Raw genomic sequence first — 44,061 nt, forward strand, 5'->3', positions numbered from 1 at the left:
CAACTGCCGTACGTGGCGGCGCCGTTGTCGCCGGAGAACCAGTAGCGGACGGTCACCGACGGCAGGCTGACCGCCGTGGTGCCGGTGTTCACGAGTTGGAGGCCGGGCTTGATCTGGTTGTCGCCGGCCGAGGTGTCGTTGCTGCGGTACTGCACCTTCAGGGTGCCCGGGGTGGAGCCGTCCTCGCCCCCGTCGTCCCCGCCGTCCTCGCCCCCGTCGTCCCCGCCGCCCAGTGCGGCGCGCACGGCGTCGTTGGCGGGCTTCGGGGCCAGGTTGTCGTCGTACAGATTGGCGGCGCCCTCGCCCGGGAAGGTGCTCGGCACCCAGGAGTACTTGTCCGTGTAGTCCCAGACGGTGATGCCGACGCAGCGCCGGACGGAGAGGCAGGCGTCGACCACCTGGGCGTAGTACGAGGACTGGGTGGCGAGCTTGGCCGCGTCGGCCGGAAATGGCATGCGCACGTCAAGCTCGGTGACGGCTACATCGAGGCCGAGATCGGCGAACCGCTGCATGTTCGCCTGCATCTGGTACGGGAAGCCGTACTGGATCGCCAGGTGCGCCTGCATTCCGACCCCGTCGAGCGGCACGCCCTCGTCGAGCAACTCGCTCACCAGGTCGTACATGGCGTCGCTCTTCGCGCCCATGCCCTCGATGTTGTAGTCGTTGACGTAGAGCTTGGCGTCCGGGTCGGCGGCGTGCGCCGCGCGCAGGGCGGTGGCGATGTAGTCGCTGCCCATCGCCGTGTAGAACGGGCTGGTGCGGAAGGTCCCGTCCTCGTTGAACGGCTCGTTCACCACGTCCCAGGCGGCGACCTCGCCGCGGTAGTGGGTGGCCTCCGCGGTGACGTGGTCGGTCATGGCCGCCGCCACCCGCGCGGACGGCAGTGAGCCGACCCAGCCGGGCAGCTGGCTGTGCCAGACCAGGGTGTGGCCGCGTACGGTCTGGCCGTGCTGCTCGGCGAAGTCGGTGATCGCATCGCCCTTGGTGAAGTTGAACTGGCCCTGCACGGGCTCGGTGGTGTCCCACTTCATGGAGTTGCCAGGGGTGATCTGCCCGAACTCGGAGCCCAGGGTCGCGGCGTAGGCGGCGTCGGGCAGCTCGGGATTGTCGGTGGCGGAACCGAAATACCTGCCCTGGGCGGCGGCGAGGTCGTGCAGCGTGCTCTGCGGGGCGGCTGACGCCGGCCCGCCCACCAGGCCGGTGGCAAGGGCGAGGGCGCCGATCAGGAGGGCCGGGAGTCCCCCGGTGCGACGGGGCCTACAGCGCTTCACCAAGCTCATGACGAACGCCTTCCTCTGCCGGGCAGCGTGGAACATCACGGGGAGCGCGGCTGCGCCCCGTAACGCCCCTACCGCCAAACGGCGTTGGGGGAGAAGGGAGGGGGTGGAGTGTGCAAGTCCTGATTGTGGGAGCGCTCCCAAGGTGGCGTGGCGACAGGCACCTGTCAAGAGTTAAATCGCAACTGCCTTACGGGCATGTGAACGCGGCCATACGTCGAACAGGCCTGTCGCGCAGCGTCGTTGAGGCCCGGGTGAGGAACGGCCGCCGCCCGCCGGGACGCGTGCCGGCACCCCTGCAAGCCGGTGCGCGGAGGTGCCTGCGGAAGGGGTGCTCGGGGCCGGTCCGGAGTGTTCGCGATCGCACGCCCGAGGGGCGTTGGCGGGTGCCTGGGCAGTCGGGGTCGAGGTGCACGATCGCACACGCGTGGTGACTCACAGCGAGGTGCGTCCTCCGTAGCCATACCGACGACCCAGGGGGTCCGCTCTACGGGGCCGGAAGCGAAGCGGCAGGACAGCGACGCGATCGGCACGGGAGAAGGCGGCGCCCGCGGGTCGGGTGCACGTACGGAACGTGGTGCCCGTCCGCGTACGGGTTTCGACCCAGAGTGACGGACGAGGCGCGCGTAACCGAGGCACGGGCCAGCCGTTTGCGGCGCCCGCAAGCCCCTGCCGTCGTGCGCGAAGGTGTACGTCCGGAGGTGCCGCGCCCGCCCCCGGCAAGGGCCCGGGAGGTGCCGCGGGGGCCCCGGCCGGCCGGCTGTGAGCGGGCTCGCCGCGGGCGGACGCGGACGGGGAAGGACGGGTGCGGACCCCGCCGGGCGGCCGCCGCATACCGCCGTTCACCCCGGCGTCACGTCATGCGGGCCGGCGACCCCGCGGCCGGAGACATCGTCGCGGAGGCCGTCGCCACCCCGGAAACCACCCTCCCGGGCGCTGTTGGCACACACCCGCACTCCCCTCGCGGTGGAGGCCGGGCGCCACCGCGAGGGGTGTCACAACCGCTTTCCCGGCTCAGGTCTCCCGGGTCGCGGCCATCCCTATCGTGATCAGCCCCAGCAGCACCCAGCCGAACCAGAGCCAGCCGTTGCTCCCCAGCGCCACCGTGTAGGCGGTCACCGCCACCAGGGCACCTGCGGTGAGCATTCCCATAGTCTTCGTTGATCCGGGCATGCGCGCACCCTCCTAGGACACAACCTCATCGGCCGCGCGGCCGTGAATGCCATCGTCACCCGGAAGGTGCGTCCACCGCTACCGTCCGCGCGCCTGCAACGACGCGAGATACGCGTTGTACGCCAGCAGCTCCTGGTCCCCGTCCCGGTCCGCGGCCCGATCCGAGCGCTTCGCCGTCCGCTGTTCCGAGCGGTACCACTGGAACACCAGGGCCACCAGGACCAGGACCGAGGGGATCTCGCTGAACGCCCAGGCGATGCCGCCCGCCGCGCTCTGGTCGGACAGGGCGTCGATGCCGAGCGAGGCCGGGGGGTTCTTGTACACCTCCACCATCGGCTGGGACGCCATCATGAGCGCGATCCCGAAGAACGCGTGGAACGGCATCCCGGCGAACAGCTCCAGCATCCGCATCACGTACCCCGGCCGGTGCGGCCCGGGGTCGACGCCCATGATCGGCCAGAAGAAGAACAATCCGACCGCCAGGAAGTGGACCATCATCGCCAGGTGCCCGGTCGTCGAGCCCATCAGGTAGTCGAAGAGCGGGGTGAAGTACAAGGCGTACAGGCTGGCGATGAACAGCGGGATCGTGAAGGCGGGATGCGTGACGACCTTCATGTACCGGCTGTGCAGCAGCATCAGGAGCAGCTCGCGCGGCCCCTTCGAACCACGCCGCGCGACCGGGAGCGCACGCAGCGCGAGCGTCACCGGCGCACCCAGCAACAGCAGGATCGGCGACAGCATGCTGATCACCATGTGCTGCACCATGTGCACGCTGAACATGACCATGCCGTAGTCGTTGAGCCGGGTGCACATCACCAGGGCGATGGTCAGCACACCGACGACGAAGAGCACCGTGCGGCCCACCGGCCACTCGTCCCCGCGCCTGCGCAGCCGCAGCACCCCGTACCCGTACAGGAGCAGGGCGAGGACGCAGCCGGCCAGGAAGAACGGGTCCGCGGAGAACTGGAGCCCGCGTCCCAGCGTGAACGGCGGCAGGTCCATGTTCATGCCGTGCCCGCTGTGATCCATCTGTTCACTCCCGATGGGAACGCCGGGACGTCCCTGTTTCGTGCTGGTTGTCCCGACCAGAGTAGAACCGCCCCCGGCCGCGGATGCGGCCGGGGGCGGTCTCGGGTCGTCGTGTCGCTCAGAGCACGCACTCCGCCTCGGAGTACCGCTCGGCGGGGACCGTCTTCAGCGTCTCCACGGCGTGCGCGAGCGGCACCATGGTGATGTCCGTGCCGCGCAGCGCCGTCATCATGCCGAACTCGCCGCGGTGCGCCGCCTCCACCGCGTGCCAGCCGAAGCGGGTCGCGAGGACCCTGTCGTACGCGGTCGGGGTGCCGCCGCGCTGCACATGGCCGAGGATCACCGGGCGGGCCTCCTTGCCGAGGCGCTGCTCCAGCTCGATGGAGAGCTGGGTCGCCACGCCCGTGAAGCGCTCGTGCCCGTAGATGTCCTTGACGCCCGACTCGAACTCCATGGAGCCCTGGCGCGGCTTCGCGCCCTCGGCGACCACGACGATCGCGAACTTCTTGCCGGCCGAGAAGCGGCGGCCCACCAGCTCCGTCAGCTCGTCGATGTCGAAGGGCCGCTCGGGGACGACGATGGCGTGCGCACCGGCCGCCATGCCCGAGTGCAGCGCGATCCAGCCGGTGTGCCGGCCCATGACCTCGACGATCATGACGCGCTGGTGCGACTCGGCGGTGGTCTTCAGCCGGTCGAGCGCCTCGGTGGCCACGCCGACGGCGGTGTCGAAGCCGAAGGTGACGTCGGTGGAGGCGATGTCGTTGTCGATGGTCTTCGGCACGCCGACGATCGGCAGCCCCGCCTCGGACAGCAGGTTCGCCGCCTTGAGGGTGCCCTCGCCGCCGATCGGGATGATCGCGTCGAGACCGAGATCCTTGACGTGGCCCCTGGCCTGCTCGATGCCGCCGCGCAGATGCGCGGGCTGGACCCGGGAGGAACCGAGGATCGTACCGCCGCGGGCGAGGATGCCGCCGACCGCGTCCAGGTCGAGCTTGCGGTAGTCGCACTCGAGGAGGCCCCGCCACCCGTCGTGGAAGCCGACGACCTCGTCGCCGTGGTCGACCACAGCGCGGTGGACGACGGAACGGATGACCGCATTGAGGCCGGGGCAGTCGCCGCCGGAGGTGAGCACACCAATTCGCATTGCCCGGGAAACCTTTGCAACGTGGGCCGACGACCGGACCACGTCGTCCGGTTGGATCTCCGCCACCCTACCGGCGCAGGGTGGCGGGACCGAACCGGGCGTCCGCCTGCTGGACTCCGCTCAGCTGAGCGTTTTCCACCTCATCAGGCGGGCTGTGTGGCGGCCGCGATGCGCTCCGCGCGCAGCGCCTCGTACCACCGGTCGTCGGTGGGCGGGAGCGCGTTCACATCGAGGGCCAGCTTCAGCAGGAGGTCCGCGATCAGCGGGTTGCGCGCCATCACGGGCCCGTGCATGTACGTGCCGAACACGGTGTCGTTGTACGCGCCCTCCGTGCCGTCGCCCGTGCCGTTGCCCCGGCCGAACCGCACCCGCGCGAACGGGCGTGCCGTCGGGCCGAGATGCGTGACGCCCTGGTGGTTCTCGAAGCCGGTCAGCGGCGGAAGACCGAGATGGGGGTCGATGTCCGCGAGCACGTCGCCGACGCACCGCGCGCCCTCGCCGCGGGTCGAGATCACGTCCAGGAGACCGAGACCCTGCTCGCGCTCACCGAGGTCGTTGACGAACTCGTGGCCGAGGATCTGGTAGCCGGCGCAGACCGAGAAGATGATCGCGCCGTTGGACGCGGCCCGGCTGAGCCCGCCGTCACGGCGCAGCCGCTCCGCCGCGAGCCGCTGCGGCCGGTCCTCGCCGCCGCCGATCAGGTAGATGTCACCGGAGGTGGGCACCGGCTGGTCGCTGCGTACGTCGACGCGCGCGACGTCGAGGCCGCGCTGACGGGCCCGGCGCTCCACCACCAGGGCGTTGCCCTGGTCGCCGTAGGTGCTCAGCAGGTCCGGGTAGACCCACACCAGCCGCAGGCTGTTGTTGCTCATGCTTCGTCCTCTCCGGAGGGGGCCGGGGCCGGGGTCAGTTGCCGACACGGCGGCGCAGATCCTGGAAGGCGGTGTAGTTGGCGATGACCTCGATGCGTCCCGGCGGTGCCTGCTGCACGGCCTCGTCGAGGTTCTCGCAGACCCGGAAGTCGAGTCCGGCCACTTCGAGACGGACCGCGAGGTCCAGCTTGCGGTCGCCGAGCACGAAGATCGGGTGGCCCGCGAGCTGGGTGTAGTCCACGTCCCACAGCCACGAGGTGTCCGTGCCGTCCGCGCCGCGCGCGTTGACCGACAGGATCACCGGGGTGGGCGGCGGGTCGATCAGGGAGAACGTCTCCAGCCAGCCCGCCGGGTTCTTCGCCAGCAGGAGCCGCAGCTCACGGCCGAGGAAGCTCACCACGTCGTAGCGGCCGGCGACGGCCTGCACCTGGTACATGCGCTCCAGGGCCACCTGGGGCGGCACCCCGAAGACGGCGGCGACGGCCGCCGAACTCGTCGCGTTGGCCTTGTTGGCACGACCGGGGAGCTGGAGGTGGATCGGCCACGCCGAACCGTGCGGGTCGAGCACGTAGTCCCCGTGCAGGACCCAGCTCGGCGGCGGGCGGCGGAAACCGCACTCGCCGCAGAACCAGTCGTCGCCGGGGCGCTGCATGACGCCACCGCAGGACGGGCAGGACCAGGCGTCGTCCTTCCACGCCTGGCCGGCCGCGACCCACACCACGTTGGGGGAGGAGGAGGCCGCCCAGACGATCAGCGGGTCGTCGGCGTTGGCGACGATCACGGCCTTGGAGCCGGACAGCCCCTCGCGCCACTTCTCGGCCAGCATCCGCGTCTCCGCGGCCCGGTCCAGCTGGTCGCGCGAGAGGTTGAGCAGCGCGATCACCTTGGGCGTCGTGTCGCGGGCGACCCCCGCGAGGTACTTCTCGTCGACCTCGATCACGCCGTACTGCGCGTCGGAGCCGCCGGCCAGGGCCGAGGTGATGCCCGCGGGCATGTTGGCGCCGAGCGCGTTCGACACGACCGGGCCCGCGGCCCGCAGCGCCTCGGCGATCAGCCGTGTGGTGGTCGTCTTGCCGTTCGTCGCCGACACGAGGATCACGTCCAGGTGCTGCGCCAGCCGCCCGAGCAGGTCGGGGTCGAGCTTGAGCGCCACCCGGCCGCCGATCACCGATCCGCTGCCCCGCCCGGCCGCCCGCGACACCGCCGCAGCGGCCTTGCCCGCCGTCACGGCCAGCTTGGCCCGCGGCGACAACGGCTCCGTGTTGCCTGCCATCGTCCTAGATCCTCCTTGCATCGGTCCGCCACCCAGCCTATCGATGTCCGGCGCGGGGACGGCACCGCGGCACCGTCCGGCACGTGGAGTTCCCGTGGAACGGAGGACGCGGGGGAGCGCCGTCCCGTGGTCCACGGCTCCACCGGCCCGGAAATCCGGGTGCGCCAGCGGCCGGGAGCGCGTTACCGTCGCCGTATGAACGTCTTCGGCCCGATCAACACCGCGACCGCGCGAGCGACCAGCTCGCCGGTTGCCGCCGACTGACATTCCCTCCCCCCGGCGACCGGAAACGGTCCGTCGGTAGTGCCGCGGTGTTCGTGCCCCGGCCGGGTGACTGAACGGTCCCGTTCTCCGGTGCCTCCCCGCTGTGACGCGAAGGAGTCATCCCCATGGACACAGAACAGCTGGCCCGCACATTCGTCGAGTACTTCGAGGAGCGCGGCCACCGTCGCATCGTCGGCTCCACGCTGCTGCCGCCGCCCGGCGACCCCGTGCTCTTCACCACGTCCGGCATGCACCCGCTCACCCCGTACCTGGAGGGCCGCCCCCACCCGCTGGGCAGCCGGCTGGTCAACGTACAGCGCTGTCTGCGCACCACCGACCTGGACGAGGTCGGGGACGCCACCCACCTGACCGTCTTCGAAATGCTCGGCACCTGGTCGCTGGGCGACTACGACGGCCCGCGCAGCCTCGACTGGGGATACGGGCTGCTCACCGAGGGGCTGGGGATCGACCCCGGCCGGCTGCACGCCACCGTGTACGCCGGTGACGACCGGACCGAGCAGGACACGGCTTCCCTGCGGCTGTGGCAGGACCTCGGCGTCCCCGTCGAGCTCACCGTGGAGGACAACTGGTGGTCCAACGGCCCGGTCGGACCGTGCGGCCCCGACTCGGAGGTCTTCCTGTGGAGCGGTGAGGGCCCGCCCACCTCCACCCCCACGCGGGACGACCGCTGGGTGGAGGTGTGGAACCACGTCACGATGAGCCACCGCCGGCTCGACGACGGCTCCCTCGTGCCGCTTCCCCGGCGCAACGTCGACACCGGGCTCGGTCTTGAGCGGCTGGCCACGCTGCTCCAGGGCGGGCGGTCGGTCTTCGAGTGCGACGTCTTCGACCCCTGGCGCCGCCTCGTACCGGGCCTGTGGCCGCTGGACGAGCCGTCGCTGCGGCTGGTCAGCGATCACCTGCGCTCCGCCGTCGTCGTCCTCGGTGACGGGGTGCGCCCGGCCGCCACCGGGCGGGGTTACGTGCTGCGCCGCCTGCTGCGACGGGCCCTGACCGTGCTGTGGCAGGGCGACCCCTCGCGCACCCTCGGCGACCTGCCGCCCGAACTGGTCCGGCACACCCTGGACCACTTCCGGCAGGACGTGGACCCCGGCGTGGTGCTGCGGGTGCTGGCCGAGGAGGAGAGCCGGTTCGTCCGGCTCCTGGACCGGGGCCGGCAGGTGCTCGCCCGGCCCCGGTTCCGGGGGCCGCTGACCGAGGAGGACTTCCACCACCTCCACGACACCCACGGTCTGCCGCGCGACCTGATCACGAGCCTGCGGGAGGAGTGAGGGGAACGGCGTGGGGGCGTGACGGGCCGGCCGTCACACCCCCACGCCGCCGCGGTCGGGCTACGGCGTGACGACGGTCCCGCCGGAGCCGACCCGGCTGATCGCCGAGGACAGTGTGGTGGGGTCCGACTCCGTGCCTGCCGCGTCGGCGGTGCCGTCCGGCGCCACGTACAGCGCCGCGGCGGCCGGTCGGACGGAGGCGTTGGTCAGAAGTGTGAACGGGTGGTGGGTCTCTGAGCGCCCGGACCGCTTGCCCCCGGCGAGGTGCCGGCGCAGGGGCGGAGCACCATGAGCGAGCCCTCCGGCGTCGCCACCATGGCGAAGGGGAACCGGTCGAGTTCGAGGCAGAGCGCGACGTCATCGGGGTGCGTTCCCCCGCGCACCCCCTCCGTCAGCTCGGCTGCGGCGCGGGAACCGCCGGCGCGGCGGAGGTACGGGGCCGCGTCCGTCGGAGCCCCGGCGGCCCTGCGGGCGATGTACTGCGCGCAGGCCAAGTCCTCGTCGGCGCGCCCGTCCTCACCAGTGACCACGAAGGTGACGCTGTCGCACCCGCGGGCCCGCAGCAGCCGGGCCGTAGCCTCCGCCACCACGAAGCCGGCGCACAGCACCAGCGACGCCTCCTTGACCGCGAGCGCGCCGACCGTCCCCGCTGTGGTCTTCTGCACGACGGTCCGTCCGCCCAGGTCCCGAAAGCGCAGCAGACCGGGCGAGTTGACCGCGTCGAAGGCGGGAGCGGGCGGGCCGTCCTTCAGTGCCACCCAGTCCGGGTGGCGCTCCTTGAGCGCCAGGGCCTCGTCGAGCGAGCCGGCCAGGACGATCTTCTCCGCACCCCGGGCGAAGGCCCAGGCCGCCACGGTGTACGCGCGCATCACGTCGACCACGACCGCCACCGGCGGGGGTGCGGCCAGATCGGCGATGCCGAGGAATCGGGCGTCCATCCGCTCATGATCGCCCACACCCGGCCCCGCGAACCCGGACAGTGGCGCACATCACGCACACGGTCCGGGGTGCGCCCCGGGTTCAGCCGGGTGACCTGAGCGCGGGAGTTGACGAGGTCCGGGGGAGTCGCCCGGCATGTCCGGGGCGGCCGTGCGGAACGTACGATGAACGCCATGCGAAACCGCCCGATCCCCGGCAGTTCCGGAATCGTCCGGACCATGAGCCTGCTCGGCGACCCGGTCCTGCACGCGGCGTGCGAGCCGGTCACGGACTTCGGCCCCGCGCTCGCCCGGCTCGTCGAGGACATGTACGCCACGATGTACGAGGCGCGGGGCGTCGGGCTCGCCGCCAACCAGATCGGTGTGCCGTCGCGGGTGTTCGTCTTCGACTGCCCCGACGACGAGGACGTGCGCCACCTGGGGCACGTGGTCAACCCCACGCTGGTCGAGGCGGACGGCGTCACCGTGCGCGGACCCGAGGGCTGCCTCTCGCTGCCGGGCCTGGAGGCCGGTACACCGCGCTTCGACCGCGCGGTCGTCGAGGGTGTGACGGTGGAGGGCGAGCCGGTGCGGATCGCCGGGACCGGCTTCTTCGCGCGCTGCCTCCAGCACGAGTGCGACCACCTCGAAGGCCGGGTCTACACCGACCGGCTGACCGGGCTGCGCCGGGCGCGGGTGCTGCGCGCGGCCCGCCGGGCGCCCTGGGGGCGCACCGGCTGACCGGCGGCCCGTCAGAAGCCGGGGCCGCCCGGGCGGTCACCGGCGGCGGCCAGCCTGCCCCAGAGGAGATCGGCCAGGCTCCGCACCAACTGCTCGCGGGAGCACGGGCGTTCGCCCAGCCACCAGTCGCCCGCCGCATGCATCATGCCGACGATGCCATGGCCCCAGATGCGGGCCATCGCCTGGCTGTCCGGGCCGAGGTCCACCCGCTCCGCGATGACGGCGGCGAGCTCCTCGCCCAGGCGGCGCAGCAGCGGTGCGGAGTGCCGGCCGACGTCGAAGCCCTGCTCGGGGGAGGGGGTGGAGTCGTCGGACGGGTGCATCAGGAAGCGGTAGACCTGCGGGCGCGCCTCGATGGCCGCGAGGTAGGTGTCGAGCGTCGCCTCGACCCGTTGGCGGCGGTCGGCGGGTGCGTCGAGGGCGGCGCGCAGGGCGCTCAGCAGGGCGTCGGTGTGCCGCTTGGCGAGGGCGCGGTAAAGACCGCCCTTGTCACCGAAGTGCCGGTAGAGGATGGGCTTGGTGATTCCCGCCTCGGCGGCGATGGCGTTCATCGAGGCGCCGGGGCCGTCCCTGAGCACCACGCGGTCGGCGGCCTCGAGCAGCTCGCGGCGGCGGCGCTCGGCCGCGGTCCGCTGGCGCTCGGCCTGTCGTGTGGTCTCCATGTCGTTTCTCCCACCCCTGACCGTGCCTGTCCGTCCTGCCTGCGCAACGTAACACCCTGTCCGGCGCGGTGCGGATGGCGTCTCACGCGGTTGACAGAGGCTACTTGCCGGTAACAGACTGGTGTTACCGGAAGTAACGAGGCGTTTCGAGGCAGCACGTGGAGGGGAACATGGCCGAGTTCACGCTTGAGCTCAACGACGACCAGAAGCAGGTCCGTGACTGGCTTCACGGCTTCGCCGCGGACGTGATCCGTCCGGCCGCTTCGGAGTGGGACGAGCGTGAGGAAACGCCCTGGCCCGTCATCCAGGAGGCGGCGAAGGTCGGGATCTACTCCCTCGACTTCTACGCCCAGCAGTTCTTCGATCCTACGGGGCTCGGCATCCCGATGGCCATGGAGGAACTGTTCTGGGGCGACGCCGGCATCGCCCTGTCGATCGTCGGCACCGGCCTGGCGGCCGTCGGCGTCCTCGCCAACGGAACCGAGGAGCAGATCGGCACCTGGATTCCGCAGATGTACGGGGACGCCGACGACGTGAAGGTCGCGGCCTTCTGCTCCTCCGAGCCCGACGCCGGCTCCGACGTCGCCTCGATGCGCACCCGCGCGGTCTACGACCAGGCCAAGGACGAGTGGGTGCTCAACGGCACCAAGACCTGGGCGACCAACGGCGGCATCGCCAACGTCCACGTGGTGGTCGCGGTCGTCGACGCCGAGCTGGGCTCCAAGGGGCACGCCTCCTTCATCGTGCCGCCGAACACCCCCGGCCTGTCGCAGGGCCAGAAGTTCAAGAAGCACGGCATCCGCGCCTCGCACACCGCCGAGGTCGTCCTGGAGGACGTGCGCGTCCCGGGCCACTGCCTGCTCGGCGGCAAGGACAAGCTCGACCAGCGCCTCGCCCGCGCCCGCGAGCGTGCCGCCTCCGGTGGCGAGCGTGTGAAGAACGCGGCGATGGCCACCTTCGAGGCGTCCCGCCCGGCCGTCGGCGCCATGGCCGTCGGCACCGCCCGTGCCGCGTACGAGGTGGCGCTCGACTACGCCAGGACCCGGACCCAGTTCGGCCGCCCGATCATCGACAACCAGGGCGTCGCCTTCCAGCTCGCCGACATGCGGACCCAGATCGACGCGGCCCGGCTCCTGGTCTGGCGCGCCTCCTGGATGGCCACCACCGGCAAGCCGTTCGAGTCCGCCGAGGGCTCCATGTCCAAGCTGTACGCGAGTGAGACCGCCAAGAAGGTCACCGCCCAGGCGATCCAGATCCTCGGCGGCAACGGCTTCACCCGCGAATACCCGGTGGAGCGCATGCACCGGGACGCCGCGATCTACACGATCTTCGAGGGGACGAGCGAGATCCAGCGCCTGGTCATCGCCCGCACACTGTCCGGCATGCCGATCCGCTGACGGCCTACCGCAGCCCGAAGTACGCCCCGGCTCCCGCCCCCTGACACCACGTCAGGAGTCGGGGGCGGTCGCGTACAGGACTCACCATGGTGTGTGCCTGCCATGTACCTGTAGATTCCCGGTGGAGATCGTGACCGGGCGATGAAGGGGCAGGACATGGCGGGGGCCGCTGGAATACGGGTCGCGGCGGCCGCCGCCGCGGCGTTCGGGCTCGTCGTCACCGCACACGGAACCGCGTCCGCCGAGCCCCGGACGTTCGACGCCGCATTCGGCGGTTACGGGGAATGGAACGCCGATCCCTACGGCGGCGCCCCCGGCGACTCGATCCGCGCCTGCGACATCTCGGCCGACGGCTGGAGCATCGAGGTGAAGCTCGACATCGGCCGGGACGGCACCTGGGACCGCACCGCCACCACCCGCGGCCACACCTCGCCCTACTGCACCCCGTGGAAGACCGGGAACATCAAGGAGGGCACCCCCGTCCGCATCCAGGTGGCGAACGTGGACGGCGGTGTCACCTACCCCAAGGGCTCCCTGCTGCTGAGCCACGCCTGACGGCGGACCCGCCCGCGGCTCAGGCGGGGAGCTGGGCCTCGATGGCGGCCACCAGCTCCGGGGCCTCCGGCTCCGTGCGCGGGCGGATACGGGCGACCGGCTCACCGGCCGGCGAGATCAGGAACTTCTCGAAATTCCACTGGACGTCCCCGGCCTCGCCGTCCGCGTCCGCGAGCCGGGTCAGCTCCACGTACAGAGGGTGCCGGCCGGCACCGTTCACGTCGGTCTTCTCCAGCAGCGGGAAGGTCACCCCGTACGTCGTCGAGCAGAACGTCCGGATCTCCTCCGCGCTCCCCGGCTCCTGGCCGGCGAACTGGTTGCACGGCACGCCGAGCACGGTGAGGCCGCGGTCCCCGTACTCCTTCTGGAGCCGCTCCAGCCCGGCGTACTGCGGGGTCAGACCGCACTTCGATGCGACGTTCACCAGCAGCACCGCCCGGCCGGCATAGGCGCCCAGCGTGGTCGGCTCGCCGGTCAGGGTGCGGAGCGGGATGTCGTACAGCGTCATGAAGGTCTCCTCTTCGGTGTCTTCCCGCCCATTCTTACGCCCGGGGCTCCCGGGGTGCGAAGCCGGCCGCCCCGTAGTAGAAGGTCGTCGGCTTCAGCACCCCCGCCGGGCCGCCGGCGTAGTCCGGGACGGACCGGCACTCCGTCCAGCCGGCCGACCGGTACAGCCGCTCCGCCGGGCCGCCGCTCTCCGTGTCCGGGATCAGCGGCGTGACGCCGTCCTCTCCCGCCGCGCGCGGACGGGCGGACCATCAGCTTGGCCACCTCGGCGCGGTGGCGGGCGTTGGGCAGGGGCGCGCGGGCCAGGCCGATCGTGCCCGCGATGCGTTCCCCGTCGCGGGCGCCTCACACCTGCTGGCGCCCGCGTCCACGGCGGCGGCCCGCTCCCGCCCCCACCTGTCGGCGGCGCCCCGGTCCGGGGGCGCGAGGAACCCCTCCCTCCGCGCGGACCGGCATGCGGCCGCGCGATCATAAGCCCAGGTCGGCGGAGGTGCGAGCGGCACCCCACAGCAACCCGCCGTTCTGCCGGACACTCCCGCCCGTGCCACGCTGGAACCGGGATGCCCGGTGCGGCACACCGATTCCGCCGGGCGACCGTGCCAGCAGAAGGAGGACCGAGATGGCCGGCACCGGAAGCGCAGTACGGACGACACACGGCACCGACGGCTCACACCACCCCTTCAGAACGGGCTGGACCGCGTTCGCCGCGGTCCTGATGATCTTCGGCGGAGCCATGGCGATCTTCCAGGGGATCTCCGCCATCGCCAAGGACGACGTGTTCGTCGCCACCCGCAACTACGTCTTCCAGTTCAATCTGATGGGTTGGGGCTGGATTCACCTCATCCTCGGCATCGTCATCGCGCTCGCCGGCTTCGCCCTGTTCACCGGGGCCCTGTGGGCGCGGGTCGTGGGCGTCGTGCTCGCCGGGCTCGGCGCGCTCGCCAACTTCGTATGGCTGCCGTACTACCCGCTGTGGTCCATCGTGCTCATCGCCGTCGACATCTTCATCATCTGGGCGCTGTGCTCGGGTGCCGACGGCCGCGAACGGGCCTGACGGCGCCTCACGGCCCCGCCGGAGCACGTGCCGCCCGGGGGCGGCCCGGGCCGCCGATCATCTTCGGCGGCCCCTGCGTGCTGCCGGATCGAAGACTGGACCGGCCGGCTGAGAGGATCACCCCGTGGAGTCACCAGAAGCCGCCCCCGGGACCGAGCCGCTGCCCGGCACCGCCGCAGCCGCCGGTCCCCGCACCGTGCGCTGCCGCCTCTGCGGACGGCCGCTCACCGGCACCGCCTCCCGCCGCACCGGCCTCGGCCCCTCCTGCGACGCCAAACTGCACCCCGCACCGCCGGCCATCCGCCACCGGCGGCACGAGGTCGAGCAGGACGTGCTCCCCGGCACCTGAGCCGTTACGCGGGCCGGTCGCCCAGGCGGCGGAACAGTCCCTCCTGCACCACCGACACCAGCAGACGGCCCGCACGGTCGTAGATCCGGCCACGTGCCAGCCCCCGCCCGCCCGTGGCGATCGGCGACTCCTGGTCGTACAGGAACCACTCGTCCGCCCGGAACGGCCGGTGGAACCACATGGCATGGTCCAGGCTCGCCATGTCGAACCCGCGCGGGCCCCACAACGGCTCCACCGGGATGCGGACCGCGTCCAGCAGCGTCATGTCGCTCGCGTACGTCAGCGCACACGTGTGCACCAGCGGGTCGTCGCCCAGCGGGCCCACCGCGCGCATCCAGACCGCGCTGCGCGGGTCGGCGTCCTCGACCTCCTCCCGCGTCCAGCGCAGCCGGTCGACGTAGCGGATGTCGAACGGCTGGCGCCGCGCCATCCGCTCCAGGGCCTCCGGCAGACCGCCCAGGTGCTCGCGCACCTCTTCGGCGACCGTCGGCAGCTCCTCCGGACCGGGCACGACGCGCGCGGGCGGCAGCTGGTGTTCGAAGCCCGCCTCCTCGGGGCGGTGGAACGACGCCGTCAGGTTGAAGATCGTCCGGCCCTGCTGGACCGCCGTCACCCGGCGCGTGGTGAACGACCTGCCGTCCCTGACCCGCTCGACGTCGTACACGATCGGCACGCCCGGACGGCCCGGCCGCAGGAAGTAGGCGTGCAGCGAGTGCACCGGCCGGTCCCCGTCCGTGGTGCGGCCGGCGGCCACCAGCGCCTGCCCCGCCACCTGCCCGCCGAAGACCCGCTGCAAGGACTCCTCGGGGCTGCGGCCGCGGAAGATGTTCACCTCGATCCGCTCCAGGTCGAGCAGGTCGACCAGGCTCTCGGCGGGGTTCGTCATGCCGTTCCTCTCCACTCTCGCGGTGACGTCGCGCGTCCGCTCACAGCTGGCCCACGGAGGTGACCCGCAGGACCGCCCGGCCCTCTTCGTCCGACGCGGCGAGATCGACCTCCGCGCTGATGCCCCAGTCATGGTCGCCGTTCGGGTCGGCGAACGTCTGACGGACCCGCCACAGGCCGTGCTCCGCGTCCTCGTCGATCTTCAGCAGCTTCGGCCCGCGCGCGTCGGGACCGGTGCCCAGCCCCTCGTACTCGTCCCAGTACGCGTCCATCGCCTCGCCCCACGCGTCCTCGTCCCAGCCCGCGTCCGCGTCCAGCTCGCCGAGGTCGCGGACCCGGTCCAGCGCGGCCAGCTCGACCCGGCGGAACATCGCGTTGCGCACCAGGACCCGGAAGGCGCGGGCGTTCGCCGTGACCGGCTTGACCTCGTCGGCCCGCTCCTGCGCCTGCTCGGCCGTCTCCACCTCCGGGTTGGCGAGCTGCTCCCACTCGTCCAGAAGACTGGAGTCGACCTGACGGACCATCTCACCGAGCCAGGCGATCAGATCCTCCAGGTCCTCGGACTTGATGTCGTCCGGAATGGTGTGCTCCAGCGCCTTGTACGCGCTCGCCAGATAGCGCAGCACGATGCCCTCGGTGCGCGCCAGCTCGTAGTTCGAGGTGAACTCCGTGAACGTCATGGCCCGTTCGTACATGTCACGGATCACCGACTTCGGCGACACCGGGTGGTCGCCCACCCACGGGTGGCTGCGCCGGTAGACGTCGTACGCGTGCCACAGCAGCTCGCTCAGCGGCTTCGGGTACGTCACCTCCTGGAGCAGCTCCATCCGCTCCTCGTACTCGATCCCGTCGGCCTTCATCTGCCCGACCGCCTCGCCGCGCGCCTTGTTCTGCTGCGCCGCCAGGATCTGGCGCGGGTCGTCCAGCGTCGACTCCACCACCGACACCATGTCCAGCGCGTACGACGGCGAGTCCGGGTCCAGCAGCTCGAACGCGGCGAGCGCGAAGGTGGACAGCGGCTGGTTCAGCGCGAAGTCCTGCTGGAGGTCGACGGTCAGCCGCACGATACGGCCCTCCGCGTCCGGCTCGGCCAGCTGCTCCACCACGCCGCCGTCCAGCAGCGAACGGTAGATCGCGATGGCCCGGCGGATGTGCCGCAGCTGCGCCCGGCGCGGCTCGTGGTTGTCCTCCAGCAGATGCCGCATGGCGTCGAAGGCGTTGCCCGGGCGGGCGATCACGGACAGCAGCATCGTGTGCGTGACCCGGAACCGGGAGGTCAGCGGCTCCGGATCGGACTGGATCAGCTTGTCGAACGTGGTCTCCGACCAGGCCACGAAGCCCTCGGGAGCCTTCTTGCGGACGACCTTGCGCTTCTTCTTCGGGTCGTCGCCCGCCTTCTTGACGGCCTTCTCGTTCTCGATGACGTGCTCGGGTGCCTGGGCGACGACGAAGCCCGCCGTGTCGAAGCCCGCCCGCCCGGCCCGGCCGGCGATCTGGTGGAACTCGCGGGCCCGCAGCGTCCTTACCCGGGTGCCGTCGTACTTGGTGAGGGCGGTGAACAGCACCGTGCGGATCGGTACGTTGACGCCGACGCCGAGCGTGTCCGTACCGCAGATCACCTTCAGCAGACCCGCCTGCGCCAGTTTCTCCACCAGCCGGCGGTACTTCGGGAGCATGCCGGCGTGGTGCACACCGATGCCGTGCCGCACATAACGCGAGAGGTTCTGGCCGAACTTGGTGGTGAAGCGGAAGTTGCCGATGAGATCGGCGATCTTCTCCTTCTCCTCCTTGGTGCACATGTTGATGCTCATCAGCGACTGCGCCCGCTCCACCGCCGCCGCCTGGGTGAAGTGCACGATGTACACCGGCGACTGCCGGGTCTCCAGGAGCTCGGTGATCGTCTCGGTGATCGGCGTCAGCCGGTACTCGTAGCTCAGCGGCACCGGCCGGGTCGCCGAGCGGATCACGGAGGTCGGGCGGCCGGTGCGCCGCGTCAGGTCCTCCTCGAACATCCGGACGTCACCGAGCGTCGCCGACATCAGGACGAACTGGGCCTGCGGAAGCTCCAGCAGCGGGATCTGCCACGCCCAGCCCCGGTCCGGCTCCGCGTAGAAGTGGAACTCGTCCATGACGACCTGGCCGATGTCCGCGTACTTCCCGTCACGCAGAGCGATGGAGGCCAGCACCTCGGCGGTGCAGCAGATCACCGGGGCGTCGGCGTTGACCGAGGCGTCCCCGGTGAGCATGCCGACGTTCTCCGTACCGAACAGCTTGCACAGGTCGAAGAACTTCTCCGAGACCAGCGCCTTGATCGGGGCGGTGTAGAAGGTGACCTTGTCCTGTGCCAGGGCGGTGAAGTGCGCACCCGCCGCGACCAGGCTCTTCCCGGACCCGGTGGGCGTGGAAAGGATCACGTTGGCCCCGGAGACCACCTCGATCAGCGCCTCCTCCTGAGCGGGGTAGAGGGTGATCCCCTGCGTCTCGGTCCAGGACGAGAAAGCCTCGAAGAGGGCGTCGGGGTCGTCGGTCGGGGGCAGCTGATCGATAAGGGTCACGCCCCCATCTTGCCTGTCTTCGGTCCCGATGAGGGAACCGGACGACGGCAGGAAGATCACGGACGATACGCTGCCCTCTCAACTCGGCCACGTCGCAACGACGGTGGCCGGTTCTCACGTACAGGCACCGCCTGGCGCACTCGGCGACACCCACGGGGGGCTCAGCAGTCATGATGGGACCGGCACACTCACTGTCCGGGGCAGCGGCCTGGCTGGGGGTGGGTGCCGCCGCGGCCGCCGCCGGCCACCCCATGCCGTGGCCCGTCCTCGTCGTCGGCGCGCTGATCAGCGCGGGCGCGGCGCTCGCCCCCGACCTCGACCACAAGTCGGCGACCATCTCGCGCGCCTTCGGACCGGTCTCACGCGGGGTGTGCGAGGTCGTCGACAAGCTCTCGCACGCCGTCTACAAGGCCACCCGGATGCGGGGCGACTCCACGCGCAACGGCGGCCACCGCACCCTGACCCACACCTGGGTGTGGGCGGTCCTGATCGGCGCGGCGGCCTCCGGCGCGGCGATCACCGGCGGCCGCTGGGCGGTGCTGGGCATCCTCTTCGTCCACCTGGTCCTCGCCGTCGAGGGGCTGCTGTGGCGGGCCGCCAGGATGTCCAGCGACGTCCTGGTGTGGCTGCTCGGAGCGACCAGCGCGTGGATTCTCGCCGGCATCCTCGACCAGCCGGGCCACGGCTCGGACTGGCTCTTCACCGACCCCGGCCAGGAATACCTCTGGCTCGGACTGCCCATCGTGCTCGGCGCCCTCATCCACGACATCGGCGACGCGCTGACCGTGTCCGGCTGCCCGATCCTGTGGCCGATCCCCGTCGGCCGCAAGCGCTGGTACCCCATCGGCCCGCCGAAGGCCATGCGCTTCAGGGCCGGCAGCTGGGTGGAGATCAAGGTGCTGATGCCGGTGTTCATGGTGCTCGGCGGAGTGGGCGCGGCAGTCGCGATGAACGTCATCTGACGCCCGCGCCCGGGGGCCGGCCGGACCGGCCGGCCCCCGGAGCCGTCAGCCGTGCCAGGACCGCCACAGCGCCGCGTACGCGCCGTCCGCCGCCACCAGCTCGTCATGGCTGCCGAACTCACTGATCCGGCCCTGCTCGACCACGGCGATCACATCCGCGTCGTGCGCGGTGTGCAGCCGGTGGGCGATCGCCACGACCGTACGGCCGTCCAGCACCCGGGCCAGCGACCGCTCCAGATGCCGGGCCGCGCGCGGATCGAGCAGCGAGGTCGCCTCGTCCAGGACCAGCGTGTGCGGGTCGGCCAGGACCAGCCGGGCCAGCGCGATCTGCTGCGCCTGCGCCGGTGTGATCACCAGACCGCCCGAGCCGACCTCGGAGTCGAGCCCCGCCTCCAGGGCCCTCGCCCAGCCGTCCGCGTCGACCGCCGCGAGCGACGTCCACAGCTCCGCGTCCTCGGCGTCCGTACGGGCCAGCAGCAGGTTGTCGCGCAGCGAACCGACGAACACATGGTGCTCCTGGTTGACCAGCGCCACATGCGAACGGACCCGCTCCGTCGCCATCCGCGACAGCTGCGCGCCCCCGAGCGTGACCTCACCGATCCGCGGGGCGTAGATCCCCGCCAGCAGCCGGCCCAGCGTCGACTTGCCCGCACCCGACGGGCCGACCAGCGCCAGCCGCGTACCCGGCGCGACGTCCAGCGACACCCGGTGCAGCACATCGACGCCGTCCACGTACCCGAAGCGCACCTCGTCGGCGCGCACGTCCCGGCCGTCCGGGACCACCGCGGCATCGCCCGCGTCCGGCTCGATCTCCCGGACACCCACCAGGCGCGCCAGCGACACCTGGGCGACCTGCAACTCGTCGTACCAGCGCAGGATCAGACCGATCGGGTCCACCATCATCTGAGCGAGCAGGGCACCGGTCGTGACCTGGCCGACGGTGAGATAACCCTCGATGACGAACCAGCCGCCCAGCAGCAGGACCGCGCCGACAATCGTCGCGTACGTGGCGTTGATGACGGGAAAGAGCACCGAGCGCAGGAACAGCGTGTACCGCTCCCACGCGGTCCACTCCTTGATGCGCCGGTTCGACAGGGCGACCCGGCGCGCACCCAGCCGGTGCGCCTCCACGGTCCGCCCCGCGTCCACCGTCTCCGCGAGCACCGCCGCGACCGCCGCGTAACCGGCGGCCTCCGAGCGGTACGCCGAGGGTGCCCGGCGGAAGTACCAGCGGCAGCCGATCAGCAGCACCGGCAGCGCCACGAGCACCGCGAGCGCCAGCGGGGGAGCGGTGACGGTGAGGGCGGCGACGAGCAGGCCCGCCCACACCACGCCGATGGTCAGCTGCGGCACCGCCTCGCGCATCGCGTTGGCGAGCCGGTCGATGTCCGTCGTGATCCGTGACAGCAGGTCCCCCGTGCCGGCCCGCTCCAGCACTCCCGGGGGCAGCCGCACCGAGCGCACGAGGAAATCCTCGCGCAGATCGGCGAGCATCTCCTCGCCCAGCATCGCGCTGCGCAGCCGCATCATCCGGGTGGCCACCGTCTGCACGACCAGCGCGACCGCGAACACGACTGCCGCGCGCTCCAGATGCAGGTCGGTGGCGCCGTCGGACAGATCCTCGACGAGCCCGCCCAGCAGGTACGGACCCACGATCGAGGCGGTCACCGCGAGCGTGTTGAGCAGGGTCACCACGATGAACGGGCGCCGGTGGCGCCGGATCAGCCCCCGTACGTAGGAGCGTACGGTCGCGGGGCTGCCGACCGGCAGGGTCGTGGCCGACTCCGGAGCCGCCGGGTCGTGGGCCGGTGGGGCGATGCCGATCATGCCCTCTCCTCGATTTCCTCGCTCGTGCCGATTTCTTCGTTCCGCCCGGGTGCGGCCGTGGCCGCCGCCTCGTCGTCGGTGTCGCGCGCGACGACGTCCCGGTACCGCTCCTCGGTGAGCAGCAGCTCACGGTGCGTACCGGCGGCCACCACCGTGCCCCGGTGGACCAGCGCCACCCGGTCGGCCAGGTCCAGCAGCAGCGGCGACGAGGAGAAGGCGACGGTCGTACGGTCCGCACGCAGCGCCTTGACGCCCGCGGCGACGCGGGCCTCGGTGTGCGAGTCGACGGCGGACGTGGGCTCGTCCAGGACGAGGGCGTCAGGGTCGGTCATCAATGACCGGGCCAGTGCGAGCCGTTGGCGCTGTCCGCCGGAGAGCGACCGGCCGCGTTCGGTGATCCGGGTGTCCAGGGGCTCACCGCCCGGGCCTGGGGACGCCTGCGCCAGCGCGGCCAGGACGTCGTCGCACTGGGCGGCCGACAGGGCGGCCCCGGCCGTCACCCGGCCGGACGACGGCACGTCCAGGAGTTCACGCAGCGTGCCCGAGAGCAGCACCGGGTCCTTGTCCTGGACCAGGACGGCGGCCCGCGCCGCGTCCAGCTCCAGTTCGTCCAGGGGTACGCCGCCCAGCAGGACGGACGGCGGGGCGGGGGCGACGGTGTCCTCGGCCTCCTCTTCCCGCGCCTCGGGCTGGGCATGTCCGCCGAGCCGTTCCGCCAGCCGGCCGGCCTCGTCGGGGTCGCCGCAGACCACGGCGGTGAACAACCCATGGGGCGCGAGCAGCCCGGTGACCGGGTCGTACAGGTCGCCGGACGGGACGGTGGTGGCCGTGGCCGCACGGGTGGTCCGGCTGAGCGACAGCACCCGCACCGCGCGCTGCGCGGAGGGCCGGGAGAAGGAGTACGCCATGGCGATCTCTTCGAAGTGACGCAGCGGGAACATCAGCAGGGTCGCCGCGCTGTACACGGTCACCAGCTGGCCGACCTCGATCTTCCCGTCCCTCGCCAGGGAGGCCCCGTAGACGACCAGGGCGAGCAGCAGTACGCCCGGCAGCAGGACCTGGACCGCGGAGATGAGCGACCACATACGGGCGTTGTGCACCGCGGCCTTGCGGACCTCCTGGGAAGCGCGCCGGTACCGGTCCAGGAACAGTTCCTCGCCGCCGATGCCCCGTAGCACGCGCAGCCCGGCCACGGTGTCCGAGGCCAGTTCGGTGGCCTTGCCCGCCTTTTCGCGCTGGACGTCGGCGCGACGGGTGGCGCGGGGCAGCAACGGCAGTACGGACAGCGCCAGGAAGGGCATGGCGATCGCCACGAGGACGCCCAGGGAGGGGAGGTAGAGGACGAGCCCGACGCTGATGACGACCAGGACCGTCGCGGCGGCCAGGAAGCGGGAGAGCGACTCGACGAACCAGCCGATCTTCTCCACGTCACCGGTGGAGACCGCCACCACCTCGCCGGCGGCGACCCTGCGGGTCAGCGCCGCGCCCAGCTCGGCGGTCTTGCGGGACAGCAACTGCTGGACCCGGGCCGCGGCGGTGATCCAGTTGGTGATGGCGCTGCGGTGGACCATGGTGTCGCTCACCGCGGTCAGTACACCCAGAAGCGCGGTCAGGCCGCCCGCCAGCGCGAGCCGGCCGCCGGACCGGTCGACGACCGCTTGGACGCCCAGTCCGACCGTGAGCGGGTAGCCCGCGATGGAACATTGGTGCAGAAGGCCCCAGGACAGGGATTTGAGCTGCCCGCGGAGCTGATTGCGGCCCAGCCAGTACAGGAAGCGAGGGCCTGAACGGACATCGGGATCGCCGGGATCAGGGTACGGAAGATCGCGAATGTGCATGACGTCCCAAAGGAATCGGAAGAGGCCGGAACCCGCGAGGGGCCCCGGGACGCGTCGGGAGAAACACCGGGCCGCCTGCGGGGGTTCGCAGGCGGGGAACCAAACCGTGCAAGCCTCGCGTATCACCGGGGACGCGGCAAACGCTTTTATCGGCCCCGGTGGCGGGCTGCGCGGGCCCGGCCGCGGACGGGGAAAGATGCGGACGGGCAAAGATGCGGACGGGTAAAGATTCGGCACGCTTTCGCCGGGCCCCCCTCGGGCGCGCGAAGGCGCACGTCACCAAGTGCGAGCATGGGCGGATGCATATAGCCGGTGCGGTACGAGTGGTGGTCTCGGCGGCCGCCTGTGGTGTCCTGCTCACGACCCTGACGTCCTGCGGCGACGGGCAGGACACGAAGAAGGGCGGCGCGCATCAGTCGGCCGCCGCCGAGAAGGGCGAGCAGAAGAAGCGGACCACCGGCCTGAAGCGCATCCCCGATGTGGGCGACCGCCTCCAGTCGCAGATACGGGCCGACTCGCGTCAGGTCGTCGCCGTCTACGGCGCGGGCAAGGACTCCGCGGACTCCACCGTCGTGCTCTACACCAAGTCCGGCTCCACCTGGGACAAGGTCGCCGGCTGGAAGGCGCACAACGGCAAGAGGGGCTGGGCGGCCAACCACCACGAGGACGACAAGCGCAGCCCCGTCGGCGTCTTCACCCTCAGCGACGCGGGCGGTGTGCTGGCCGACCCCGGCGCGCTCCTGCCGTACACGCAGTCGGCATCCATCCAGGCCCCGCACTACTGGGCCAAGTCCCACTGGCACGACTTCGACTACGTCATCGCCATCGACTACAACCGGGTCAAGGGCACCCCGCCCAACGACCCGACGCGCCCGCAGGGCCAGACGAAGGGCGGCAGTATCTGGCTGCACATGGACCACGGCAGCGGGACTTCGGCCTGTGTGAGTGTGTCGAAGCCGGCCATGGAGAAGCTGCTGCGCACCTTGGACCCGAAGCAGCACCCGGTCGTGGTGATGGGCGACCGGGCGAGCCTCCGCGGCTGACGGGCCGCCGGCGTACGCCTCAGCCGGGGCCTCAGCCGGAGCCGGGGTCGGGTTCGGGGTCGGAGCCCGGGCCGGGGACGGAGCCCGTGCGGGAGGCGGGGCCAGGGGCGGGGTCGGAGCCGGGGCGAGAGGCGGGGTCAGGGGCGGGGCCGGAGCCGGGGCCGGGGCCGGAGCTGGAGCCGGGGCCGGGGCCGGGGCGGGTCGCCCATTCCAGCTCCATCAGCGCCGAGTGGTACGAACGGCCCGTCGCCCGGTCCATCCCGATCTCGCACATGCGGTTGGCCGAGAGATACGCGTCGTACTCCCGGGGCCGGACCTCGGCCGCCTCCTTCGCGGTCGCGGACGCCGTCAGCTCCTTGTGCAGCATCCCGCGGTCGCCCGCGAAGCCGCAGCACGCGGCGTCGTCGGGGATCACGGCCTCGTGCGCGCAGGCCTCCGCGACCGCGCGCAGCCGATCCACATCATCCAGGTGCTCCATGGAGCAGGTCGGGTGCAGCACGGCCGAACCGGCCCGCCGCAGCACCGTCAGCTCCGGCAGGAGCTCGTCCGCCGCCCAGACCAGCGAGTCGACCACCGTCAGCTCGCGGTGCAACTTCCGGTTGTCCTCGGTGAGATACGGCACCACCTCGTGGGCGATGCCCAGCGTGCAGGAGGAGGCGTCGACGACCAGGGGCAGCTTTCCGCCGGCCGTCCAGCCCCAGGCGGCCTCCACGATCCGGTTGGCCATCACGGCATTGCCCGCGTCGTACCCCTTGGAGTGCCAGATGGTCGCGCAGCAGGTGCCGTTGACGTCGTCCGGAATCCAGACGGGTTTGCCCGCACGGGCCGAAACCGCGACCACGGCCTGCGGCAGGGACGGGCCGCGATACCCGTCCGGGCTGCCGAAGATGCGGTTGACACAGGCCGGGTAGTAGACCGCGCTCGCTCCCGCTTTGGATGTGCGCGGCAGCTTCCGGGAAGCCGCCCCGGGGATCTCCGGAAGCCACTCGGGGACGAGATCCGGGTGCACCGCGCGGCGGGCGAGACGCGTGACGCCCCGCAGCAGACGGTCGTCGATCCGGCTCGCAGCGGCCACGGCCAGCCGCGCCGCCGTCTCCGCGGCGCGGAAGTGCGTCGCGGCGAGCGCGGCGATCCGCTCCTCGCGCCGGGAATGCCGCTGATGACGGAAGTCCTTCATCATGGCGCCGGTGTCGATCCCGACCGGACAGGCGAGCTTGCAGGTCGAGTCACCGGCACAGGTGTCCACGGCGTCGTAGCCGTAGGCGTCAACGAGACCCGTCTCCACGGGTGAACCGCCGGGCTGGCGCATCATCTCCCGGCGCAGCACGATGCGTTGGCGCGGTGAGGTGGTCAGGTCGTGGCTGGGGCACGTCGGTTCACAGAAGCCGCACTCGATGCAGGGGTCGGCGACCGGCTCGACCCGGGGAATCGTCTTCAGGCCGCGCAGATGCGCCTTCGGATCGCGGTCGAGGACGATCCGCGGTGCCAGGACGCCGTCGGGGTCGATGACCTGCTTCGTGCGCCACATCAGCTCGGTGGCCCTCGGGCCCCACTCCAGCTCCAGGAAGGGGGCGATATTGCGCCCCGTCGCGTGCTCCGCCTTCAGCGATCCGTCGAACCTTTCCACCGTCAGCCGGCAGAAGTCAGCCATGAACGCGGCGTAGCGCTCGACGTCCGTCGGCAGTGCCGCGTCGAAGGCCAGCAGGAAATGGAGGTTGCCGTGCGCGGCGTGGCCCGCGACGGCGGCGTCGAAGCCGTGCTCGGCCTGGAGCGCGAGCAGCGCCTCGCAGCGTCGGCCAGCCGGGAAGGCGGAACGGCGAAGTCCTCCGTGATCAGCGTCGTGCCCGAGGGGCGGGAGCCGCCGACCGCGGTGACGAAGGCCTTGCGGGCCTTCCAGTAGCCGGAGATGGTCCGGGCGTCCCGGGTGAACTCGTTGGTCACGGAGGTGACCGGACGGACCAGCTCCAGCTGCCGCACCACATCGGCCGCCGCCCGCTCGTACCCCTCCTGCCCCTCCTCGTCCGGGGCCCGGAACTCCACCAGCAGCGCGGCGGTCCCCTTCGGCAGCCCGGCCCAGTCGGCGGGCGCCCCCCGCACGCTGACGGAGGCCCGCAGGGTGTTCCCGTCCATCAGCTCGACGGCGATGGCCCCCGCCTCGTTGAACAGCGGCACGGCGGCGGCCGCCGCGGTCAGCGAGGGGAAGAACAGCAGCGCCGTGGAGATCCGGCGGTCCAGCGGCAGCGTGTCGAAGACGACCTCGGAGATGAAGCCGAACGTCCCCTCGGAGCCGACCATGAGCCCGCGCAGAATCTCCACCGGTGTCGAGCCGTCGAGGAACGCGTCGAGCCGGTAGCCGTTGGTGTTCTTGATCTCGTACTTGGTCCGGATGCGGGCCGTGAGCGCGCCATCGGCCTCGATCTCCGCCTTCAGCGCCATCAACCCCTCGCACAGGCGCGGCTCGGCACGGGCCAGGTCCTCGTCGGCCGCCGGGTCGCCGGTGTCCACGACGGTGCCGCTGGGCAGCACGAAGGTGAGCGAGGAGACGGTGCGGTACGAATTACGGCTGGTGCCCGCGGTCATACCGGAGGCGTTGTTGGCGACGACCCCGCCGATCGTGCAGGCGATAGCGCTGGCCGGGTCAGGCCCCAGCAGCCGGCCGTACCGGGCGAGAGCCGCGTTGGCCCGCACGACCGTCGTACCCGGGCGGATACGGGCACGGGCGCCGTCGTCCAGGACCTCGACGCCCGCCCAGTTCCGCCGGACGTCGACGAGGATGTCCTCACCTTGCGCCTGGCCGTTGAGGCTGGTGCCCGCGGCCCGGAAGACGACGTTGCGGCCCTTGCCGTGGGCGTACGAGAGGATCGCGGAGATGTCGTAGATGTCCTCGGGGACGACGACCACCTGGGGCACGAACCGGTACGGACTGGCGTCGGAGGCGTACTTCACCAGGTCGGAGATCTTCCCGAGCACCTTGTGGGCACCGAGCAGGGCGGTCAGCTCGCCGCGCAGCGGTTCGGGCGTGCCCTGCGCCTGGCCGTCGGGAACGCGGTCGTGGGAGGGCCGGCGCGCCGCCGCGGGGCGCAGGGTGTCGGGATTGGGCTCCAGCAGCGGCATGGTGAGGCATCCTCGGCGGCTTGACGGCTTGACGGCTTGACGGCTTGACGGCTTGACGGCTTGACGGCTTGACGGCTTGACGGTCGGCGGTTCGGCGCTGAGCCCCGTGTGCCTCGTGCCCGGTCAGCAGCGGCGCTCCGGCATTCCGTTGACGAGAGCGGTCAGCAGACCGCCGAGCACCTCGCGCTGATCGGCGGTCAATGGGGCCAGGATCTCCTCTGCGGCCGCCCGGCGCGCGTCGCGCAGCGAACGGAGCGTGGCGATGCCCTCGTCCGTGATCTCGATCCGGACCACTCTGCGGCTGTCCGGATCGGGGACACGCCGCACCCGGCCACCGGCCTCCAGGGCGTCCACCAATGTGGTCACGGCCCGGGGGACGACATCGAGGCGCTGCGCGAGATCCGACATCCGGGGCGGCCCGTCGTAGTGCGCCACGGTGCGCAGCAGCCGGAACTGCGCGGGCGTGATGCCGATCGGCTCCAGCTGGCGGCTCTGAATGCGCTGGAGCCTGCGCGTCAGCCGCAGCAGTTGTTCGGCGAGCAGGCCGTCGGGGTCGGGGGATTCCATGGGAGGAACACTATCAGGACTTTGTTCATTGTGAGTAGGGGTAACAATGAGCTATGCTCTCATTCGGCTCGACTGTCAGGGTCGCGATTCCCGCGCCCGGACGGCCCTGCCCCCGCACGCCACGGACGCGTGCGGCCGTCACGGACGGCCGCACCCGCCGCGCTCGCAGCCGCACGCCCGACGAAGGAGCCCATGAAACCCGACGAACCCACGTGGACGCCCCCGCCCAGGGACGCCGCCCAGCCGCCCGCCGAGCTGCGCCGCATCCTCCGCCTCTTCCGGCCGTACCGCGGCCGCCTCGCCGTCGTCGGACTGCTCGTCGGCGCCTCGTCGCTGGTCTCGGTCGCCTCGCCGTTCCTGCTGCGCGAGATCCTGGACACCGCCATCCCGCAGGGGCGGACCGGGCTGCTCTCGCTGCTCGCTCTCGGCATGATCCTGACCGCCGTGATGAACAGCGTCTTCGGCGTGCTGCAGACCCTCATCTCCACCACCGTCGGCCAGCGCGTCATGCACGACCTGCGCACCGCCGTCTACGCCCAGCTGCAACGGATGCCGCTCGCCTTCTTCACCAGGACCCGCACGGGTGAGGTCCAGTCCCGCATCGCCAACGACATCGGAGGCATGCAGGCGACCGTCACATCGACGGCCACCTCGCTCGTCTCCAACCTCACCGCTGTGATCGCCACCGTCGTCGCCATGCTCGCGCTCGACTGGCGGCTCACCGTCGTCTCACTCCTCCTGCTGCCGGTCTTCGTCTGGATCAGCCGCCGGGTGGGCCGGGAGCGCAAGAAGATCACCACGCAGCGCCAGAAGCAGATGGCCGCCATAGCGGCCACCGTCACCGAGTCGCTCTCCGTCAGCGGCATTCTGCTCGGCCGCACGATGGGCCGTTCCGACTCGCTCACCCAGGGCTTCGCCGAGGAGTCCGAACGCCTGGTCGACCTCGAAGTGCGCTCCAGCATGGCCGGGCGCTGGCGGATGTCGACGATAGGCATCGTCATGGCCGCCATGCCGGCTGTCATCTACTGGGCCGCGGGCATCGCCCTGCAGTCCGGCGGGCCCGACGTCTCGATCGGCACGCTCGTCGCCTTCGTCTCGCTCCAGCAGGGCCTGTTCCGCCCCGCCGTGAGCCTGCTCTCCACCGGGGTGCAGATGCAGACGTCGCTCGCGCTCTTCCAGCGGATCTTTGAATACCTCGACCTCACCGTGGACATCAGCGAACCGGAGAATCCGGTGCGCCTGGAGAAGATCCGCGGCGAGGTCCGCTTCGAGAACGTCGACTTCAGCTACGACGAGACGAGCGGCCCGACCCTGAGCGGCGTCGACATCACCGTGCCCGCAGGCGCCGGCCTCGCCGTCGTCGGCCCCACCGGTTCGGGCAAGTCCACGCTCAGCTACCTCGTGCCCCGGCTCTACGACGTGACCGGAGGCCGGGTGACGCTCGACGGGATCGATGTGCGCGAGCTCGACTTCGATACCCTCGCCCGTGCGGTCGGCGTGGTCTCCCAGGAGACGTATCTCTTCCACGCCTCGGTCGCCGAGAACCTGCGCTTCGCGAAGCCCGACGCGACCGACGAGGAGATCGAGGCGGCGGCCCGCGCGGCACAGATCCACGACCACATCGCCTCGCTGCCCGACGGATACGACACCCTCGTCGGTGAACGCGGCTACCGCTTCTCGGGAGGCGAGAAGCAGCGCCTGGCCATCGCACGCACGATCCTGCGCGACCCGCCGGTGCTGATCCTCGACGAGGCGACGAGCGCGCTGGACACCCGTACCGAATTCGCCGTGCAGGAGGCGATCGACTCCCTCTCCGCCGGACGCACCACGATCACCATCGCCCACCGGCTCTCCACCGTGCGCGACGCCGATCAGATCGTCGTCCTCGACGGCGGCCGCACGGCGGAGCGCGGCACCCACGAGGAATTGCTCCAGCAGGACGGGCGGTACGCCGCTCTCGTCCGCAGGGACACGGAGCTCGCCCCGGTGGTGGCAGGCTGACCGCGACCGGGGCCCGGCGGTCGACGGTGCCGTCCTACACGAGGGCCGCCGCTCCTGTGGGACGGGGAACGACGGCGCCGGGTGAAGCCCGCGTTCCAGCGAACATCCGACCCCCTGTTCGTGTCGCGCGGTGCGAGGGCGTGCCGTCAGGACCGAGGTCCCGGGCACCAGCACCGGCGCGGGATAGCGTGCCCGCATGGCGCATGAGACCCCGGAAACCCGGCCTCACCGCAGACCCCGTCCGACCCGGCGCGGCCGTCTGGTGCTGTTCACCGGAGCCGTGCTCGTTCTCGCGGTGGCCGCCGCCGTGCTCGTCCCCCTGCTGACGAGGGGACCCGGCACCGAGCAGCCCCGCAGCCTGGTGATCCCCGAGGGATGGCGGGCCACGCAGGTCTACGCGGCCGTCGACAAGGCCCTCGACCAGCCCGCCGGCACCACCGCGAAGGCCGCGGCGACGGCGGACCTCCCGCTCCCGGCCGAAGCGAAGGGCAACCCGGAGGGCTACCTCTTCCCGGCGACCTACCCCGTCACCTCCGCGACGACCCCGAAGAGCCTGCTGCGCTACATGGTCGACACGGCGGTCGAACGCTTCGGCGCGGAGCACATCACGGCCGGAGCGCGGCGCAACGACGTCACCGTGTACCAGACGGTGACCATCGCCGCCATCGTCCAGGCCGAGGCGGACACCGAGGCGGACATGGGCAAGGTGGCGCGAGTCATCCACAACCGGCTCGACCGCGGAATGCCGCTCCAGATGGACTCCACCCTCAACTACGCGATGAACCGCAGCACGCTGGACACCACCACCGGCGACACCAAGATCGACAGCCCCTACAACAGCTACGAACACAAGGGGCTCCCGCCCACCCCCATCGGCAACCCGGGGGAGCAGGCGATGACAGCGGCGATCAGCCCGACCCCGGGCCCCTGGCTGTACTTCGTGACGGTGGCCCCGGGCGACACCCGCTTCACCGACGACTACGCGGAGCAGCAGCGCAACGTGGCGGAGTTCAACCGCAACCGCAGGGGCGCGGGAGAGGGCTGACGTGGGAGCGGCGCCGACGCCGGTGGCCGGAGCGCGCTCGCAGCGACCGACGGGCAGATTCACGCCCCCGAGCCGACCCCAACAGCGGCCCCCACCCCAGCCGCCACCGCCACCCCCTCGCCTTCCCGCTGTTGTTCCCGCTCCCGTTCCTTTTCCCGCCGCAGCAACTCTCCGATGGCCCGGGCAGCGGCCCGTCCGGCGCGGTTGGCGCCGATGGTGCTGGCGGACGGCCCGTATCCGACGAGGTGGATGCGCTCGTCCCGCACGGCCTGCGTGCCCTCGACCCGGATGCCGCCGCCGCGCTCACGCAGCCGCAGCGGGGCGAGATGGTCGACGGCCGCGCGGAAGCCGGTCGCCCAGAGGATGACGTCGGCCTCGACGCTGCGACCGTCGTTCCAGGCAACGCCGTCCGGCGTGATCCGATCGAACATCGGCAGCCGGTCGAGCACCCCGGACTCGCGGGCGCGCCGGACGGCATCGGTGACGGGCAGCCCGGTCACGCTCACGACGCTCTGCGGTGGCAACCCGCGCCGTACCCGCTCCTCCACCATCGCCACGGCGGCCCGTCCCTGCTCCGCCCCGAACGGCCCGTCCCGGAAGACCGGCGGCCGACGGGTCACCCAGTAGGTCTCGGCCGCCACCTCGGCGATCTCCATCAGATGCTGCGTACCGGAGGCTCCGCCGCCCACGACGACCACCCGCTGTCCGGCGAACTCGGAGGGTCCCGGATAGTCGGCCGTATGCAGTTGCCGGCCCCGGAACGTCTCCTGCCCGGGGTAGCGGGGCCAGAACGGCCGGTCCCACGTCCCGGTCGCGTTGATCAGGGCACGCGTCGCGTACGTACCCTCGCAGGTCTCCACGAGCAGGCGCCCGCCGTCACCCTGACGTACGGCGCTCACCTCGACCGGCCGGTGCACCCGCAGCCCGAACGTGCGCTCGTACCGCTCGAAGTACTCCCCGATCACCTCGGACGAGGGTCGCTCGCCGTCCGCGCCGGTCAGCTCCATCCCCGGCAGCGAGTGCATGCCGTGCACCTTGCCGTAGGTGAGCGACGGCCACCGGAACTGCCAGGCGCCCCCGGGAGCCGGGGCATGGTCGAGCACCACGAAGTCACGATCGGGCTCCAAGCCGCTGCGGCGCAGGTGGTAGGCCCCGGACAGACCCGCTTGCCCGGCCCCGATCACCACGACGTCCACCGACCGCATCCCGATAGCGTTCACGCCTCCAACAACTGCGGAGGGATCGCGAAACTTCCCGGAGTCGCGACCGACGCGTACGCGCGATCAGCAGGATCGGGCCCCGGAGACGGCAGGATGGGAACCATGCCTTCTCCCTTCACCACCACCGTCCTGCACCTCACCACGGGCTCGACGGAGACCGTCACCGACCTGACATCCGACTGCGAGCAGTTCCTCTCCAGCGCGGCCGCCGGCCGTGACGGCCTGCTCAACATCTTCGTCCCGCACGCGACCGCCGGGATCGCCGTCCTGGAGACCGGCGCGGGCAGTGACGACGACCTCCTGTCGACCCTCCACACACTGCTCCCGGCCGACGACCGTTGGCAGCACCGCCACGGCAGCCCCGGCCACGGCCGCGACCACGTGGTCCCGGCCTTGGTACCCCCGCACGCGACCTTGCCGGTGATCGCGGGGCGCCTGGAGCTGGGGACGTGGCAGTCGGTGTGCCTGGTGGACACGAACGTGTCCAATGCCAACCGTCAGGTCCGGTTGAGTTTCCTGGGCTGACCGAGGTCGCCCCGGGGCGCGGCCATGAATCTCCCGTAACTTGCGTGATCGAAACCGAGAAGCCCATTTGGGCGCAGGATCATCCGGGAGAGCTGCGGCCGAATGGAGCAACCATGCCAGCGACGCGCCACCAGCACCGAGGCCCTGGCCGGGTCCATCTCGCTCCTCGGTCCCACCGCGCGCGGTTGGCCCCTGCTCCAACGCCTGGGCCGGCCATATACGCAGAACCGGCTTCAACTCTTCGACGAGTTCTACGGCGGCTCGACCGAGACCCGGTTCAGCCACGACCTTCCCGAGACCACAGCCTGGGTGCGTGGTCTCGGTTCCGAGCCTCGAACTGCCCGCGATGCCCGGTTCGGTGAGGACCGACTCCTGAAGCTGCGCACCCGCAACAGCACCGCCTGCATGGGAATCTACGTCCTGCTGATGAAAGAGGGCGCGCGCGCCGACTGGCGTACCGGCCAGCGGGCCGAGGACGCTGAGTACTTCGCGGAGTCCGTGGACATCCACCACATCTTCCCGACGGCCTGGTGCGCGAGTGAGCAGATCCCTGCTGGGCGGTACAACTTCATCGTCAACAAGACCCCGCTCGGCTCCCGTACCAACCGGATCATCGGTGGCGCAGTACCGTCCGTGTATCTCCCCCAGGGTCGCCGGCAACGCCGAGGTGAAGGCGGCCGTTGTTTCCGATCATCTCCGCACGCATCTGGTCGATCCGGTCCTGCCGGCCCGGGACGACTCCGATGCCTTCTTCGCAGCTCATCAGGAAGCGCTGGCCAGGGCGATCGAAAGAGCGACGGGCAAGGCCGTGGTCATCGGTGAGGGTTACCCCGACAATGAGATCTCCCATGAGGACGTGGGCAAGGACGAAGGCGACGACGGCTGACCCCGGAGCCGAGCCGTCGGCGGGTCTCTCTTGGTCGAAGTTCAGTGCGGCGTAGGTACTGTTCGAAAACGCGACATCCGACGTGTCGCGTGAAAGGTGTGATCTGAGTGAAGTACTTGGTTCAGCTTCGCCGTTGGCTGTCCGACCTCGACGAGGTCTGGCTCGGCGAGTTCCTGCGCGACTTCGCCGTCGGGGTCAAACAGCAGGGCGGTCGGGTGCATGGGTTGCCGACGCTCGGCCGGAATGGTGCTCAGCGGGTGTGGGCCAGCAAGGCTCCGGAGAGCCTGCTGCGCCATCTCACCGGATTCGCGCTGGTGCGGGCGTCGGGAGCGTTGTGCGCGCGAGGTTTCAGCCACGAAGAGATCGAGGCACCCGGCGAGGAGACGCTGGTCAGCATGATGCGTGCGCTGCCGCCGGAGCTCGCCGGCCTCGCCCTTTTCGGGCTTGCTTTCGACGAGCGGCAGCCCGGTCACACACCGGCACTCCAGGCGTGGGGCCCCTGTTGGCAGGCCGCCGAATTGCCTGCGGAGCCATACGAGGAAGCGTCGGCGAGCGCCGTGGCGGACGAGCCCGGTGAGGTGTTGCTCCAGGCGCTGGCCGAGCGCGTGGACGCGCTGAAAGAGAGTGGCGAGCGTACGGTCGATGCCTTGCGCAACGCAGTGGAGGACATAGCCGTCGGCCGGGAGACGGACGAGGAACCCGTCGTGCGCGAGCTCTCCGCCTGGGCGGCGGAGCGCCGGACCGTGGGGCGGCTCAGCGCTCGGCCGGCCGGTCTCGACCGTCCCTGGGGAGCGCTCGGCGGGTATGACGACTGGGCGGACCTGGTCGCCGAGGCCGAGAGCCGGTGCGACAGGACACGCGCCGAGTTGGAGAAGGCATGCAGGTCGGCCGAGGTCTACCGGTCTCAGTACGGTGCGGCGGACCCGGAGGAGCGTGAGATCCTTGAACCGCTGCTGGCGATGTACGACAAGAAGGTCACCGAACTGGAGCAGCGGCTGAAGGAGTTCGGTGGCTCGGCCGATTGTGGGGCGCGGCCCGGGAACGGCCCTGGCGTCAGCGCGGTGGAGCCCTCGGAAAGCTCCGCTCCGGGCAGCGGCGGTCCGGAGCAGCCGGAGGTCGGCGAAGAGCGGGAGACGGTCCTCTCGGGGCCGGCCGCCGACGCCGATCAGGGAGAGGAGGACGCTACGGCCCCGGAATCCACAGCGGCTTCGGGCGCCGTGTTCCCGGTGGCCCCCTCGGACATCCCGGAGAGCCAAGAGACCGGCGTTGAGTTCACCTTACGGGTGGACGACTCCACCGGCATGCCGTCGGGCGGCGCGGGCCGGACGGTCGGGGAACCACCCTCCGCGGACGAACCGATGAACCGTGAGGTCGCCACGGACAGTGGCACGGCGACCGGGGCGGAGGCCGGCGACACCGAGCACGCCGCGGAGCCGACGGGGACGACCGTGTCCAATATCGTCGAGGTCGAGGACGCTGAAAAAGAGAACGGAGCGGACAGTGCTCCGGTCGCTTCCGGAAAGGGGGAGCAGCCGGACACGGCCGAAGCCGGGGCACAGTCCGCTGCCGTCGGCCGGAAGGACCGGCTGCCCGATTTCGGGTCCGGTGGGGAAGCCGTGCGGGAGAGCGTGGTGACGTCGGCCGCAGTCGGGCAGCACCGTTCCACGTGGCAGGCCGGTGTCGGCCGGGCGCCGTCCCCCGTCGAGACCCTGCTCAGGGAAGGGAATTTCGCGGGTGCCTACTGGCTGAGCGTGGCGGCCGACGAACCGGAGGAATGCCGCCGGGCGCTGGCCTTCGCGGCCGCGGCCTTCACCCTGCGGGGCGAACCGGGCAGGGCGAACGAGCTCCAGAGCAACCGCGAGGTGGACCTCCTGCCCGACGCCTCCACCCACCACGATGCACACCTGGTTGCCCTATCCGCGACCTTGCGCACCGGGTTGGAGGCAGGCTGGCCGGCCGGCCCGGTCTCGACGGCAATGGGGAACCCGCCGCAACTCGCCGCCCCCTGGGACAGGTGTGTCCAGGCCCTGGTGAAGACGGTGGCGGGCGGAGCCATGCTCGGTCCCGGCGAACTTCTTGACGGAGGCGTCGGCCAGGACGCCGAGCTCCGCACCGAGCTCGCGGACAGAGCACGTGCCGAGGCCGAGGCTCTGCCGCAGCGGACCATCACCCTGCAACGCGGCACCGTCGTGCTGAAGGCGCTCAGCGAGCCCACGGGGCCTTTGGGCACGACGCTCGCGGCGGTCATTGACTGGGCCGAGAACCGATGCGGCGCGGACCAGCTCGACTACTGCTTCAACACCTGGTTCGGACGCACGGGATCGCCGGACCGGCTCATCGACGAGACCGACCGGAAGCACAGTTCGCCGAAGCAGAAGCGGGAGAAGATCCACTCCGGGGCCCGGGAGAAGCTCCGGTCCCACATCCACAAGGTGGCGGGCCTGCTGGAGGAAGCGCGCCGTATCGCGTCCCGGCTCGGGCAGACCGGAATCCGCAGGGCCGACGACGAGCTGGCGCAGGCGGTTACCGAAGCACGCGCCGCACAGCCGCCGGCCGGTCCCGGGGGGGCGGCCCTGAAGGTACTCCTGGACTGGGTCTGCGGCACCGTGGCCCCACTCGGGGCTGCCACACCGGTGTCCCGTCCCGAGGGTCTGGAGGTCGACACCGACTGTCTGCTCGCGGTCGACGGTCTGTCCTGGAAGCGCGAAAAGGGCGTCGACGAACCCGACCTCACGCCCCGGGGGACCGTGGACCTGCTGTGGCGCAAACTGCTTCGGCCCGACCCCGACGCGGCTTTCGAGACGTTCCTGAAGAGCGGTGACCTGCACCTGGCGCGGCGGCTCATCGAGCGGCGTTCCACCGAGGCCGGGACGGCGGCCGATCTGGTTGTGGCCGCCGAACTGGATCTCCAGCAGCGGACGCTGGACGATTCCACGGCGAAATGGCGTTCCCACCGGACGAGTCGCCTCGCCGCGGCCCGGGAAATGCTCGACCGCGTCCGCGTGGAGAACCTGCTCCAGCCGCGACGCGAAGCCTTGCTGGCCGCCAGGCTCACCGATGTCGAGGTGGACGCGACCCTCTGCTTCGCTGCGCAGTTCACGATCCTGACGGGCATCGTCGACGAGCTCGGCGAGGTGCTGCGGGAGAAGACCGGGCAGCTTCGCGCCGAACTGGCCCGGCTGGAGTGCGAGGAGACGGACCGGGAGCGCATCGTTGAGCTGCTCGACCAAGGCGAGACGGTCACCGCGGAGGAACTTCTGTCGTTCGCGCGCAAGGGGGAGAAGCTGCGTGACACGCGTTCCCGGTCCGGGGACGAACTCGCCGAGTTCCTGGAAGGGGTGAACCACCAGCAGGCGCCGAAGCCTTCGGACAGCGGTGTCAGCGCGCGCTGGTGGGCCGAGCACTACGCCGGTGACGACGGCCTCCAGCGGGAGGTGGGGCCGGCCCTGGAGTCCTGGGACAGCCTCGCCGACCCGCGTGACCGCAGGAACCAGTTCCAGAAGCACGTCAAGAACGTGCTCAGGCTGCTCGGGCTCGCCGTCGCCGAGGTGGGATTGGTCGATCAGAGTGGACGCAAGGACTGGAGCGTGCTCCGCCTCAACGTCCGGGCCACGGTGACGGAGCGGACGGCTGGCTACGTCGCCGCGCTCGGCTCCGGAGCCAAGGGCGTTTACAAGGTGTTGCTCATCGCCGAGGAACAGCGTGGCGACGACGGCCTGCTGCGCCATCTCGGCGAGGCGGCGCACGAGGCCCACCTCGTACTCCACCTGCAGCCGCTGGGTGGCTCGGGCCGGCGCAATCTGCTGCGTTCCGCGCTCGCGCACAGTCAGAAGGCGGTCGTCGTCGACCCCGCTGTGGTCGGCTGGGCGGCCGCACGCGCTCCCCGGTCCTTCCGCGCCGTCCAGCGGGTCACCCTGCCCTGGGCCGCGTACTCGCCCTACCTGCCCTATCGGCCGGGCCAGGTGCCTCCCGAGGTGTTCAAGGGGCGCCACACGGAACAGAACGAGGTGGCGGACCGGGACGGGGGTGTTTTCCTCTACGGCGGACGGCAGCTGGGGAAGTCCTCGCTGCTCCGTCTGGTCGCCGAGACCTTCGCAGCACCCGGGGAATCCGACGGATCGAGTGAGAAGGTGGCGCTCTATCTGGACCTCCGTAACCAGGAACTCGGTTACAGCAAGGGGCCCGAGCAGCTGTGGGTGCTGCTCGCCCGGGAACTGAAGGCCAGGGGTGTCCTGGAGAACAAGGTCTCCGACACGGCCGGCGCGGAAGTGGTCGCCGAGAAGATCGCCCGCTGGCTCCGGGCCGTGCCCGGCCGCCGGATCCTCGTCTTGGCTGACGAGGCGGACAACTTCCTCAACAGTGACGCCCGGGCCACCGCGTCCTCCGGTGGGGAGGCCACGTTCGCCACCGTGGTGCGGCTTCACCGGCTGATGCAGGAGACCGAGCGGGACTTCAAGATTGTCTATGCGGGTCTTCAGCAGGTCCAGCGATTCCAGCGGCTTTCTAACACCATCACCGCACACGGCGGACGTCCGGTGCTCGTCGGCCCGTTGCAGCCGACTGCCGCCATGGAGCTGGTGGAGGAACCGCTCGCCGCGCTCGGACTGTTCTTCGACACACCGGCCCTGGTGTGGCGCATTCTCGCCCTGACCAACTACCACCCCAACCTGATCCAGATCTTCTGCGACGGCCTCGCCGGGGAGATGCGCAAGCGGGCCCGTCGCGCAGGACGGCAGCCCGGCCCGCATCACCGAGCGGGACGTCCAGCAGGTCGCCGCCTCGCCCGACTTGCGCAAGCGCATCGCCGAGCGGCTGCGCTTCACCGTCGACTTGGAGGACCGCTACCGGGTGCTCACCCTCGTCCTCGCGCTGCGCTGCCTCGACGACGGCTACGCCCACGGGTACACGGTTCGTGAACTCCTCGACGCCGCCCACCAGGCGTGGCCCGAGGGCTTCCCTCCTACTAGTTACGACGAGACCAGGGTCGACCTGGACGAGATGGAGGGGCTCGGCCTGGTGATCGCCCTCGACGGCGGGCGCTACGCCATGCGCAGCTCCAACGTCGTCAATCTGCTCGGCACTCGTGAGGAGCTGAAGGCCGAGCTGGAGACCACCGACTTCACCCAGCGGTTCGACTACAACCCCCGGATGGCCCGCCGCCAGCTCACCCCGGGCCAGAACGGCATGGCCCGGGTCAGCCCGCTCACCGAGGAGCAGTGGCACCAGGCTCTCGCGCACCCGATCTCGGGCATCGTCGCCACGCCAGCGCTGGGTTCGGGCCGGATTGGCGAGGCCCTGGCCCACTACCTCGGGGACAGCCGGGCGCTCCACCGCTGTGACTCGGCCGCCGTGGGCGAGGCGCTCGCGGTGACCAGTCGTACGAGGAGCCCTCAGGTGATCTTCGCCGACCTGCGGACATCGGATGCCACGTCGGCCGCAGAGATCACCGAACGGCTCTCCGAATGGGCCGGTGCCGTCGGCGAGAGCAAGGACGAACAGGGCGGGCCGGGTGGCCTGCCGCGGCGACGGGCGATCGTCCTCACCGGGCCGATGCCGTACGAGTCCGCGGCCCGGCAGTTCCGGCCCAGGCGCTGGGACGTCACCAGCGTGCGGGCATGGCCGGACGGCCCGTTCGCGACCACCGCGGAACGGCGCGACCTCATCGAGGCGACGGGCGGCTGGCCGGAACTCGTCGAAGGCGTCATGCACTTGGTCGGTCGCGGAGGCTACACCCGTGACCAGGCCCTGGAGCGGGTGCGGGACGCGGGCAAGCAGGTGAAACGAGCGGTCGACCACCTGGAGGCGGTCGGACTGGCCAGTGCGGACCGTGACGCCCTCAAGGCGTGGTCGTATTTCTTCGACGAGCGGGAACTGCGCGAGAGGAAGGCGCTGTGCACGGCACAGGCCGTGGCGGAGGCGGCGGACCTGACGACGGAGGAGGCCGAGCAGCTGCTCGGCCGTGCCGATCTCCTGGGACTGATCGACGAGACCGTCGCCGGTCCGACGCTCGACGCGGTGACCTTCCGGGCACTGCAGGCGCTGGTGACGGCGGAGGAACAGCGGTGACAGCAGCACCTTCGCGGGCCGCCGCCCCATCCGGCGCCTTCGGCGCGCCGGTGCCCGGGCACCAGGCGCAGACGGCCGCCGTGAGTCGTGCCTTGTGCACCGGGTTTAGTGTCGTCTGGTACTTCGCGGACGCCGCCGTCCAGGACGGAACGGCCCGGACGTTGCTCGGCCTTCTCGACCGAGCGGTGGGGCACCCGGTGCGGGTACCGGCACCGAAGCCCGCCGGGGCGGGCGGCCGGGCCGACGTCTGGGCTGCGGGGGAGGATGCCGCGGACGGGCCGGGGCGGAACCCGGCCCAGGACGCCACCGCGTACGATGCGGTGCCCCCGCCGCAGGCCGGGTCCGAAACGGTGCCGGATGGCAGCGGTGCGTGGGACGACCTGTGGGACACGGGGCCGCCGGTGCGCGTTGCCGCGACGGACGACCGGCCGGCCGATACGACTGCCGACAGCCTGCTCCAGCGCCTGGCGGCCGAACTCGGCACGTCGTTCGACCCGCTGGACGCTCTTTTCGCCGACCCGGGCTGGGAAGGAGCCACGGTTCTGATCGAGGCGTGGCACGGCGAGGAGCGGGAGGAGCTCGCGGTACTGCTCCGGAGGTTCCAGAACCTCGCACGCGATTCCGGCCGCGAGAGCGCGCGCAGACCGCGACTGCTGGTGGCGGCCCGGCACCGGGACCTTCCGCCGGACCTGTCGGCGTACCTCGACAAGGGTTTCGCCAAGGCCGTCTGGTGCTGGAACGTCACCGACCGTCTGGACACCGCGGTGACCGTTGCCTCGGCCGCCGGACCGAACGGGGGAGTGAGTCCGGCCGGGCGGCTCCGTGAGGAACTGCGTCGGGAGGCCGTGGTGGAGATCTGTGGCCCCGATCTTGCCTGCGCGACCGAGCTGACCGGGTCGTGGGACGGCTCGGTGGCCGGACTGCCCGGATCGCTCCTCGCCGTACGGCACCGGGTGCGTTCGCACGAACCGCCGCCAGGCCGGTGGCATTTGGATCCGCTCGGGGAAGCGGTGACCGGAGACCGGCCCGGTCAGGAAGGCCAAAAGCACTGGGATGCCGGGACCGCCGACGGATGGTGCGGGCGCATCCGAGTGTCGCCTCTCGTATGGTTCGGGTCAGCCGACGGCGGGACGAGGCTCAACCGCTACCTGTGGCGTGCGCAGAACAGAGTCCTGCTTCCGTTGCTAGATGAGGCTCGCGCCTTCTATGCCGGACTGGTTCCCACCGCGGCCGTACGCGGCGAGAGCAGTCTCCTGCTCGCATGCTCCCGCGGTACGGGGCGCGGGCCCGACGGTGGGCCGCCCCGGAGTGCCTCGCTCGAACTGGGGGAGCTCTGGTACGCCTGCGTCTCCGGCGAGCTCGCCCTCACACCGGCTCGACGGAGCCGGCTGCGGACTCTCCGGGACGCCCGGAACAAACTTGCGCACCACAGCGTGCTCTCGGACGAGTCACTGGAGCAACTGATTCCTGCCCTCCTCAAACGCTGAGGCGAACGGGAGAGGGCAAGCCGGTATCGCGAGAGGAGGCCGACGGGTTCCTCCTGGTCCACGAGGAGGCCGCCGACAGCGTCTTCGTCCTCCTTGCGCGGGGCGCTGCCGTGTTCCGTCGGACCGTCCCCGGTGGCGAGTGCGGGCGGGAAGACGGGTGAAGGGCTCTCCGCCGGCCGCCCCTCTCAGCCCTCGGGCCGCAGCGGTCCGCGCTCGTACGCCTTGGCGAGGCGCTGGGGGACCAGGTAGGTGGAGGCGTCGACGGTGATCGGTGTCAGCTGAGGGGTTGTGTCTGCGGGTGTGTCGAGTAAACGGCCCTGTCTCACTTTCCGGCCCAGGGCGCGATTTCCCCACAGGAGGCCAGGCCCCTCCGGATCCCCGTGCTTTCTGAACGGAGACCTTGGGCCTGAACTCTGCAGCCCAGCTGTGGCGCCAGGCAGAGGAGTTGGCAGGCTCCAGTATCGGCACCTGGTGGTTCTTGGAGCCGGGTTCGAGGCGAACCCGCTGATCGGATCTGCTCCGGTAGCCGTCTGGGCGCGGCGCGCAGTAGCTGTATACGCTGGTGTTGCCTTAACGGAGTTTGGTGGACACGAATGTGGACAACGCGGACCGGCAGGTACGGTTGTCATTCCTCGGGTAGTGCATCGATTCCGTAGGACTGAAGTGGGCAAGTGGAGCCCGGCCGCACCAGTCGAGCTGTGTGCACATGCGTTCGCCGGTCTACGGGTTGCTGGGGATCATCCTTGTGGGCGACATCTTGATGCTGAAATGACGCTCGTGACGCACATTCGGCGCTTGTTCTGATGGGGTATCAGGTGACTTGCCGGGCAGGTCGGGCTCCTGTCAACGGGCAGGTCGGGCTCCTGTCAAGACGACGAGCCCTGGGCCGGGGCCTGCGCGCCGGCAGTCGGCCTTGATCGGACGACAGTGCGAGCTCTCCGGTTCGCCCGTTGTCGAACAGGGATCTTCGATGGGGACCGGTGCGAGCATGAACTCGGCAAGTTCCGGGGGCAGTTGTCCGTCGGTGAAGCCGGCAACGAAGTGTCCTTACCTTCCACAGTCCACCTGGATGAGGTCGAAGTCGAGGCTCGTCTCCGGCAGCCAGACCACGGAGTGAGCGACTTGTTTGGGGAAGTCGGCTGTGGTGCCCACTTTCCGGGGGTGCTGGAGCAACTTCAGGCTCCATCCCTCATCCGCGGGGTCGAGCAGGCGCTGCTTGCATGCATCGATGGAGAGGGCCCACTTCTGTGTGACAGAAGGTCACCGTGCGCCTCGGCAAGAGCGCCGAGGCCCAACCGGGATGTCAGGGTGGCGTGGGTGATGGTCTGGAGGTGCACGTTCCGTTCGGCCGTCCGCGCTTCAGCTCCACTGTGACCAGGTGTCCGGTCGCGTCCAGACTCAAGATGTCGAGCCGGTCGCGCGCTGGCACCCCGTCTGTGTCGGCCCATCGGTCGTACTCGGCGGTACGACAGGCTCGACTCCCCGAGCACCTGTAGGTGCTGGCCCACTGCCTCCCTACCCGTGCTATCCCTTTCCGTCGCCCGGGGGGCATTTCGGTTCATGCTCACACGGGTCGCCCGCCGCCGGGGAGGAAGGTGACGCGTCAGAGGTGGTGCGGGGCCGAGCGCTGGGCTCGGCGTCATGGGTCGAGTCGCAACTAGGTTTCTACGTCACCCTCATGAGGCGCGGTCAAACCGCCGACCGACCGACTTGGGCTTCAGCCGCAGGGGAGATGGGCCACTATTGAGTTCACCCGACGCTTTGTCTTAGTTTGTCGGTTGAGATTGTGTGCATCAAGTCACTTTGGCCACCTGGAATCATGTGACTCTCTTGTGAATTCTTCGTGAGAGACCTTAGAACTTTCCCCTGTCTTGATCGTTTGAGGTGGGGGATTCTGTGCGTCCAGCGCGTCCGCTTGTTGTTGCTGTTGCCTTCGTCGTGTCCGTGCTGGCCGGCACGCAGCAGGTCTCACTGGCAGCCAACCGACTGGCGACCGACTCTGTCTCCGCCCCGGACCAGCAGTGGGGCACTGCCGCCGGTCGGCGCCACACCGCTTCGGCAGATGCCACGGATGCTTCGGCTAAGGGCGGTCGCGCCGTCCCGCTGAGGGGTCGTGGGGAGCTTCCGGCGGCTGAGGGGACGAGTCCCGTGCGCCTGCCCAGTGCCGCGGAGGCGCCGAAGCCCAGCCCTGTGGAGCGTGTCCAGGTCCCTGACACGTTCGTTCCTCAGGGCTTCAGCGCAAAGCGCAGCAGGGAGCTGAAGTCCGAGCGTCAGGCGCAGCAGCGTACTTACCTCAATGACGATGGCAGCCTTACGACTCGCTTCTACGACGAGCCGGTCAACTTTCTGGTTCAAGACGGCAGTTGGCAGGCAATTGACACCGCTCTCGTGCGGCTGCAGAGTCCTGAGCAGGTGGGCGGCATGCATTCCATGAGCGAGGGCGACCCTGGTTGGGAAACGGAGTCGACGCAGGCGCCGATCTCCTTCGCCGGTACCGCCGATGTGGATCCGCTGGTACGGATGACGTTGGGCAGCGGGCTGTCCGTCGGATATGCCGTGGACGGAGTTGACTCGGTTGCCGGCCGCGCCGACGGCAGTACGGTCACCTATGCGGATCTCCGTGAGGGATCCGATCTCGAACTTGTCGCGGGTGGGTCCTCGGTCAAGGAGACCGTGGTCCTGAAGGACAAGGAGGCGCCTACTGAGTGGCGTTTCCCGCTGCAGCTTGAGGGCCTGACCGCGCAGACCGACGGTGACGGCGGCCTCGCGTTCACCGACTCGGACGGTGCGAAGCGGGCATGGATGCCTGCCGGGTGGATGCAGGACTCTGAGGTTCCCCCTGCCGGCCGGACAGCTTGATACTGGGACGGATGGTCCCGGAGGAAGCAGTCGCAGATAGTGAGCAAGAAGAGCAACATGAGTAAGCGGTACACGGCCGAGTTCAAGCGGGACGCGGTCGCCTTGGCGTTGTCCTCGGAGAAGACGGTTACCGAGGTCGCGAGGGATCTGGGTGTGAGTCCGGAAGGACTGCGCGGGTGGGTGAAGCAGGCGAAGGTCGACCGCGGCGAGGGGCCCGCCAGCGCCCTGACCACTGCGGAGCGTGAGGAGCTGGTCCGGCTGCGGCGGAAGGTCCGCGAGCAGGAGGCCACGATCGCGGTTCTGGGAAAAGCGACCGCCTTCGTGTGTCCTGAACGGAAAGGGGCTGCCGGTGTAGGTCGGTAGCAACTGGATGGTGCTGCACAGATGATGAGGGTTTGGCCCCTCGGAGTCGCCCCCGCGGAGGGAGGCTCCAAGCCGCCTCCTGCTGCGTTGACTGAAGACCGTCGTGGTGAGCGTCGGAGGAAAAGGCGTCCTTGAAAGGGCGTCAGGTGGGGATCGGGAAGGCGAGCGTGAGCGAACCACTGCTGACCCCGGCTATTCACCGAAATTGTCCGAGCTGACGCCCTGACAGCAGAAAGGCGCCGTTGACCTGCAAGGATGCGCGTGTTGAGGACGTATCCGGGCAGAGGATCAAGGCACCTTTCTGGTGAACGA

32 protein-coding genes and 3 pseudogenes (1 of these 35 running past the window's edge) are annotated in these 44,061 nt (G+C 70.7%); 16 read left to right on the top strand and 19 right to left on the bottom strand.

Annotated elements, in window-relative coordinates; all coding sequences use genetic code 11:
* From E6P78_RS22980 to E6P78_RS23000, 6 genes are all read right to left on the bottom strand, one after another.
* Window positions 1–1,280, bottom strand: partial view of an endo-1,4-beta-xylanase gene (locus E6P78_RS22980; protein ID WP_240799331.1) — the 5' portion only. It extends 283 nt beyond the left edge of the window; only the first 1,280 of its 1,563 coding nucleotides appear in the window; its start codon is at window positions 1,278–1,280; its stop codon lies off the left edge, out of view.
* 1,011 nt (window positions 1,281–2,291) lie between these two features.
* A complete protein-coding gene (locus tag E6P78_RS33905) occupies window positions 2,292–2,423 on the bottom strand; it encodes a hypothetical protein (protein ID WP_276607227.1) in 132 nt (43 codons plus the stop codon).
* Window positions 2,424–2,528: 105 nt separating this feature from the next.
* Window positions 2,529–3,479, bottom strand: coding sequence for a cytochrome c oxidase assembly protein (locus E6P78_RS22985; protein ID WP_136205526.1), 951 nt, complete (start codon window positions 3,477–3,479; stop codon window positions 2,529–2,531).
* A gap of 118 nt (window positions 3,480–3,597) precedes the next feature.
* The gene (locus tag E6P78_RS22990; RefSeq protein ID WP_136205527.1) at window positions 3,598–4,623 is read right to left on the bottom strand and encodes a 6-phosphofructokinase; all 1,026 of its coding nucleotides are present in this window, start codon (window positions 4,621–4,623) and stop codon (window positions 3,598–3,600) included.
* 143 nt (window positions 4,624–4,766) lie between these two features.
* Entirely contained in the window at window positions 4,767–5,495 is a 729-nt protein-coding gene (locus tag E6P78_RS22995) for a glutamine amidotransferase (RefSeq protein ID WP_136205528.1), read from the bottom strand.
* 34 nt (window positions 5,496–5,529) lie between these two features.
* Window positions 5,530–6,768, bottom strand: a complete 1,239-nt coding sequence (locus E6P78_RS23000; RefSeq protein ID WP_136205529.1) for a MurT ligase domain-containing protein — start codon at window positions 6,766–6,768, stop codon at window positions 5,530–5,532.
* 389 nt (window positions 6,769–7,157) lie between these two features.
* Here E6P78_RS23000 and E6P78_RS23005 point away from each other — a divergent pair, with 389 nt between their 5' ends.
* Entirely contained in the window at window positions 7,158–8,324 is a 1,167-nt protein-coding gene (locus E6P78_RS23005; protein ID WP_136205530.1) for an alanine--tRNA ligase-related protein, read from the top strand.
* A gap of 72 nt (window positions 8,325–8,396) precedes the next feature.
* On the opposite strand, the pseudogene E6P78_RS33560 reads toward E6P78_RS23005, so the two are convergent.
* Together E6P78_RS33560 and E6P78_RS23015 are read right to left on the bottom strand one after the other, a co-directional pair.
* Window positions 8,397–8,525 (bottom strand): annotated as a pseudogene (locus E6P78_RS33560) (right-handed parallel beta-helix repeat-containing protein); the annotation flags it as partial.
* A 5-nt stretch (window positions 8,526–8,530) separates the two neighbouring features.
* Window positions 8,531–9,262, bottom strand: coding sequence for a 2-phosphosulfolactate phosphatase (locus E6P78_RS23015; RefSeq protein WP_136205531.1), 732 nt, complete (start codon window positions 9,260–9,262; stop codon window positions 8,531–8,533).
* Between the two features lie 165 nt (window positions 9,263–9,427).
* On the opposite strand from E6P78_RS23015, the gene def reads away from it, so the two are divergent.
* Window positions 9,428–9,982 (top strand): peptide deformylase, encoded by a 555-nt coding sequence (gene def / locus E6P78_RS23020; protein ID WP_136205532.1) that lies wholly within the window; start codon window positions 9,428–9,430, stop codon window positions 9,980–9,982.
* 11 nt (window positions 9,983–9,993) lie between these two features.
* Here the strand turns inward: def and E6P78_RS23025 are convergent, their stop codons facing one another.
* Window positions 9,994–10,644, bottom strand: a complete 651-nt coding sequence (locus E6P78_RS23025; protein WP_136205533.1) for a TetR family transcriptional regulator — start codon at window positions 10,642–10,644, stop codon at window positions 9,994–9,996.
* A gap of 170 nt (window positions 10,645–10,814) precedes the next feature.
* On the opposite strand from E6P78_RS23025, the gene E6P78_RS23030 reads away from it, so the two are divergent.
* Together E6P78_RS23030 and E6P78_RS23035 are read left to right on the top strand one after the other, a co-directional pair.
* Complete coding sequence (locus E6P78_RS23030) at window positions 10,815–12,041, top strand: acyl-CoA dehydrogenase family protein (protein ID WP_136205534.1); 1,227 nt, start codon at window positions 10,815–10,817, stop codon at window positions 12,039–12,041.
* 156 nt (window positions 12,042–12,197) lie between these two features.
* Entirely contained in the window at window positions 12,198–12,596 is a 399-nt protein-coding gene (locus tag E6P78_RS23035) for a hypothetical protein (protein ID WP_136205535.1), read from the top strand.
* Window positions 12,597–12,615: 19 nt separating this feature from the next.
* Here the strand turns inward: E6P78_RS23035 and E6P78_RS23040 are convergent, their stop codons facing one another.
* Together E6P78_RS23040 and E6P78_RS33565 are read right to left on the bottom strand one after the other, a co-directional pair.
* The gene (locus E6P78_RS23040) at window positions 12,616–13,104 is read right to left on the bottom strand and encodes a glutathione peroxidase (RefSeq protein ID WP_136205536.1); all 489 of its coding nucleotides are present in this window, start codon (window positions 13,102–13,104) and stop codon (window positions 12,616–12,618) included.
* Window positions 13,105–13,138: 34 nt separating this feature from the next.
* Window positions 13,139–13,606: pseudogene (locus tag E6P78_RS33565) on the bottom strand (GNAT family N-acetyltransferase).
* A 116-nt stretch (window positions 13,607–13,722) separates the two neighbouring features.
* Between E6P78_RS33565 and E6P78_RS23050 the strand changes: the two are divergent.
* Window positions 13,723–14,157 (top strand): hypothetical protein, encoded by a 435-nt coding sequence (locus E6P78_RS23050; protein ID WP_136205537.1) that lies wholly within the window; start codon window positions 13,723–13,725, stop codon window positions 14,155–14,157.
* Between the two features lie 124 nt (window positions 14,158–14,281).
* Entirely contained in the window at window positions 14,282–14,506 is a 225-nt protein-coding gene (locus tag E6P78_RS23055; RefSeq protein ID WP_136205538.1) for a DUF6011 domain-containing protein, read from the top strand.
* Window positions 14,507–14,510: 4 nt separating this feature from the next.
* Here the strand turns inward: E6P78_RS23055 and E6P78_RS23060 are convergent, their stop codons facing one another.
* Window positions 14,511–15,392: an acyl-CoA thioesterase II gene (locus E6P78_RS23060; RefSeq protein ID WP_136205539.1), complete on the bottom strand. Its 882-nt coding sequence runs from the start codon at window positions 15,390–15,392 to the stop codon at window positions 14,511–14,513.
* A gap of 40 nt (window positions 15,393–15,432) precedes the next feature.
* Window positions 15,433–17,946, bottom strand: a complete 2,514-nt coding sequence (locus tag E6P78_RS23065) for a DEAD/DEAH box helicase (RefSeq protein ID WP_136205540.1) — start codon at window positions 17,944–17,946, stop codon at window positions 15,433–15,435.
* A gap of 170 nt (window positions 17,947–18,116) precedes the next feature.
* Here E6P78_RS23065 and E6P78_RS23070 point away from each other — a divergent pair, with 170 nt between their 5' ends.
* Complete coding sequence (locus E6P78_RS23070; protein ID WP_136205541.1) at window positions 18,117–18,908, top strand: metal-dependent hydrolase; 792 nt, start codon at window positions 18,117–18,119, stop codon at window positions 18,906–18,908.
* Between the two features lie 45 nt (window positions 18,909–18,953).
* On the opposite strand, the gene E6P78_RS23075 is transcribed toward E6P78_RS23070, so the two are convergent.
* Window positions 18,954–20,735 (bottom strand): ABC transporter ATP-binding protein, encoded by a 1,782-nt coding sequence (locus tag E6P78_RS23075; protein ID WP_136205542.1) that lies wholly within the window; start codon window positions 20,733–20,735, stop codon window positions 18,954–18,956.
* Window positions 20,732–22,573, bottom strand: a complete 1,842-nt coding sequence (locus E6P78_RS23080; RefSeq protein ID WP_136205543.1) for an ABC transporter ATP-binding protein — start codon at window positions 22,571–22,573, stop codon at window positions 20,732–20,734. The genes E6P78_RS23075 and E6P78_RS23080 overlap by 4 nt, the downstream gene beginning before the upstream one ends.
* Window positions 22,574–22,872: 299 nt before the next feature.
* Here E6P78_RS23080 and E6P78_RS23085 point away from each other — a divergent pair, with 299 nt between their 5' ends.
* On the top strand, window positions 22,873–23,616 hold the full coding sequence (locus E6P78_RS23085; protein ID WP_240799332.1) for a L,D-transpeptidase family protein: 744 nt from the start codon (window positions 22,873–22,875) through the stop codon (window positions 23,614–23,616).
* Window positions 23,617–23,803: 187 nt separating this feature from the next.
* On the opposite strand, the pseudogene E6P78_RS23095 reads toward E6P78_RS23085, so the two are convergent.
* Both E6P78_RS23095 and E6P78_RS23100 read right to left on the bottom strand, forming a co-directional pair.
* Window positions 23,804–26,730 (bottom strand): annotated as a pseudogene (locus tag E6P78_RS23095) (FAD-binding and (Fe-S)-binding domain-containing protein); the annotation flags it as partial.
* Window positions 26,731–26,853: 123 nt separating this feature from the next.
* Window positions 26,854–27,297 carry a MarR family transcriptional regulator gene (locus tag E6P78_RS23100; protein ID WP_136205544.1) on the bottom strand — a complete coding sequence of 148 codons (444 nt, stop codon included), beginning with the start codon at window positions 27,295–27,297 and terminating at the stop codon, window positions 26,854–26,856.
* Between the two features lie 192 nt (window positions 27,298–27,489).
* Here E6P78_RS23100 and E6P78_RS23105 point away from each other — a divergent pair, with 192 nt between their 5' ends.
* Both E6P78_RS23105 and mltG read left to right on the top strand, forming a co-directional pair.
* Window positions 27,490–29,298: an ABC transporter ATP-binding protein gene (locus E6P78_RS23105; protein WP_136205545.1), complete on the top strand. Its 1,809-nt coding sequence runs from the start codon at window positions 27,490–27,492 to the stop codon at window positions 29,296–29,298.
* A gap of 196 nt (window positions 29,299–29,494) precedes the next feature.
* Window positions 29,495–30,343, top strand: a complete 849-nt coding sequence (gene mltG, locus E6P78_RS23110; protein ID WP_136205546.1) for an endolytic transglycosylase MltG — start codon at window positions 29,495–29,497, stop codon at window positions 30,341–30,343.
* Window positions 30,344–30,402: 59 nt separating this feature from the next.
* Here the strand turns inward: mltG and E6P78_RS23115 are convergent, their stop codons facing one another.
* A complete protein-coding gene (locus E6P78_RS23115; protein WP_136205561.1) occupies window positions 30,403–31,548 on the bottom strand; it encodes an NAD(P)-binding domain-containing protein in 1,146 nt (381 codons plus the stop codon).
* Window positions 31,549–31,665: 117 nt separating this feature from the next.
* Here E6P78_RS23115 and E6P78_RS23120 point away from each other — a divergent pair, with 117 nt between their 5' ends.
* From E6P78_RS23120 to E6P78_RS23135, 4 genes are all read left to right on the top strand, one after another.
* Window positions 31,666–32,088, top strand: coding sequence for a secondary thiamine-phosphate synthase enzyme YjbQ (locus tag E6P78_RS23120; protein ID WP_136205547.1), 423 nt, complete (start codon window positions 31,666–31,668; stop codon window positions 32,086–32,088).
* 616 nt (window positions 32,089–32,704) lie between these two features.
* Complete coding sequence (locus tag E6P78_RS23125) at window positions 32,705–32,974, top strand: hypothetical protein (protein ID WP_136205548.1); 270 nt, start codon at window positions 32,705–32,707, stop codon at window positions 32,972–32,974.
* A 107-nt stretch (window positions 32,975–33,081) separates the two neighbouring features.
* Window positions 33,082–37,890 (top strand): hypothetical protein, encoded by a 4,809-nt coding sequence (locus E6P78_RS23130; RefSeq protein WP_136205549.1) that lies wholly within the window; start codon window positions 33,082–33,084, stop codon window positions 37,888–37,890.
* 1,146 nt (window positions 37,891–39,036) lie between these two features.
* Window positions 39,037–40,527 carry a hypothetical protein gene (locus E6P78_RS23135; protein WP_136205550.1) on the top strand — a complete coding sequence of 497 codons (1,491 nt, stop codon included), beginning with the start codon at window positions 39,037–39,039 and terminating at the stop codon, window positions 40,525–40,527.
* Between the two features lie 185 nt (window positions 40,528–40,712).
* Here E6P78_RS23135 and E6P78_RS23140 read toward each other — a convergent pair whose 3' ends face one another.
* Window positions 40,713–40,853, bottom strand: a complete 141-nt coding sequence (locus E6P78_RS23140; RefSeq protein WP_240799333.1) for a hypothetical protein — start codon at window positions 40,851–40,853, stop codon at window positions 40,713–40,715.
* A gap of 1,822 nt (window positions 40,854–42,675) precedes the next feature.
* Here E6P78_RS23140 and E6P78_RS23145 point away from each other — a divergent pair.
* Both E6P78_RS23145 and E6P78_RS23150 read left to right on the top strand, forming a co-directional pair.
* On the top strand, window positions 42,676–43,386 hold the full coding sequence (locus E6P78_RS23145; protein ID WP_136205551.1) for a hypothetical protein: 711 nt from the start codon (window positions 42,676–42,678) through the stop codon (window positions 43,384–43,386).
* A 39-nt stretch (window positions 43,387–43,425) separates the two neighbouring features.
* The gene (locus tag E6P78_RS23150; RefSeq protein ID WP_136205552.1) at window positions 43,426–43,749 is read left to right on the top strand and encodes a transposase; all 324 of its coding nucleotides are present in this window, start codon (window positions 43,426–43,428) and stop codon (window positions 43,747–43,749) included.
* The last annotated feature ends 312 nt before the right edge of the window (window positions 43,750–44,061 follow it).

The sequence above is a fragment of the Streptomyces sp. A0958 genome, assembly GCF_004795035.1.
Lineage (GTDB): Bacteria > Actinomycetota > Actinomycetes > Streptomycetales > Streptomycetaceae > Streptomyces.

Coding starts and splice junctions, on each gene's coding strand:
- E6P78_RS23005 (WP_136205530.1), top strand. CDS start 7,158: ATGGACACAGAACAGCTGGCCCGCACATTCGTCGAGTACTTCGAGGAG.
- E6P78_RS23025 (WP_136205533.1), bottom strand. CDS start 10,644: ATGGAGACCACACGACAGGCCGAGCGCCAGCGGACCGCGGCCGAGCGC.
- E6P78_RS23100 (WP_136205544.1), bottom strand. CDS start 27,297: ATGGAATCCCCCGACCCCGACGGCCTGCTCGCCGAACAACTGCTGCGG.
- mltG (WP_136205546.1), top strand. CDS start 29,495: ATGGCGCATGAGACCCCGGAAACCCGGCCTCACCGCAGACCCCGTCCG.
- E6P78_RS22985 (WP_136205526.1), bottom strand. CDS start 3,479: ATGGATCACAGCGGGCACGGCATGAACATGGACCTGCCGCCGTTCACG.
- E6P78_RS23035 (WP_136205535.1), top strand. CDS start 12,198: ATGGCGGGGGCCGCTGGAATACGGGTCGCGGCGGCCGCCGCCGCGGCG.
- E6P78_RS23085 (WP_240799332.1), top strand. CDS start 22,873: ATGCATATAGCCGGTGCGGTACGAGTGGTGGTCTCGGCGGCCGCCTGT.
- E6P78_RS23120 (WP_136205547.1), top strand. CDS start 31,666: ATGCCTTCTCCCTTCACCACCACCGTCCTGCACCTCACCACGGGCTCG.
- E6P78_RS33905 (WP_276607227.1), bottom strand. CDS start 2,423: ATGCTCACCGCAGGTGCCCTGGTGGCGGTGACCGCCTACACGGTGGCG.
- def (WP_136205532.1), top strand. CDS start 9,428: ATGAACGCCATGCGAAACCGCCCGATCCCCGGCAGTTCCGGAATCGTC.
- E6P78_RS23050 (WP_136205537.1), top strand. CDS start 13,723: ATGGCCGGCACCGGAAGCGCAGTACGGACGACACACGGCACCGACGGC.
- E6P78_RS23060 (WP_136205539.1), bottom strand. CDS start 15,392: ATGACGAACCCCGCCGAGAGCCTGGTCGACCTGCTCGACCTGGAGCGG.
- E6P78_RS22990 (WP_136205527.1), bottom strand. CDS start 4,623: ATGCGAATTGGTGTGCTCACCTCCGGCGGCGACTGCCCCGGCCTCAAT.
- E6P78_RS23105 (WP_136205545.1), top strand. CDS start 27,490: ATGAAACCCGACGAACCCACGTGGACGCCCCCGCCCAGGGACGCCGCC.
- E6P78_RS23040 (WP_136205536.1), bottom strand. CDS start 13,104: ATGACGCTGTACGACATCCCGCTCCGCACCCTGACCGGCGAGCCGACC.
- E6P78_RS23070 (WP_136205541.1), top strand. CDS start 18,117: ATGATGGGACCGGCACACTCACTGTCCGGGGCAGCGGCCTGGCTGGGG.
- E6P78_RS23015 (WP_136205531.1), bottom strand. CDS start 9,262: ATGGACGCCCGATTCCTCGGCATCGCCGATCTGGCCGCACCCCCGCCG.
- E6P78_RS23115 (WP_136205561.1), bottom strand. CDS start 31,548: ATGCGGTCGGTGGACGTCGTGGTGATCGGGGCCGGGCAAGCGGGTCTG.
- E6P78_RS23080 (WP_136205543.1), bottom strand. CDS start 22,573: ATGCACATTCGCGATCTTCCGTACCCTGATCCCGGCGATCCCGATGTC.
- E6P78_RS23030 (WP_136205534.1), top strand. CDS start 10,815: ATGGCCGAGTTCACGCTTGAGCTCAACGACGACCAGAAGCAGGTCCGT.
- E6P78_RS23000 (WP_136205529.1), bottom strand. CDS start 6,768: ATGGCAGGCAACACGGAGCCGTTGTCGCCGCGGGCCAAGCTGGCCGTG.
- E6P78_RS22995 (WP_136205528.1), bottom strand. CDS start 5,495: ATGAGCAACAACAGCCTGCGGCTGGTGTGGGTCTACCCGGACCTGCTG.
- E6P78_RS23075 (WP_136205542.1), bottom strand. CDS start 20,735: ATGATCGGCATCGCCCCACCGGCCCACGACCCGGCGGCTCCGGAGTCG.